The following is a 41092-nucleotide window of genomic DNA, read 5'->3' as shown; positions in this document are numbered from 1 at the left end:
TCGAGTCCGAGATCGACCGGTTCGAGGCGCGCCTCGGGCCGCGCCGCGACGACCCGGCCTACTCGCTCAGCTACGCCAACCGGCGGCGCACCGAGATCGCCCGCGCGCTGGCGCTCGCGCCCAAGCTGCTCGTGCTCGACGAGCCGACGGCCGGGATGAACCAGTCCGAGACGGCGGAGGTGCTCGAGCAGCTGCTGGAGCTCAAGGCGGCCGGGCAGACCATCCTGCTGGTGGAGCACAAGCTCGACCTCGTGATGACCGTCTCCGACCGCGTGATCGTGATGGACGGCGGCCGCATCATCGCCGAGGGCCGCCCGGACGAGGTGCGCGCGGACCCCGCCGTGGTCGAGGCCTACCTCGGCCGCCGCCGCGGCCTGGGAGGGGTGGACCTCAAGTGACCGAGCTGCTCGCGCTGGACGACGTCAACGTCTACTACGGTCCCTTCCATGCGCTGCGGGGCAACTCGCTGACCGTGGGGGAGGGGGAGATCGTCTCGCTCCTCGGCGGCAACGCCAGCGGCAAGTCGACGACGATGAAGACCATCCTCGGCCTGGTCCGGCCGAAGACCGGCACCGTCCGGTTCGCCGGGGAGGACGTCACGCACGCCCCCACCCGCCGCCGGATCGCCGCCGGCATCGCCTCGGTCCCGGAGGCGCGGCGCGTCTTCCCCGAGATGACCGTCGACGAGAACCTCATCGCGGGCGCGTACACCCGGCGCGACAAGGCCGGCGTGGCCGAGGACCTCGACCGGATGCGCACCCACTTCCCCCGCCTCGCCGAGCGTCGCCGCCAGCAGGCCGGGACGCTGTCGGGCGGGGAGCAGCAGATGCTCGCGTTCGCCCGCGCGCTGATGAGCCGGCCCCGCCTGGTCTGCATGGACGAGCCGACGATGGGCCTGTCGCCGAAGCTCGTCGACCAGGTGCTCGACGAGATCGTGCGGATCAACCGAGAGCTCGGCGTCGCCGTGCTGTTCGTCGAGCAGCAGGCGGAGCTGGCGCTCTCCATCGCCTCCCGCGGCTACGTGCTCGCGACGGGCGCGATCGTGCTCGAGGGCACCGCGCAGGAGCTGCTCGACGACCCTCAGATCCAAGAGGCGTACCTCGGAAAGGCGGGACAGTGACCGGCACGGCCCAGCGACCCCAGCGGCTCGGGTTCTTCACCCGGCTGCTCGACGACGGGAGCGCGCTCGACCGCTACCGCAACGCGATCGACCAGTTCGCACGGGCGGAGGAGGTCGGGCTCGACAGCGTCTGGGTCGCCCAGCACCACTTCCACGAAGGCGAGGGCGGCCTCCCGTCGCCGTTCGTGCTGCTCGCGCAGGCGGCGGCGCGCACCTCCCGCATCCACCTGGGCACGGGAATCGTGACGCTGCCGCTGGAGGAGCCGCTGCGCGTCGCGGAAGACGCCGCCGTGCTGCAGCTGCTCTCGGGCGGACGGGTCGAGCTCGGGATCGGTTCGGGAGGCACGCCCTCCTCGTTCCCGCCGTTCGGGCACGAGTCGGGCGACCGCGCCGCGATCTACGACCGGCACCGCGAGACGCTGGTGGCCGCCCTGCGCGGGGACGAGCTCACGTCGGACGGCGGCGCGCTGTATCCCGCCGCACCTGACCTGCTCGGGGCGATCTGGGAGGCGACCTTCTCGGCCGCGGGCGCCGAGCGCATCGGGCGCCGGGGCAACGGCCTCATGCTCTCCCGCACCCAGCCGCGGAAGAACTGGACCGACCCGACCTCCCCCGAACTGCAGGAGGCCATCGTCGACGCCTACCTGGCCGCGCTGCCCGAGGGCGTCGAGCCGCGCATCCTGGCGTCGCGATCCGCGCTCGTCGTCGACACCGAAGCGGAGGCGGCCGCCTGGGTGCGGCGCGGCATCGACCGCGGGCGCAGCTTCATCGACGCCCAGGGGCTGGAGGTTCCGGCCGGGGTCTCCGACGCCGAGCTGCTGGCCTGGCTCGACGTGCACATCGGGACGCCGGAGCAGGTGCTGGCGACGCTGCGGGCCGACACGATCCTGGCGCGCGCGACCGACGTCGCCTTCCAGCCGCATCCCATCGACCCGCCGCACGCCGCGGTGCTGCGCTCCATCGAGCTCATCGCCGCCGAGGTCGGGCCTGCACTCCTCGACTGGACGCCGGCGCTGCCCGCGCCCGCGCACCGCTGACTCCCGCGAACCGCTGACCCCGCGACCCCCTGACTCCCGCGAACCACCGAAAGGACCGTCCATGCCCACCGACGTCATCGACCAGCTGGTCGGCATCGCCCCCGGCGACGCCCTCGACGCCCTCCGCGACCAGCGGCCGAACGCGCGCGCCAACGCGCAGGCCAGCTACGACGCCCTCTTCCACTCCGACGAGCGGGCGGAGGTCGGCCAGCGCGAGCGGCTCGCCGTCGCCTACTGGACGGTCGCGCTCTCGCAGTCGCCGACCGCCTCCCACTACCGCGACCTGCTCGCGGCGGAGGACGCCGATCTGCTCGCCGCCCTCGAGGTCGCCGTGCCCGGAGCGCTCACCGAGGGACCGTACGGCGACTACCCCGCCGGGCCGCTGACCGTCGAGAACGTCGCCGGACTCGTGTGGACCCCGGACGCGGCGCTGTCCGCAGCGGTCGGCGAGCGTCTCGCCGCCGCCCTCGCCCACACGCACCTGCTCGTCTACCGCCCGCGCGACTCGTCGGCCGACGCGCTGCAGGCACTGCTCGACGCCGGCTGGTCCACGACCGGCATCGTCACGCTGTCCCAGCTCGTCGCGTTCCTCAGCTTCCAGCTCCGCGTCGTCGCGGGGCTCACCGTCCTGAAAGGAGAGCTCGCATGAGCGGCACCGTCATCCGGCACGACTTCGAGGCCCCCAACGCCTTCACCCAGGCCGAGCTCGGCTGGGAGGCGTGGCTGGAGCCGCTGCCCCTCGACGAGCTGACCGAGCGGCACTACGAGGGGCTCGTCGACAAGGGCCGGGCGAACAGTCCGTACTTCCGCCTGCTGGTGCGCGACCCCGACATCCTGGGTGCCCGCACCCGCACCGACAACGACATCTTCTACAACGAGAAGGGCGGCCTCACCCGCGCGCTGCGCGAGCTCTCGGCCGCCAGCGCCTCCCGCACCAACGGCTGCATCTTCTGCGCGTCCGTCCACTCCCGCTTCGCCACGCACAAGTCCAAGCGCCCGGACGACGTGCAGCGGCTGCTCGACGAGGGTCCGGCCGGGCAGCAGGACGACCCGCAGTGGCGCGCCGTCATCGACGCGTCGGTCGCCCTCACCGTGATCCCGGGCGCGTTCGGCCCTGAGCACGTGCGTCAGCTCCGGGAGGCCGGGCTCGACGATCTGGCGATCATCGACGCGATCAACGGCGCGGCCTTCTTCAACTGGGCCAACCGGCTCATGTTGTCGCTCGGGGAGCCGACCCCGCCGGCCGAGTAGCGGGCGGCTCAGTCGCCGTTGCGGAAGTCGCCCGGCACGTCGGTGGAGTACGCGATCGTGTCGAACACGGCGACGCAGGTGTCGCCCATCGGCGCCTGCGCCATGAAGCCGACGTTCACCGGGCCGTCGTAGTCGAGCCGGAAGACGCGCACGAAGTCCCACGTCACGCCGTCGCGCGAGGAGTGGAACGCCCAGCCGGTGCCGGAGCGGACCACGCGCAGGTACACGTGGTCGTCGGTGACGATCGTCGAGTTGCAGTCGTCGGAGAACGTGTTGGTGACGACGGACACGACCATCGGCTGCCCCTGCGGCGAGTTCTCGAAGCAGAGCTTCGCCCAGTGGTCCCGGTCGCCCCAGATGGCGAGCACCCCGGCGTCGAATGTCGTGCGCGGGGACGTCACCCGAACCCGCGCGCTGAGCGCGAAGTCCTCCGTCGGCGTGAAGCCGAGCGAGGTCGCCGCGTGCTGCTGCGGGCCCCCGAAGGCGTCGTTGGTCCAGTCGCTCCCGGCGACGGCCGTGACGACGACTTCACCGTCCGCGGTCTGCTCGGCCTGTCCTGCTCCGTTGCTCCACGTCAGCGGCGGGAGGTTTTCGACGACAACTGTCATGCGAACCAGGCTAGGGGATGGGACGCACCGCCGGCGTGGAGGTGTCGACCCGGACGGGGGTGCGGACGCGGGCCCGGAAGCCTCCCGTCAGCTGCGCGAAGACCGTCGGCTCCGTGCCGAGCGCATCCCCGAGCCGGAGGACCGCGTCGTCGATCGCGTCGACGATCGTGCGAGGAGAGGCGCCGCGACGGCAGTCGACCGTCACCTTGAGCGCGGGCTGCCGACGCACGCGGTACGCGCTGACCGCGACGCCGGCCACGCCGGGCACGCCGCGCAGGCGTTCGACGAGCAGGCTGGCGGGCACCGCGGTGTCGATCTCGATGCCGCCGTCCTCGCCGCGGGCCCGCACGACCGTGGCCGTCGAGCCGCCGCCCTGCCGGAGCACGAAGTCGAGGAGCAGGACGATGACGACCACGGCGACGGCCAGGGCGATCACCGCGGCGAGGCTCACGGTGGTGCCCGTCCACAGCGGCCGGCCGAAGACGTCGTCCGTCGAGGCCAGCGCTGCGGTGCCCCACTCGCGCCAGAGCGCACCGGCTCCGGGAACCACGAGCAGCCAGACGAGGGATGCGGCGGCCGCGAAGGCGAGCAGCCCCACGACGGCGAGCAGTGCGCGGTTGAGCGCGCGATTGGTGGTGTTCACGATCCGACCTTTCCTGCCGCGGAGACGAGCACGGCGACGCGGACCGGCCGTGCCGGCCCTGCCTGGGCGAACTCCTCGGAGACGGCGCCGCGGACCGCATCCCGATCGACGCGCGTGCCGGTGACCGGCACGACGCGGACGGTGGCGGTGCGGCGGCCGAGCGACACGCTCACGGCATCGGCGGAGACGGCGGCGGTCCTGGCCGCGGTGCGGGCGAGGGCCGAGGCCAGCATGGTGTCGTCCGCGACCACGATCGCGTGCTCGGCGTCCAGCGGGCGGCGCGCCCGACGACCGGGCAGCAGCGCGACGGCGAGCAGCAGGACGCCGACGAGCCCGGCCACCACCGCGACGGCGATGAGGGAGGCTGCCGGAGCGTCAGGCGCTCCGGCGACGGAGGTCAGCATCCCGCGCGGCGACAGGAGGAGTGGGTGGACGCCCAGGAGGGACAGGACGCCCTCGGTCGCGACCCAGGCGATCACTAGGGCCAGGCACAGCGCAACGATCACGGCGGCTGTCGACCGCGGCGAGTGCGTCTCGCGACGCACGATGCGGGTGGCGGGGGAGCTCATCGCACCCTCCTCTCTCTGATGACGGCCGCGGTGTCGCGCACGTCGACGCGGGCGACCTCCAGGCCGGTGAGCTCGGCGAGCCGCCGGCGGGCGTCGGCGGCGGCGTCGGCCAACCGGACGGTCAGCCCGCCGCTGGTCGCGTCGCCGAGGGGCGGCATCGCCACGGGCGACGTGACGCGGACCGCGAGCGCGCCGCCGGTGTCGGAGATGCGCACGGAGGTGTCCGCGACGCGGACGCCGAGCGCCTCGGCCGCGACCGCCCGCGCGAGGCGCTCCAGCGCCTTGGGTGCGAAGCGGTCGCGCCCGGCCGTCATGACGACGAGCGGCGGCCGCGCAGCGCGTCGGCCAGACGTGCCACGTCGATCTCGCCGCTGAGCAGGCGCCCGACGAGGTAGCCGACCAGCATCGCGGCGGCCACGCCGAGGAACACCCAGAAGCCGAACACGGCCCAGACGACGGCGAGAGCGCCGGCGACCAGGACGCCGAACCGGGCGGAGGTCACTGGACTCGCGCCTCCTGCCCGTCCTCATCGTCGTCGGACGGCAGGTGCACGTCGTTGATCGTCACGTTGACCTCGGTGACCTGGAGCCCGACGATCTGCTCGATCGCCTGGGTGATGGCGGTGCGCACGTCGGCGGCGACCTTCTGGAGGGCGACGGGGTACTCGGCGACGATGGTGACGTCGGCGGCGACCTGCGTCTCGCCGACCTCGACGCTGATGCCCTGACCCAGATCGGTGGCGTTGATGGCCTCCCGGATCGCTCCGAAGGCACGGGCCGCGCCGCCGCCCAGCGCGAACACGCCGGGGACCTCCCGGGCCGCGATGCCGGCGACCTTCGCGACGACGGCGTCGTTGATGACCGTCCTGCCCTGCGCCGACACGATGCTCGATCCGGCCGTGGTCGTGGTGGTCGTTGTGTTTGCCATGCGTGATCCTTCCCTCTGTCCGCGGGGACGTCCCGCGGTGGTCACCGTGGTGACTCCTACTGCTGGGACGGGCGCAGGCGTGCATTCGTCACGCTCCCGCACGAAGTTTTTTCTGTCGACCGCGCTCGGCGTGCTGATCGCCTGTCTAACATGATGCGTGTGGTCGCTCAAGAGACCGCCGAGCAGAGGGGGTGCTGTGCCGAGGTCCAGCGTGTCCGAGCTGTGGGAGGCGGCCGACGGCCTCCTCGCCGGTCGCGCGGCCGACGGCGACACCGTCGCGTTCGAGGTGCTGGTGCGCCGGCACGGTCCGCTGATGCGCGCCTACGCCGCCCGGATGCTCGGGTCGACCGACGAGTCGGACGACGTCGTGCAGGAGACGTTCGTCACGGCGTGGCGGCGGCTCGGCGAGCTGGACGAGGGCGCGGCGGTCAAGAGCTGGCTGATGCGTATCCTGAGCCGACGGTGCATCGACCGCATCCGCGTGCGCCACGAGCACGACGACATCACGGAGCTCGACGCACCGGCCCCGGCGCGCGAGGAGCCGAGCCGGCTGGCCGAGACGCACTCCGCGACGGAGGCGCTCGGCGCGGCGCTCGACCAGCTCCCCGAACTGCAGAGGCGATGCTGGGTGCTCCGCGAAGTGGGGCAGTACAGTTACGACGACATAGCGGAGGAGCTCGGCATCCCCGCATCCACGGTGCGCGGCCAGCTCGCCCGCGGCCGCAAGAAGCTGCTCGAGGCGATGGAGGACTGGCGATGACCGATCCGCTCCTCCCGCCCGACGAACTGATCGACGGGCACACCCTCGACGAGTTGAGCGACTACCTCGCCGCCGGGCGGCAGCCCGCCGACCCGACGATCGACGACTCGCCTCAGTGCCGGGCCGCGCTGACCGCCCTGGAGCGCCTCGGCCGCGCCACGCAGGACCTGTTGGACGAGGAGGCCGCGGCCAGCCCCGCCGACGACGACTGGGTGGGGCGCATCCTCACCGGCATCCGGCTCGACGTGCAGTCGGGCCGCCGCATCCCGATCGCGCATCCCGACCCCGCCGCCGACCTGGCTCTGACCGAGGGCGCGGTCCGCGCTCTCGTGCGGGGCGTCGGCGACGAGATCGACGGCGTGCTCGTCGGTCGCTGCAGGCTGGACGGGGAGGTGGAGACGCCCGGGGCACCGGTCGCCGTCCACCTCGAGATCTCCGTGCGCTACGGGGTGTCGATGACCGAGACGGCCGAGGCGGTGCGCACGGCGGTCGCCGCGGAACTCGCCCGGCACGCCGAGCTGACGATCACCTCCGTCGACGTGCTCGTCACGGACGTGCGGGAGCCCCGCACCGGAAAGGACGCGCGATGAGCGGCACGCTCGCGACCGACGGCCCCGCGCCCGATGCCGGGTCGACCGCGGCGCTCTCCGCCCTCATCCTCGAGGTCGCCGGAGTCGCCACGCTGTACCCGGCGGCCTCCCCGGCCGGCCAGGTCGTCGCGGCGATCGGCTCGGCCCTCACCGCCGGCCCGGCGGATCCGGGAACGGTGCTCGTGAGCGGCGACCGCATCCGCGTGCGCATCGGCGTGGACGGCGTCGACGCGGCCGGCGAGGTGTGCCGGCGCGTCTACGACGTCGTGCGCGACTGGGCCGCGTCGACGGGCCGCGCGGGTGCCGTCATCGACGTGACGGCCGCCACCATCGGCGGCTGACGCGCGACATTCGTGCCGAATGTCGACTTTGGAGGCGCCTATCCCCACATTCGGCACGAATGTGCGGCACCCGCTCGCGGCGCGCTCGCAGCCCGCAGGGACTACCGTTGGACGATGACCACGTCCGATTCCGTGCCCAGCGAGGCCGAGACCGCCGAAGCCGCGTTGACCTTCTCCGACCTGGGGCTCGACAGCGCTGTGCTGAAGGCCCTGAAGGACGTCGGCTACGAGACGCCGTCCGCGATCCAGGCGGCCACCATCCCCCTGCTCCTGGAGGGCCGCGACGTCGTCGGGCTCGCCCAGACCGGAACCGGCAAGACCGCCGCGTTCGCGTTGCCGATCCTCTCCCGCCTCGACCTCTCGCAGAAGACTCCCCAGGCGCTCGTGCTCGCGCCCACCCGTGAGCTCGCGCTGCAGGTCGCGGAGGCGTTCGAGAGCTACGCCGCGCACCTCAAGGGCGTCCACCTCCTCCCCGTCTACGGCGGGCAGGGGTACGGCGTGCAGCTCTCGGCGCTGCGCCGCGGCGTCCACATCGTCGTCGGCACGCCCGGCCGCATCATGGACCACCTCGACAAGGGCACCCTCGACCTCTCCGCGCTCAAGTACCTGGTGCTCGACGAGGCCGACGAGATGCTGAAGATGGGGTTCGCGGAGGATGTGGAGACCATCCTCGCCGACACGCCCGACGACAAGCAGGTCGCCCTCTTCTCGGCGACGATGCCGGCACAGATCCGCCGCATCTCGAAGAAGTACCTCCACGACCCCGAAGAGATCACGGTCAAGTCGAAGACCACCACCTCGGCGAACACGACGCAGCGCTACCTCGTCGTCTCGTACCCGCAGAAGGTGGACGCGCTCACCCGCATCCTCGAGGTCGAGAACTTCGAGGGCATGATCATCTTCGTCCGCACCAAGAACGAGACGGAGACCCTCGCCGAGCGGCTCCGCGCCCGCGGCTACTCGGCGGCCGCCATCAACGGCGACGTCGCCCAGGCCCAGCGCGAGCGCACCGTCGACCAGCTCAAGTCGGGCAAGCTCGACATCCTCGTGGCGACGGATGTGGCGGCGCGCGGACTCGACGTCGAGCGCATCAGCCACGTGGTCAACTTCGACATCCCGATCGACACCGAGTCGTACGTGCACCGCATCGGCCGCACCGGCCGCGCGGGCCGCAGCGGCGCCGCGATCAGCTTCGTCACACCGCGCGAGCGCCGGCTGCTCACCGCGATCGAGAAGGCGACCCGCCAGCCGCTCACGCAGATGCAGCTCCCGAGCGTCGACGACGTCAACACCACCCGCCTCGCCCGCTTCGACGACGCGATCACGGAGGCCCTCGGCCAGGAGGACCGCATCTCGCGGTTCCGCGACATCATCGCCCACTACGTCGAGCACCACGACGTGCCCGAGGCGGATGTCGCTGCCGCGCTCGCCGTGGTCGCCCAGGGCGAGGAGCCGCTGCTGCTCAGCGGCGACGACGCGCTGACCCAGCGGGTCGAGCGCGACTCCCGCTCCGAGGACCGCGGGGGGCGTTCGGACCGTGGAGGCCGTGCCGGCGATCGCGACGGTGCTCGCGGTGATCGTGCCGCGCGCCGCGAGCGCAGCGACAAGACGATGGCGCCCTACCGCATCGAGGTCGGCAAGCGGCAGCGCGTCGAGCCGCGCCAGATCGTCGGCGCCCTCGCGAACGAGGGCGGCCTGAGCCGCGACGACTTCGGGCACATCCGCATCATGCCCGACCTCTCCATCGTCGAGCTGCCCGCCGACCTCCCGGGCGACACGCTCTCGCGCCTGTCGGGCACGCGGATCAGTGGCAAGCTGATCGAGCTGCGCCCCGACCGCGGCGCCGGCGCGCGCCGCGAGTCCCGCGGTCGCGACGACCGCGGCCGCGACGAGCGGCCGCCGCGCAAGCCCCGCCACTGACCCGCGCGCCGACATTCGTCACGAATGTCGTGAAAGCGCGCGCCCAAGTCCACATTCGGCACGAATCGCGCGGGGTAGACACGCGTGCGAACGAACGGTGCCCCCGCCTCCCGGTGATCGACCGAGAGGCGGGGGCACCGTCGTAGCGGCGGCCGGGCGCTACGCTCGGCGCGTCCGCCGCAGGCGGAGCACGACGCCCGCACCGATGCCGGCCGCGGCCAGCAGCGCGAGCAGCGCCGCGACGCCGAGCGCCGTCGAGCCGGTGGAGGCGAGCGGACCATCGAGGCCCGGCGGGACGACCGCCGCACCGCCACCTCCCGCACCGCCTCCCGAACCGCCGTTCCCGCCCGGCACTTCTGCCGCCGTCACGGTGATCGCACGCTCGGCGACGACGTCGCCGTCCACCACGACCTGCAGGGTGTGCGGGCCGGTGGCGAAGTCGGCCGGGACCGTGGCGGTCAGACTCGCCTCCCCGTTCGCGTCCGTCGTGACGGTGCCGAGCGTCAGCGGGTCGGAGTGCAGGACCACGGAGGCGCGCACACCCTTCCCGAGTCCGCTCACGCCGACCGTGAGGTCGTGCCCGGCCGTGACCGCGACGGGAGCCGAGATCGCGGGCGTCCCGGCGGCGCAGGGCTCGTCCGCCGCCCGCACGCCGGGCGCGAACCCGGTCGGGTGGTCGGCGGCCGTGCCGTAGACGCGCATCTCGGCGGCCGCGGCGAACGGCTGGCCGTTGAGCGAGCTCGTCGCAGTGAACCGCACGAACGACGCGGTCACCGGCGTGAACGGCACGACCTGGGTGTCGGGGGAGTCGACCAGCGCGCCGGTCGCGACGGTGGTCCAGGAGGAGCCGTCGTCCGAGACCGCGATCTCGTAGCCCTTCACCCGCCCGTTCTGGCCGCCGCTCTGCCGGCCGAGGTAACCGAAGCCGTCGACCGTCGACGGACCCGCCAGCGCCAGGGTGACCCAGTGCGGATACGGCGCCGATGAGTTCGTGTAGTCGGTGTGCCAGATCGTTCCGGGATCGCCGTCGAGCACGTTCCCGACGGGGCCTTCCCCGGCTCCGGAGGAGAGGTTCTCCGAGTCGGCGGTGGCGGTCATCGAGCCGGGCGACAGCATCGGCCGGTCGGAGACGGTCGTCTTGGCCGCTCCCGTGACCGACTTGGTGACGCAGTCGTTCGCGTAGGTCGCCACGACCGACAGGCTCGCGCTCGTCCCCGCGGCGGCGGCGGGAGGCGTGACGAGCCAGGTGGTCGTCACGCTCGTCCCCGGGGCGACGCTGCCGAACAGGTTGCCGCCCTTCTTCGCGACCTGCGCGGTCCACCCGTCGGGCAGGCCGGTCAGCTCGACGCTGACGTTGGTCGCCGCCGTCAGCTCGTTGTTGGTGAAGGTCGTCACCAGCGAGCCCGCGACGCCGGGGCTGAGGTCGGTGCTCGCCGGAGCGGCCACCGAACCGCAGGACGCGCCTCCGGCCTCCTCGCCGAGGTCCTCGACGCGGAAGTCGTCGAGCACGAAGTCGGCGCCGTTCGCGCTGCCCAGTTTGCGCAGCCCCACCCAGGTGTCGCCGCAGCCGGCGACGATGTCCTTCGCGTAGTGCGCCGTGTCGAGGGCGGGAGCGATCGCCTCCCGGTTCACGTCGGCCGAGGAGACCGCGCCCCCGCCGACCGTGTCCGCGCCGGTGACCCAGGCCCACTGCCCGTCGAGGTTCGTCTGGTAGTCGAACGACACCCGGTACTTGTGGCCGGCGACGAACGGGACGGTGGCGGGAATCGTGCGGTAGACGAGGCCGGTGTTCTCCTCGTGCGCCTTGAGCGAGTGCTCGCCGCTCAGCACGTCGTCGACGCCGAGACCCTTCAGGGTGCCGGAGTCGTACGGCGAGTGCGTGTTCTTCCACGCCTTCTGGCTGTACGGGTCGTGCAGCTCGCTGATGGAGGTGCGCGGGTCGGTGCTCCCGCCGGCGTCGCCCTTCACGAACGGACCCCAGCCGGGCTGGTTGCCCTCGAAGTCGTCCGCCGCGATCACCGCGCCGTCGGTGGGGAGGGCGGTGGAGGTGTCGAGCATGATCCGGGCGTCGTCGAACGTGACCGCGGCCTTGCCGGCCACCGCGCCGAGGGCGACGGTCACCGTCCCGTTCGCGGGAGCGGTGAAGCCGACGGACGCGCGCTGCGAGTAGGTGCCCTTCTTCGCGTCCGAGTCCATCGAGTTGGCGGCCGGTGTCGTGTCGAACGTGTTCGCGGCGATGGTCCCGGCATCCACCGAGAGGGTGGTCGCACGGCGCTCGCCCGGTCCGATCTCCACGTTCGCGCTGAAGGAGTACCGCTTGCCGGGCTGCAGCCCGGTGACCTTCTGCGAGAGCGCCGAGCGATCGGTTCCGAGCACCGCGACGTTGTCGCCGCTGTCGGCCGTGGCGACCTTCGCGCCTCCCGTGGCGTTCCAGGCGGTCAGGTCGCCCGCGTTGAAGCCGGGGTCGACCAGCCCGCTGCCTGCGCCGTACTCGGCCGAGGCGTGGGGCGCTGCGCCGTTCGCCGGAGCGAGCACGTACGGCACGCCCTTCGCGCCGGTCAGTGTGACGGCGCCGTCCGTCGCGTGGACGTCGGAGACCTTCACCCGGCCCTGGTCGGTCAGCCTGTAGAGGGTGAAATCGGTCGTGCCGGCGAACTGCGGGGTGAGCGTGAAGGTCGCCGCGCCTCCCGTCGCGTTGACGTAGTACATCTTGTCGGCGTGGGCCGGCGACGAGACGCCGTCGGCATCCGGCTCGCCCCACGGGAGCAGGTAGGTGCCACCCGTGGCGACGGTCACGCCGTCCATCGCGATCTGCCGCTTGCCGTCCTTCATCGAGACGGTCACGCCGCCGGTGAGGGTCGCGGTCTTGCCGAAGTCCCACGACTGCACCGGGAAGTGCTGGAGGAACTTGGTCGGGAGGTTCGCCGACCAGATGTTCGAGTAGAAGGTGTTCCAGTCGTTCTGGCCGGTCCAGCCCTCGAACTCCTTGACGTCCGCGCCGCCGAGCAGCGGGTCCACGTTCCAGACGTCGCGGTCGGTGTTGGTGATGAAGCGGACGATGTTGGAGTTGATGCCCTTGTTGGTCGCGCCGCCGTAGTTCTTGTCGTTGGCCCAGTGCGACCAGATCGACGAGCCCTCGAACTTGTACGCCCACTCGGTCGCGACCTGGAGGTCGAGGTCGCGCAATTGCGCCGCGAGCCCGTCGGCCAGCCAGCCGCTCGAGTAGTAGGCGTCGATGTAGACGCCGGCCAGGTCGGGCACCTCCTGCTTGAGCTGCGCGAACCGGTCGACGATCGCGCCGGAGCCGAGGTCGTAGCGCTGGTCGATGTGGTAGCTCTGGTTCAGCCAGTCCCACCCGTTCACCTGGCCCTGCACCATCCGGTCGCTGAACGTCTTGGCCTGCGGGTACGCCTCGGTCGCGTTCACGTGCACGGCGACGTCGGCGTTGTACTTCTTGCCGTCCTCGACGAGCGTGTTGAAGTCGGCGAGGCCGCCCGCGCGCGTGTTGTAGTCGCCGCCGTAGTCCGGGTGCCCGGAATCGTGGCCCTCGTTGGCGTAGCCCTTGTCGAGCACCCACTGGCCGAGGTCGTCGGTGGTCATCGAGATGCGCTTGACGTTGTCGAGCGTCTTCAGGAACGGGTTCGTCGCCTGGCTCGCGAAGTTGAACGGGATGTGCTGAACGACCCGCTCGGCGACGCGCTCGGCGCCGAGGGGCCGGGTCGAGGCGTCGCGGTAGGCGATGGCGGCATCCTGCCAGTCGACCTTCCCGTCGCTGTTCGCGTCGGCCGAGAGCACGACGGTCGCCTGCGGCAGGGCGTAGACCGCGACGCGCGGGTCGGTCGCGCCGGCCGGGGCGTAGGTCCAGTTGCCGACCGAGAGCTGGGCGCGGCGGGCGCCGTTGCCGGCGTCCACGATCTGCGACTGCAGGCGCGTGTTCCAGTTGGTGTTCGAGTCCTGGGCGGAGTCGTCGGTCGCGTTGGTGAGGATGCCCGCGGCGAGCTGCGAGCCGCTGACGAACCCGTACGGCGTTCCGACGCTGCGCGCGTCCAGCGGGGTCGAGCCCGTGATCGCGAGGAACCGGTCGGCGGTCGTCGTGGAGTCGGTGGAGATCTGGGTGCGGGCGAGAGCGGCGGCCGGGTCGGACGAATCGACCGACACGAGCGACAGGTCCGGGATGGCGAGCTGGTCGACGGTCGCGGCGGCGCCTCCCTCGATTTTCGTGACGGCGAACTCGACGGTGCCCTTCGCGGTGGCGGTGATCGCCGTCGTGATCGTGAGGTCCGGGAGGTCGGCGAAGGTCGACACGTAGGTGGCGGTGTCGGCCGTTGTCGTCATGGTCGTCGCCGCGGTGTGCGCGGTCCCGTTGATCGTGAAGGTGTCGAGCTTCTGCGCCTGTCCGCCGAGGGTCTTGCCGTTCAGGTCGTACGAGACGACCTGCGGGAACTCGCGGGCGACCTGGACGGTGAGCCCGGTGCCGTTGCCGATCGCGACCGGGGTCGCGGCGTCGGCGGGCGGGTCGGGTGTGACCGGCGGCGGGGTCGTGTCGCCGGTGGCGAAGACGCGCAGCTCACCGGCGGAGACGTTCGCGCTGCCGTTGATCGTGCTCGTCGCGACGAACTTCAGGTAGCGGCCGGTGACGGGCTGCGAGAACACGAGGTTCTGCACGTCCGTGGCCGAGGTCGGCTGGCGGAAGGTGCCGGTCGCGGCCGGCGTGCCCCAGTCCGCAGCAGCATCCTTCGCCACCGCGGCGCTGTCCGTGACGTAGACGGCGACATCGGCGACCGGCCCGTTGGACTGGTTCTTCACCTGGTACTGGATGCCGGTGAGCGGGAACGAACCGCCCACGTCGAGGGTGATCCAGTGCGGCAGCGGGTCGGGGTCGCCGCCGTTGTACTTGGTCGCCCACTGCGTGTTCGGGTCGCCGTCGAACGCCGCCAGCGCGGTGCCGTCGAGCGCGGGAGGCGCGGGATACGGCGCCGACTCGGAGTCCACGCCGACCAGCGCGTACTGGGTCTGGGCGATGGCGGCGCCGGCCGGGGGAGGGGCGTCGGCGGCTGCGGCCGGAGCGGCCGCGATCGGCACGAGGGCGCCGGCGGCGACGAGCGCCGCGGCCCCGATCGTGGCTGACAGGGCGCGGAGGCCGCGCGGGGGATGAAGGCTCACAAGGTCCACCTAGCTGCATCGTTGGGAAGGTACTGCCCGTATGGCATCGATAACACTAGGGGATTAAAGCCATGACGGGAACCCCCTGTTACCGCTAGCAGCGTTCAGGTGATTCCGAAATCGCGGGTGCGAGTCAGCCCGCGGCGGGCGCCGGCCCGCTCGACGCGCGCACCACGAGCGTCGGCTCGACCGAGGCGGGCGCGAGCGTGGTCCCGGGCTCCGTGATGTAGCGCAGGAGGTGCTCGACCGCCAGGCGTCCCATCTCGTCGAAGGGCTGCGCCACGGTGGTGAGCGATGGCGAGCAGTACTCGGCGAGGGTGATGTCGTCGACGCCGACGACGGAGATGTCCTCGGGGATGCGGCGGCCCAGCTCGTGGAAGGCGCGGATCACGCCGAACGCCATCTCGTCGCTCGAGACGAACACGGCCGTCACATCCGGGATCCGGCCCAGGATGAGGCCGTTCTGGTACCCGGAGGCGGGCGACCAGTCGCCCTTCAGTTCCGGCGGAGGCGTGATGCCGGCGGCTTCGAGCGTGCTGCGCCACCCCTCGCTGCGACTGACCGCATCCAGCCATTCCGTGGGGCCGGAGACGTGCCAGACGGTCTCGTGGCCCAGGTCGAGCAGGTGCTGCGTGGCGAGCCGGGCCGCCTGGGACTGGTCGACCGCGACGATCTCGGTCGTCGACGTGCGCGAGCCGTCGATGGTGATGGTCGGGATGGAGCGGGTGAGCTCCTCGATGCCCTTGGTCACGTGGATGAGCGGCAACGCCAGCACGATGCCCTCGACCCCCTGGTCGGCGAGGCGCGACATGGCCTCCTCGATCGCGGAGGGGTCCAGCGACGGGCAGGTGGCGGCGCTGACCGCGTAACCGGCGTCGCGCGCGGCGGCCTCGACGCCGACCGTCACCGCCGTACGGGAGTAGAAGCCGGTCTGCAGCAGCACGATCCCGAGGGTGCGGCTGTGCCCGGAGGAGAGCATGCGCGCGGCGTTGTTCATGCGGTAGCCCAGCTGCTCGACGGCGGCGAGCACCTTCGCGCGGGTCTTCTCCTGCACGTTGGGGTGGCCGCTGAGCGCGCGCGAGACGGTCTGGGCGGAGACGCCCGCCACCCGCGCGACGTCCGTCATCCCGGGCGGCTTCGGCGCAGCGTCACGCCCGTCGGTAGTACTCATGCATGCAATGATAACGGCCGCATCGGCCGGACTACGGAGTTTTTCATCCCGATTACCCCCTTCGGGTCACGCGGGTTGTTATCGGTATCATTCTGTGCGACACTCGCTTCTCGAACCCGCTGAAGGGTGTCTGTGTTCAAAGGAGAGGCAGTGAAGAAGTCAGCAGCAATCCGTTTGACGGGCGCGGCGGGGGCGGTCGCGCTCGGTCTGATGAGTCTGGCCGGGTGCTCCGGGGGATCCGGTTCCGGCTCGTCCGACTCCGCACCGGCGACGGTCACGTTCTGGGGCTGGGCCCCGGGCTACGCCGACGCGGTCAAGGCGTTCAACGCCTCCCACAAGGACGTCGTCGTGAAGTATCAGGAGGTGCAGCCCGGCTCCAAGGGCGGCTACCAGAAGATGCTCAACGCCGTCACCGCGAACAACGCCCCCTGCCTCGCGCAGGTCGGCTACGAGACCCTCCCGAGCTTCGCCGCGCAGGGCGCGCTCGAAGACGTCGCGAGTTACGCGAAGGCCGACGAGAAGGACTTCCAGCCCGCCGCGTGGAAGTCGGTCAGCATCGGCGACGCCGTCTACGGCGCCCCGGTCGACACCGGCCCCATGGGCCTGTTCTACAACAAGGAGCTCTTCGACTCGCTCGGCCTGAGCGCCCCGGCCACCTGGGACGAGTACAAGGCCGACGCCGAGAAGATCCACGCGTCCGACCCGAAGAAGTTCATCTCGTCGCCGTACCTCGACTACGACTACGCCGGCCTCGCCTGGCAGACCGGCGCGAAGTGGTTCGACGTCGACGGCGACTCCTGGAAGGTGACGATGGCCTCCGACGCCAACGCGAAGGTCGCCGACTACTGGCAGGGCCTCGTCTCGGAGGGCCTGATCAGCAGCGCCCCGATGTACGACCAGGCCTGGTACACCGGCCTCGGCGACGGCAGCATCGCCACCGTCGTCGGCGCCGTCTGGCAGGCGGGCGTCATCAAGGGCGGCGCCGCGGACGCCTCCGGCAAGTGGGCGGTCGCCCCGATGCCGCAGTGGTCCGCCGGCGACGACCAGGTCGGCAACGCCGGCGGCTCGGCCACCGCCGTGCTCAAGGGCTGCTCGAACGCGAAGGCCGCGTGGGAGTTCGCGCACTGGATGAGCACCGACAAGGACACCTACAACACGCTCGTGCAGAAGGCGGGCCTCTACCCGGCCGCCACCGGCCTGAGCGACCTGCCCGCCCTCACCGAGGCCGACCCGTACTTCGGCGGCCAGAAGATCTTCGACGTGTTCGCCGACGCGGCGCCGCACGTGAACCCCGACTGGACCTGGGGCCCGGTCATGACGAAGACCGCCGCCGACCTGGACGACGGGCTCGGCAAGGCGTGGGCCGGTCAGGGGACGATCACCGACGCGCTGAAGAGCGCGCAGGACAAGACCGTCGCCGAGCTGAAGAAGCAGGGGCTGAAGGTCTCCGAGTAGGAGCCGACGGCGACACTGGGGCGAGGGATGCGGCGGTCCGATCAGGGACGGATCGCCGCATCCCGTCGTGAGACTGCACGGGCGACCGTGCGCAGAGAGAAGGAATCGTGACCGACCTGGATGTCGCCGAGTACCGGGCGACCCCACCGGCGGGACCGGCAGGACCGGCGGCCTCGCGGGCGCCGAGGAAGCCGCGCCGACCGCGCCGCTCGTTCAGCTGGCGCGCGCCGCTGCTCTTCCTCGGGCCGTTCGTGGTGCTGTTCGCCGCGCTGAACGTCGCCCCGATCGTCTACGCGTTCGTGAGCAGCCTGTTCACGGTCAAGCGCTCGGGGCTCGGCCTGACCGCGCCGACGCAGGAGTTCGACCCGTTCGCGAACTACGCGCACGCCTTCGGCGACCCCGACTTCGTCGCCTCGCTCGGCCGGGTCGCGCTGTTCGGCGTCGTGCAGGTGCCGGTCATGCTCGGCCTCGCGCTGGTGCTCGCCCTGCTGATCGACTCGAAGTCGGCGCGAGGCAAGGGCTTCTTCCGGCTGTCGAGCTTCCTGCCGTACGCCATCCCGGGCGTGAGCGCCGCGCTGGTCTGGTCGTTCATGTACTCGACCACCTCGAGCCCGATCAACCACATCCTGGAGCCCCTCGGCATCCAGCTGCCCTTCTTCGACGACGGCACCGTGCTGTGGTCGGTGGCGAACATCGTCACCTGGAGCTGGACCGGCTACAACATGATCATCATCTACGCCGCGCTGCAGTCCATCCCGGCCGAGGTGCTGGAGGCGGCGAAGCTCGACGGCGCGTCGGCGTTCCGCACCGCGTGGAGCGTGAAGATCCCGATGGTGCGCAGCGCGATCATCCTGACGGCCGTCTTCTCGATCATCGGCTCGGCGCAGCTCTACAACGAGCCGACGGTGCTGCAGCCGATCTCCGGCGGATCCGTCTCCTCCACCTTCACCCCGATCATGTCGGCGCAGGCCGCCGTCGGCGCGGGCAACTACCCGTACGCCGCCGCCCAGTCCGTCATCCTCGCGGTGATCGTCGGCGTGATCTCGTTCGTGTTCTTCCGACTCACCAGCAAAGGGGACAAGGCGTGACCCTCCTCAGCCCGCGGCGGGACACCACTCCGCTCAGCCGCACCATCGTGATGGTGCTGCTCGCCGTCTCCACCGTCTACTTCCTCTTCCCGCTCTGGTGGCTGCTGGTCGCGGCGACCAAGCCGTTCGGCGAGCAGTTCTCGGGCAACGGCCTGTGGTTCGACGGCTTCGGCCTGTGGGACAACCTCGCCCGGCTCACCGCGCAGGGTGACGGCATCTTCTGGCAGTGGATGCTGAACAGCCTGATCTACTGCGGCCTCGGCGCCGCGATCGGCACCCTCCTCTCCGCGATGGGCGGCTACGCGCTGGCCAAGTACGACTTCCCCGGCCGCGGCGCGCTGTTCGGCGTGATCCTGGCGGCGGTGCTCGTGCCGAAGATCCTGTTCACGCTCCCGCTCTATCTGATGTTCTCGGGGGTGCACCTGATCAACAACCCGCTCGCCGTGCTCCTCCCGAGCATCGTCAGCCCGTTCGGCGTCTACCTGGCGCGCGTCTTCGCCGCCCAGTCGGTGCCGGACGAGGTGATCGAGGCCGGCCGGATCGACGGCGCGAGCGAGTTCCGCATCTTCCGCGCCATCTCGACCAAGATGATGCTGCCGGCGCTCGTGACGATCTTCCTGTTCCAGTTCGTCGAGATCTGGAACAACTACCTCCTGCCCGCGATGGTGCTCGGCGACGACCACATGCAGCCGGTGACGGTGGGCTTGGTCGGCTGGAACGCCAGCCACGTCGCCGTTCCGCCGCCGCTCGTGGTGATCGGCTCGCTGGTCTCGGTCGTGCCGCTGATCATCGCGTTCCTCGCCCTGCAGCGCTTCTGGCGGGCCGGGATGACCGCGGGAGCGGTGAAGTGACGCGCGCCGACGCGACCCTGACGGCGACCGCCTCCCTCCTGACGTACGAGGACGGGGTGCTGCTGCGCGGCGGCGTTCCCCACCAGGTGCTCTCGGGCTCGCTGCACTACTTCCGCGTGCATCCCGCGCAGTGGCGGGACCGGCTGGAGCGGCTCGCCGCGCTCGGCCTCAACACGGTCGACACCTACGTGGCGTGGAACTTCCACCAGCGCCGCGCGGACCGGCCGGCGTCGTTCGACGGCTGGTGCGATCTGGAGGCGTTCATCGCGCTGGCCGGCGAGATCGGGCTCGACGTCATCGTGCGCCCGGGACCATACATCTGCGCCGAGTGGGACAACGGAGGCCTGCCCGCATGGCTCACGGCACGGGTCGGGATGCGCGCCCGCAGCTCGGAGCCCGCCTTCCTCGACGCCGTCGCCGCCTGGTTCGACGACCTCATCCCGCGTCTCGCCGCCCTGCAGGTCGCGAACGGCGGACCGGTCGTCGCCTTCCAGGTCGAGAACGAATACGGCAGCTACGGCGACGACGGCGACTACCTGGCCTGGCTGCGGGATGCGCTCGTCGCCCGCGGCGCGACCGAGCTGCTGTACACCGCGGACGGCCCGACCGATCTCATGCTCGACGGCGGCAGCCTCCCGGGCGTGCTGGCCACGGCGACTTTCGGCACGCGGGCCGGGGAGGCGTTCGGACTGCTGCGCGCGCGCCGCGACGGCGAACCGCTGCTCTGCGCCGAGTTCTGGAACGGCTGGTTCGACCACTGGGGCGAGCGGCACCACGTGCGCACCGTGCCGAGCGCGGACGCGACGCTCGGCGAGATCCTCGACGCCGACGGCTCGGTCAGTCTCTACATGGCGCACGGCGGCACCAACTTCGGGCTCTGGGCGGGCGCGAACCACGACGGCCGCCTGCAGCCCACGGTCACCAGCTACGACTCGGACGCGCCGATCGCCGAGCATGGCGCGGTCACGCCGAAGTTCCACGCGTTCCGGGAGCGGTTCGTCGCCGCGGGCGGGCGCGAGCTGCCGGTGCCGGCCGACCCGCGCATCCTGGACCCGCGCGCCGTGCCGGTGACGCCGGGCGCCGGGCTGCTGGAGGCGCTGCGCACCGTTCCTCCCGCCATCTCCGGGGCCACGCCGCCGAGCTTCGAGGAGCTCGGCCTCCCCGCGGGGCTCGTGCTCTACACCGCGACCCCTCGCCTGCCGCGCGGCGAGAACACGGTCACCGTCAGCGGCCTGCACGACCGCGCGCAGTTCTTCGTCGACGGCGTGCTCGTCGGCATCCTGGACGCGGACGGCTCGCTCCCGGTGACCGGCCGCGGCGAGCGGGTGCAGCTGGAGATCCTGGTCGAGAACCAGGGGCGCATCAACTACGGGCCGCTGCTCGGGCAGGGCAAGGGCATCCTGGGCGGGGTGCAGATCGGCCGCCGGCTCGTGCACGGCTGGACCGCGCGGGCGCTGCCGCTGGACGAGTGGACGCAGGACGAGGTCGCGGGGTTGGCGGATGCGCGTGCTGGCGCGGGGGCGGGTGCTGGTGCTGCCGCGGGCTTCTCGACGGCGCTGTTCACGCTCGGCGACGGCGAGCCCGCCGACGCCTTCCTCGCGCTGCCCGGCTTCGGCAAGGGCTTCGTCTGGGTGAACGGCCTCCTGCTCGGCCGCTACTGGGAGATCGGGCCGCAGGTGACGCTCTACGTCCCCGCGCCCGCGCTCGTGGCCGGCGTCAACACCGTGACCGTGCTCGAGCTGGAGCACTCGGGGGAGCGCATCGAGTTCCGCTCGCGCCCCGAGCTCGGGCCGCCCGAGGAGTACGTCGAGATCTTCTGACGCCGGCGCACATTCGTGCCGAATGTCGACTTTGGCCCGGCCAAACGCGACATTCGGCACGAATGTGGGCGGGCATCCCGGCCGGAGGCAGGGCGATAGAATCGGGCGATGCCGGTCCGCCGGCGCCGGCAGGGCGGTCGGGCGGCTGATTTTCGAACAGGGGTCATGGATGGTTGAGCGGATTTCACTGAGGCAGCCGATCGCCGATCAGATGTACGAGGTGCTCCTCCACCAGTTCATGTCGGGCGAGCGTGCCGCGGGCGAGAGCCTCAACATCGGCGCGCTCTCGCGCGAACTCGCCGTCAGCCAGACGCCGCTGCGCGAAGCTCTCGCCCGGTTGGAGCACACCGGCCTCGTCGAGCGCGAGGCGCTGCGCGGCTACCGCGTCGCACCGGCCATGACGCGGGACGAGGTCGAGCAGCTGAAGGAGGCGCGCCTCCAGCTGGAGCCGACGCTCGCCCGCGAGGCGGCCCTGCGGAGCACCAGCGAGTTCGTCGACGCGCTCCGCGAGACGCTGGACGACTTCGAGCGTTCCGCCGAGGTGGCCGACCTCGAGACCGAGGGGTTCGACCTCTACTGGCGCTCGGACGACCGCTTCCACATGCTCATCGCGGCGCAGGCCGGCAACAAGTTCCTCGAACTCGCGTACGCGGCCCTCGGTGGCCAGATCCAGCGCTTCCGGCTGTTCTCGAAGTTCGGCCGCACGGGTGCCCAGGGGGCGGCTCCGGAGCACCGCGAGATCTTCGACGCGCTCGCCGCGGGAGACGCCGACGCCGCAGATGCCGCGATGCGGACGCACATCGCGGGAGCCGCGGAGCGCCTGCTCGCCCGCTGACCCCAGCACCCTGAGGGGCACCAAGGAGCTTTGACTCCGCCCTGTCGTCGCTATACTATAGTTTTCGTAACGAAGCGGAGAGAGGACGACGGCGTGACCATATACACCGCGCACCCGATCGTCGACGGGTTCCCCGGCAAGTCGCACTCGCACGGCGCCTTCGGCTGGAGCAGTCTGTGGCTGCTCGACGACGGCACCCGGCGCGTGCTGATCGACGCGGGACAGCCCGCGTACATCCCGCTCATCCACGAGGGGCTGGCCCGCCACGGTCTCACCGCGGCCGACGTCACCGACGTGCTCATCACGCATCTCCACTGGGACCACGTCGCGAACTTCACGATGTTCGAGAACGCGACGACCTGGGTGGGGGAGGCCGAACTCGCCTGGGCGGCCGAGCAGCCTCCCGGCACGACGTTCATCCCCGACCTCCACGTGCGCGAGCTGCTGCGGCGCACCGACGGCGTCGAGCGGATGTCGGCCGGGCAGGAGGTCCTCCCGGGCATACACACGATCGCCAGCCCCGGTCACACCCCGAACCATCTGGCGTTCTTCGCCGAGAGCACGGACGACCGGCTGATCTTCGCCGGCGACGCCGTGAAGAACATCCACGAGCTCAGCACCGCTCGAGCGGACTCGACGATGGACGCCGACGCCAGCGTCGCCACCATCGACCGCCTGCGCTCGCTGCTGACCGACACCGCAGGTGTGCTGGTGCCGGGCCACGACGTCGGGCTGCGGCTCGACGGCGGGACGGTCGAGCGCGTGCGCCCGCAGCGCGCCTCCATCGGCTACTTCGCCGACGGAGCGCGCGGCGAAGAGGACCGCAGCATCGGATGAGCTGCACCACGACGAAGGGACGACGATGACCACAGTGCTCTACACCGGCGGCACCGGCCGCATGGGCCGGGTGATCCGCGACGGACTGTCCGGCCGCTACGACCGGGTGGTGCTCTTCGCACGCAGTCAGCCGGAGGAGCCGCTGCATCCCGGTGAGGAGGTCGTCGTCGGCGACCTCGCCGACCTGGATGCCCTGGTGGAGGCCGCCAAGGGAGTCGACGTCATCGCCCACTTCGGCGGCGTCGCCGACGAAGCCCCCTTCCGCGAGGTGCGTGCGGCGAACATCGACGGGACGTACAACGTCTACGAGGCCGCGCGCCGGGCGGGTGTGCGCCGTGTCGTCTACGCCAGCTCGAACCACGTCATCGGGTTCCACCCCGCCACCGAGGTGCTGGACGAGACCGCGACGCTGCGCCCCGACACCTACTACGGCGTCTCGAAAGCGTTCGGCGAGGCGCTCGCCAGCCTGTATCACGACAAGTGGGGCGTGGAGTCGGTGATCCTCCGGATCGGCACGTTCCGTCCCGAGCCGGAGGACGTGCGGCAGCTCGCCCTCTGGCTGAGCTGGCGCGACGGCATCGAGCTGACCCGCTGCGCGATCGAGAGCGGACCGGTGGGCTGCCAGGTCGTGTACGGCGCCTCCGCGAACACCGGCGGCTGGTGGGACGGCCGCGCCGGCTGGGAGGCCATCGGCTACACCCCGCAGGACGACGCCGCCGATCACGCCGGCGCCATCGACCCCGACACCAGCGCCCCGCTGTTCCACGGTGGCGCGTTCACCGCATCCGACTACGAAGGAGGGATCTGGTGAGCGACACCACCGAGCCCATCGATGTCCTGATCACCACCGCGTTCCTGCACCCGGGCGACGAGGTCGACCATGCGCTGCGGGAGGCCGGACTGGCCACCCGGCACGAGCCGGACCTCCTCGCCCGCCCGCGGGCGGAGCGTTCGCTGCTGCTGTCGCAGGTGCGGGCGATCATCGCCGGCACCCAGCCGCTGCGCGCCGAGGAGCTGCAGGCCGCCACCCGCCTCGAGGTCATCGTGCGCACCGGCGTCGGCTACGACAGCGTCGACGTCGCGACCGCCACGGCCGCCGGCGTGCCGGTGTGCGTGACGGCCGGCGCCAACCGTCAGGCCGTCGCCGAGCACGTGTTCGCCCTGATGCTCGCCGTCGCGCGGCGGGTGCCGGAGAACATCGCCAACCTCGCCGACGGCACGTGGCAGCAGCTGACAGGCCGCGAGCTGCACGGGGCGACCCTCGGCATCCTCGGCCTCGGCTCGATCGGCAAGGCCGTCGCGAGGATCGCCGCCGGCTTCGGGATGGACGTCCTCGCCTACGACCCGCATTTCGACGAGGCGTTCGCGGCTGCCAACGGCATCCGTCGCGCCACCCTCGACGAGGTCGTGGCCGAGGCCGACGTCATCACCCTGCACCTCTTCCTCGACGACTCGACGCGCAACCTGATCGATGCCCGGCGGCTGGCGGCGATGAAGGACGACGCGATCCTGATCAACACGGCGCGCGGTGGCATCGTGGACGAGGACGCGCTCGTCGCCGCGGTGCGCGACGGGATCATCGGGGGCGCGGCTCTCGACGTCTTCGCCGCCGAGCCGCTCCCGGCGGACAGCCCGCTGCTCCACACTCCCGGCATCCTCGCCACGACGCACGTCGCCGGCGCGACCCGCGAAGCACGCGGCGAGTCCGGGCGGATGGCCGCGGCGAACGTCATCGGCGTGCTCGGTGGCGGGGCCCCGCAGTTCGTCGTCAACCCCGACTACCAGGCGGTGCCGGCGTGATCGTCGAGACCACCGCCGGGCCGGTGCGGCTCGCGGCGAACCTGAAATGGCTCTTCACCGAGGTGCCGTTCGAGCAGCGTTTCGACGCCGCCGCCCGAGCGGGGTTCACCGGCGTGGAGTTCGCATCGCCGTACGAGCTCCCGGCCGGGACCGTACGCCGGCTGCTGGACGACGCCGGACTGGAGCAGGTGCTCATCAACACACCGGCGGGGCCGGCGGGATCGGCCACGATCATGGGTGCGGCGTACGTGCCCGGTGCCCGGGAGGAGTTCCGGGAGGGGGTGCTCCGGGCATTGGAGTACGCGGCGGTGCTCGACACCCCGGTCATCCATGTGATGTCCGGGCTGCGTCCCGCCGACGCGGATCCCGATCTCGCCCTCGCGACCTACGTCGCCAACATCGGCTGGGCCGCCGAGCAGGCCCGCGCCGCCGGCGTGCGTGTTGCGCTCGAGCCCATCAACAAGCGCGATCAGCCCCGATACGGACTCGCCTCGATGGAGACCGCGGCCGCAGTGGCGGAGGCCGTCGATCCCGAGACCGTCGGCGTGCTGTTCGACGTCTATCACGCGCAGGTCGACGGCGGGAACCTGATCGACCGGTTCGAGCGCCTCCTGCCGCGCATCGCCCACATCCAGATCGCCGACAACCCGGGCCGGGGCGAGCCCGGCACCGGCGAGATCGCGTTCGACCGCGTCCTGGCGCGGATCGCCGCCAGCCCGTACGACGGATGGGTCGGCTGCGAGTACGGCCCCGTCGCCGGCACGCTCGACGGCCTCGCCTGGACCGAGAGGATCGCACGATGACGAAGATCGCATTGATCAGCGCGACCCCGCTCGCCATCCCCCCTGCTGCCGCTGCGATCGCGACGGCCCTGCCGGACACGACCGTCTGGAACCTCCTGGACGACCGGCTGCTCGCCGACGCCGAGGAGCAGGGTGGTATCACGGCACCGCTGGCCGCCCGCATGGACGATCTCATCGAGCTCGCCCTGGCCGGCGGCGCGGACGGCGTCCTGCTGACGTGTTCGCAGTTCGGCACCCGGGCCGACGTGCGCGACCGCGCGACCGATCGGGTCGCGGTGCTCTCCGCCGACGGCCCGCTCTTCGCGGAGGCGGCGGAGCAACAGGCATCACGGATCCTGCTCGTCGCATCGCTCGAATCCGCGGCGGCCGACAGCGCCGGCCGACTCTCGGCCGTGCTGGCCGCATCCGGCTCGGCTGCGTCGGTCACGCCGCTGGTCGTGCGCGCAGCGGCGCGTCCCCCGCAGGGCGAGAGCCTCGACGAGGTGCTCGGGGCGGCCATCGCCGGTGTCGCTGAACCGTACGACCTCGTCGTGCTCGGGCAGTACTCCCTGGCCGCGGCGGCGGGCGCCCTCGCAGCGCGGTTCGGGGCGCCCGTCCTGGACGGCCCGAGTGCGGCCGCCCGCCGGCTGGCCACCGAGATCGCCGAGGAGTCCCGATGATCGGCGTCATCGCCGACGACGTGACCGGAGCGACCGACGTCGCGGCCGCGCTGAGCCGCGCCGGGCTGCGCACCCTCCTGACCCTCACCGCCGAGGTGGACGACCACGAGGTCGTGATCGACGCCGACGCCGTCGTGATCGGATTGAAGACGCGCTCGCTCCCGGCCGCCGACGCGGTCGCCCAGAGCCTCACCGCGCTCGACGCCCTGCAGCGGGTCGGGGCGGACCAGTTCTACCTCAAGTACTGCTCGACGTTCGACTCCACTCCGGAGGGAAACATCGGGCCGGTCACCGAAGCTCTGGCCGTGCGGCTCGGGGCGCGGACCGTCGTGACGACGCCCGCCGCTCCGCTGCACGGCCGGACCGTCTACCAGGGGCACCTCTTCGTCGGGGACACCCTGCTGAACGAGACGCACATGCGCGAGCACCCGATCACCCCCATGCGGGACTCGTCCGTGCCGCGCCTCCTGGCGCCGCAGGCCGAGCGGCCGGTCGGGCTGCTGCCCCTCGACATCGTGCGGGCCGGCGCCGAGCTCATCCGCGAGACGATCACCGCCGCCGAGACGGGCGGCACGACCCACCTGGTCGCGGACGCCGTGTCCGAGGACGACCTCGCGGCGCTCGCCGAGGCGATCGGCGACGCGCCCCTGATCGCGGGCTCGGCGGGACTGATCGGAGCGATCGCCCGTCGTCGCCCCCGATCCGATGCCTCGGCAACCCGTCCGCCCGCAGCCCGAACGGCGATCATCGCCGGAAGCTGCTCGCGGCGCACCCTGGAGCAGATCGCTCGCTTCCGGGAGGAGGGCGCGCCGACGTACAAGGTCGTCGCGGCATCCGGCGACACCGCGGCCGGGCTGGCCCAACAGGCGCTCGCCTGGTGGGACCGACTGCCCGCGACCGCGTCGGCACTCCTCTACTCCTCCAGCACGGCGGAGGAACGGGACGCCTCCGTCGACGGAGCCGCGGAGCTCTACGAAGAGGTGGCGGGGCTGATCGCCCACGGGCTCGCAGAACACGGTGTCACGCGCCTGCTCGTCGCCGGAGGCGAGACCTCCGGCGCGGTGATCCACGCCCTCGGGACGCGGGTCGCGGTCGTGGGGGAGGAGGCGGCGCTCGGCGCACCCTGGATCCACGACGTCGCGCACGACCTCCATCTCGTGCTGAAGTCGGGCAACTTCGGCGAGCCCGGACTGTTCGTCGACGTCGCCCTCCGAGACCCGGCCGTGATCGGGGCGGACGCATGACCGCCGCCGCAGCCATCGAGCGCGTGGCTCACGACATCCACCGCCGCGGACTCACACACGGACGCACCGGCAACCTCGCCGTGCGCGACGGGGATCGCGTGCTGGTCACGCCCACCGGCGTCAGCCTCGGTGAGGTACGAGCCGATGCGCTCTCCGTGGTGGATGCGAGCGGGCGCCATCTGGCCGGCCCCCGGCCGACGAAGGAGGCGTTCCTGCACGTCGCGATGCTGCGGGTGCGCCCCGAGGCGAATGCCGTCGTGCACACCCACTCGGTGCATTCCGCCGCCCTGTCGTGCCTGGACGGGCTCGATCCCGAGCGGCCTCTCCCTCCGCTGACCGCCTACTACGGGATGCGCGTCGGATCGCTGCGGCTGCTGCCGTACGCGGCCCCCGGCGATCCCGCAGCGACCGCGGCCGTCGAGGATGCCGCGCGCGCCTCCCACGCCCTCCTGCTGCGCAACCACGGCCCCGTCGTGGCGGGCGCCGACCTCGATGCGGCCCTCGACGCCCTCGAGGAGCTCGAGCACACCGCCCAGCTCTTCCTCCTCACCCGCGGACTGCCGACGGCGCCGCTCTCCGATGCGCAGGTCGCCGCCCTACGGTCCGCCGCCCCGCGGTCCGCCGCCCCGACCGGAAAGGCCCTCACGCCGTGATCACCCTCTACAGCGGGCTCGTCGTCCGCCAGCCTCTCGTCGACACCGTCATCCCCGCGTTCGAGCGCGCGCACGGCGTCCGCGTCGAAGCGACGTTCGAGCCCACCTCGAAGCTCCTGCAGCGGATCGGTGCGGGGGAGCGGCCCGACCTCGTGCTCGGGGTCTCGTCGTCCGTCCGCGACCTCGCCGTCGAGGGCGTGGTCGACAGGGAGGCGATCGCCGACATCGCGGTCTCGGCGGTCGGGTTCGCGCGGCTCCCCGCGACCCCCGCCCCCGCCGACCCGTCGGCGTCGACGTTCCTGGACTATCTGCTCGCCGCCCGCGCCGTCGCCTACACACTCTCCGGAGCGAGCGGACTCCACTTCATGGAGGTGCTCCGCACGCGCGGCCTGCTGGACCGCATCGACGAGCGCGCCGTGCGCTTCGAGTCGGGTCTGACCGCCGAAGCCGTCGTCGACGGCCGTGCGGAGGTCGCCATCCAGCAGGTGAGCGAGCTGCGGTCCGTCGCCGGCCCGCACATCGTCGAGCCGATCCCGCACGAGCTGCAGGCGTACGCCCGATTCGCCATCGGGGCCCGCACCGGCGCGCCGGACGCGGCGAAGGACTTCGCCCGAGCCCTGACGGGCGCCCCCGCGCAGGACGCGTTCGCCGCCGCCGGACTGAGCACACCGTGAGCACGACCGCTCGCGGGAATCGAACCGAGAAGGAGACTGGAACGATGAGAAAAGTGGTGGTCGACACCGACACCGGCGTGGACGACGCCCTGGCCCTGATGCTGCTGGCGGCCGATCCCGAGGTCGAGATCCTGGCCGTGCTGAGCGTCTTCGGCAACACGTACGGCGATCGCGCCGCCGACAACGCGCGCTATGTGCTCGACACCTGCGGACGCGAGGACGTGCCGGTCTATCGCGGCTGCGACGCGCCGCTGGAGCAGGAGCTGCGCCTGTCGGCGGGCATCCACGGTGACGACGGGTTCGGCAACACCGGCCTGCGACCGCGGACGCCGGTGCCGGCCGAGCCGAACGGCATCCCGATCCTCCTCGACCTCGTCGACGCGCACGAGGGCGAGATCGACTACGTCGCGCTCGGGCCCCAGACGAACCTGGCGACGGCACTGCGGACCGACCCCGCGCTGATGGAGCGCCTGAGGAGCACGACCATCGTCGGCACGCTCGGCCCGGCGCTCTACCAAGACACCGAGCCGTGGGCGGATCGCCGCTTCCGCGTCTCCCGCGATCCCAACGTCTCGTTCGACATCGATGCGGCCCAGGAGGTCGCGAAGCGGAAGGGGGACATCACCTGGTGCGGGCCCTACGTGACGCGGCAGGCCATGGTCCCGGAGGAGTTCTTCCTGGACATCGCCGCGTCGACCGGGTTCGCACCCGCGGAGCTGATCACGAAGATCAGCGCCGACTACGCCGGCTTCTACACGCGCTCCTACCCGCGGCCCGACGGCAAGCGCACCATGGGCATCAACGACAGCCTCGCCGTGGCGAGCCTGCTGCGGCCGGAGCTGGTGACCGGCTCGGTGCAGCGCCCGCTGCAGACCTTCGAGGATCCGCAGACCGGCGACCGTTACCTCGCGGGCGTGCACCCGGTGAAGGGGGAGACGCGGCCCCTCCACCGGGTGATCTTCGACATGGACTTCGACGGCGTGCTGGAGTTGATCGGCGACGTGCTGCGCCGGCCGCTTCCCTGGCGATGAACCGCTCCTCGCGGAGCGGGTGGGCTCAGTCGTACGAGCGCGCCCGCTTCCAGGGCATCGGCAGGAGGTCAGGGGAGCCGACGGCGACCACGTCGCCGCCGTCGTCCACGAGCACGCGCACGCCGGGCGCGACGGCCGGGACCAGCTCGCGGCACACACCGCAGGGGTTGATCACGACTGGCACCCCGTCCTCGCCGAGGCCGACGGCGACGATCGTCTCGACCGCCTCTTCACCGGCGGCCTTCGCGTTCGCGACGGCCGTGCTCTCCGCGCAGACGCTAACGCGGGGGGAGCGGAGGCTGACGCCGAGGTGCACCGCGCCCGACTTCCCGAGCGCCGCGGCGGCGACCCGCGTAATGGCGGCATCGTGCACGCGGACGAGCAGCGCGGACGCCTCCGCGATGAGCTTCTCGTCCGCAGCCGTGATCATCTGAACCATCGTCGGTCCCTTTCTCTGGAGGTCGTTATCGCTATACTATAGTTTTGTCAGGCATCTCGACCCCCTCCGTGAACCACCCAACCCGTCCCCCGATCTGCGATGAGCGAAGGAGCTCACAGAATGTTGGAAAACCAGGACACCGCGGCCCCCTCGGCCTCCGCCGTCCCCACCGCGGCCCGGCCGCACACCACCCGGAACCTCTTCGCGCTCAGTGCCGGGCACGCGCTCGAGTGGTTCGACTGGGCGATGTTCGGGCTGCTGTCCGTCTACATCGGCAACGCCTTCTTCCCGGGTTCCAGCCCGGCGGCCTCCACGCTGAACTCGCTCGCCGTGTTCGCGGTCGGGTTCGTCGCGCGGCCCGTCGGCGGCGTCGTATTCGGCCTGGTCGCCGACCGGATCGGCCGCAAGGTCGTCATGCTCTGGGCCGTCGGCGCGACGGCACTGGCCAGCCTGATCATCGGCTTCCTCCCGACCCACGAAGTGCTCGGGATCTGGGCCGGCGTCATCGTGCTCGTCCTCCGTCTGGTCCAGGGGTTCTCGACCGGCATCGAGGCACCGCTCAGCAACGCGTACGGCGTCGAGCTGGTGCCCGACCGTCCCGGCTACGTCGCCGGATTCATGGCGTTCTTCAACAACCTCGGCAACCTCCTGGCGCCGCTCACCGCGTTCACGGCCAGCGCGCTCCTCGGGCCGGCCGGCATGACCGCGTACGGCTGGCGCATCCCCTTCATCCTCGGCGGCCTGCTCGGCTTCATCGTGCTCTGGCTGCGGCGCTCGCTGCCCGAGACCCTGGGCTCCGAGGACGGCGCGGCCGACCCGGGGACGATCGCCACCCGCACGGAGTCGATCCGCGTGTGGCGCGGCGTGAAGCACTACTGGCTCAGCATCGTCGCGGTCGTCTTCGTCGTCGGCGCGATCCAGGCCTACAACTACACCTGGCTGTCGGGCCTGCCCTCGCTGGCGACCGGTTCGTACGGCGAGGACCCGACGAGCGTCTTCGCGGTGAGCACCACCCTCAGCATCATCCTGACGGTCGGCGCACTCGTGCTCAGCCGCTTCCTGGACAAGTGGGCGCTCTCGCGCTGGTTCGTGCTCGGGCGGGCCCTGGCCATCCCGACGATCTTCCTCGTGCTGATCTACACGGGCAACGGCGTCGGCTCCCTCGCCGGTGTGATGCTCGGCGGCTCGCTCGTGCTGCTGCTCAACCTGACGATCTACAACACCGTCGCCAACTCGCTCATCCCGCAGTACTGCCGCGGCACTGCGGTCGGCATCGGGTACGGCATCGGCGTCGCCCTCTTCGGCGGCACCGCCTCCTACCTGTTCGTCTGGCTGCAGAGCGTCGGGCTCGGCAGCGTGTTCCCGATCTACGTCGCGGTGCTCTGCGCGATCAGCCTGGTGCTGTACCTGCTGGCCAAGCGGCGCCACGGCGTCTTCTACGGCGAGTAGCCGCCGCCTCCATTCGTGCCGAATGTCGACTTTGGCGCCGCCAAACGCGACATTCGGCACGAATGTGCGTGCGCATCCCCACCTCCGCCCCGCGAAGTCAACGGTTTTACGCGCGGGCGCGGCGCGGAGATGATGAGGTGGTCCCTTCGAAAGGAGACCGCTGATGGAGCTGCGCTGGAATCGTCCGCGACCGGGAGGTGCGTCCGCCTCGAGATCGACCGGCCCGAACTCCACCATCCCGAGCGGCGTGCGGTCGGCGTCGGAATGGTCCTGGCGCCTGCTCGTGATCGTCGGGCTCGCGGCCGTGGTGATCTACCTGGTGATGGTGTTCCAGGAGATCGTCATCCCGCTGCTCGTCGCCCTCCTGGTGTCGGCGCTGCTGCAGCCGGTCGTCGCCTCCCTGGTCCGCCGCCACTGGCCGAAATGGCTGGCGATCCTGCTGACCCTCGTCGCGTTCGCGGCCGTGCTCGGCGCGCTCGTGCTGCTCGTGGTGTGGCAGGTGCGGGCGGGACTCCCGCAACTGGAGCGCGAGTCGGTCGCCGCGTACGACCGGGTGCGCGACCTGCTGCGTCAGCCGCCGTGGAGCGTGAGCGACGCCCAGCTCGCCGGCTACATCTCCAGCGCGGGCGACCTGATCACGAAGGACAGCGGCCAGATCATCGGTGGCGCGGTGCGGGTCGGTTCGACCACCGGACACCTCCTCGCCGGCGCGCTGATCGCGGTGTTCGCCACGATCTTCATGCTCATCGACGGCGGGGGCATCTGGCGCTGGATCACGCGCCTCTTCCCGAGCAGCGGTCGCCCGGCGATCTCGGCCGCGGGTGACGCGGGCTGGACCACGCTGTCGAGCTTCGTGCGCGTGCAGATCCTGGTCGCGCTGGCCAACGGCGTCGGGATCGGGCTGGTGGCGTTCTTCCTCGGGCTGCCGCTGGCCATCCCGATCGGCGTCGTCGTGCTGCTCGCCTCGTTCATCCCGGTGATCGGCGCCATCGTGTCGGGCATCATCGCCGTCGTGATCGCGCTGGTCTTCGCCGGTCCGGTGCAGGCGATCATCATGCTGGCCGGAGTGCTGCTGGTGCACCTGCTCGAGGCGCACGTGATGCAGCCGCTGCTGGTCGGGGGAGCGGTGAAGGTGCATCCGCTCGCCGTCGTCGTGGGCGTCGCCGCGGGCACCGGGATCGCGGGCATCCCGGGCGCGCTGTTCGCGGTGCCGCTCATCGCGGTCGCGAACGCGATGGTCACCGCGATGCTGCGCACGGTGCACGGAACTCCGCCCGCCAACGACCCCGGCCCCGAGCCCGTCGCGGTCGCGGACCCGGCCGCGCCCCTGGCCCCCGAGACGTGACTTGTTGCGGGTGCGGGAGGCCCCGCACCCGCAACAAGTCACGTCTCGCGGGGGTCTCTCCCCAGGCCGCGGGCTAGGTTCGGAGCATGGACTCCCCACCCGCGCGCTACTGCCCGAGCCGCAACGGAGGGCGGCACTGCACCCGGCCGCTCGGGCATCCCGGGCTGCACCGGCGCGGCGCGCTGCTCTGGTCGGACACGTCCGCCGATGCGCCCCGCTGCCCCGGCTCGGGTGAGCCCGGGAGGCCCGCACGTGAGCTCGCCGACGGGTACCCGGGGGGCCGCGCCCTCTGCGGCCGCTGCCTGCGGTTCATCGCCCTCGACGGCACCGGCCGGCTCGTCGAGCACGACACCACCGACGCGGCCGAGACGGATGCGGAGATCGCGAGCCGACGGGAGTGGTTCAACACGATCGGGTGGTGACGCGGCCGGTAGGGTGATCAGGTCCGCCTCCCGGTGCGGGCGCCTCCCTCCCGCTGCCGAAAGGACTGCCGCGCGGTCATGCGCGGTCGCGCGCGGCCGCCGGCGCACGACCCGATGCCTCTCGCCCCCTCCGCGCCTCCGTCCGCCGCGTTCCGCCTCCCGAACGGGCAGGTGCCGGTGCGTGCCGTGCTGAAGCGTCCGCGCCTGTTCGCCACCGAGGTGCTGGCCGGCATGGTGACGACGCTCGCGCTCATCCCCGAGGTGATCTCGTTCTCCCTCATCTCGGGAGTCGGGCCGGATGTGGCGCTCATCTCGTCCGTCGTGCTCGCGATCGCGATGTCGTTCCTCGGCGGCCGCCCGGCGATGGTGACCGCGGCGGCGGGCTCGGTCGCGCTCGTCCTCGCGCCGATGGTGCAGGCGCACGGCACCGCGTACGTGCTGCCGACGGTGCTGCTGGCGGGCGTCATCCAGGTCGTCTTCGGGGTCGCGGGGCTGGCGAAGCTCGTCCGCTACATCCCGCGCTCGGTGATGGTCGGGTTCGTGAACGCGCTCGGCGTGCTGATCTTCGTCGCGCAGCTGGCGCACGTGATCGACGTGCCGTGGCAGGTGTACCCGCTGTTCGCGGCGACCGTGCTGATCGTGCTGTTCCTCCCGCGCCTGACCAAGGCCGTGCCCGCCCCGCTGGTCGCGATCGTCGTGGTGACGCTCGCGGCGTTCGCCCTCGGGCTGCCCGTCCCGACCGTCGGTGACGAGGGGAGCGTCAGCGGCGTGCTGCCCGGCCTGACCCCGTGGACCGTGCCGTTCGACCTCCACACCCTGCAGATCATCGCCCCCACCGCGCTCGCCGCCGCCCTCGTCGGCCTGCTCGAGTCGCTGCTGACCGCGAAGCTCGTCGACGAGCTGACCGACAGCCGCTCCGCGAAGGGCCGCGAGTCGTGGGGTCTCGGCCTCGCGAACATCCTGGCGGGCTTCTGGGGCGGAGTCGCGGGATGCGCCATGATCGGCCAGACCGTCGTCAACGTGCAGATCGGGCGGGCGCGCACCCGTCTCTCCACGCTCGTCGCCGGACTGTTCCTCCTCCTGCTCGTCGGCGTGCTCTCCCCGGTGATGGCGGCGATCCCGATGGCGGCGCTCGCCGCGGTCATGATGATCGTCGCGCTGCAGACCGTCGACTGGCACAGCGTGCGCCCCTCCACCCTGCGCCGGATGCCCGTGCCCGAGACTCTCGTGATGCTCACGACCGTCGCCGTCACCGTCGCGACCGGCAACCTCGCGATCGGCGTCGGCGTCGGCGTGCTGCTCGCCCTGGTGCTCTTCGCCCGCCGCATCGCGCACGTCGTGCGGGTCTCCCGCGAGGTGTCGGAGGATGGATCCGTCGCCCACTACCGCGTGCACGGCCCGCTCTTCTTCGCCTCCAGCAACGACCTCGTCGACCAGTTCTCGTACGCCGACGATCCCGCCCGCGTCGTCGTCGACCTCAGCGCCTCCCACGTCTGGGACGCCTCCAGCGTCGCCGCCCTCGACGCCGTCGAGACCAAGTACGCCGCCCACGGAGCCGAGGTGGAGCTCGTGGGGCTGGACGAGCGCAGCCACGCGTTCCACGGGCGGCTGTCGGAACGCGTGGTCCGCGAGACGTGACTTGTTGCGGGTGCGAGGGCCTCCGGACCCGCGAGATGTCACGTCTCGCGAGCGGTCATAGGTTCGCGCGGTAAGGTCGCGGGTGCGGCCGGAGCAGGCCGCGGAATGGAGGCGCGCACGATGACCGACGCGAATGGAACTCCGAGCGGGGTCGCCCCCGGCTGGTACGCCGACCCGTACGGCGCCGCGCCGCAACGCTGGTGGGACGGCACGCAGTGGACCGGGCACGTCTCGCAGGCCGCTGCGACGCAGCCGGCCACCGCACAGCCGCAGTACGCCCAGGTTCCCCAGTACCCGCAGCCGGTGGCCGTGCGCCCCGCCCGCCCCGAGCTGAACCCCGCGACGCCCGTCGGGACCGTGTGGATCTGGCTGATCGCCCTCCTGCCGCTGCTGACCATCGCGCTGCTTCCGACGCTCCAGATCCACCTCCCGGCGATCGACCTCAACGACCCCACGCCGACCATCCCCGACCCGCTCGCCCTCATCGGCGGACCCTGGTACTTCGTGCTGATGGGCGTCAGCTGGCTGTCGTACGCCGCGCTGGTGGTCTTCAGCTGGCTCGACTATCGCGAGCTCACGCGCCGCGGCGTCGTCCGTCCGTTCCACTGGGCCTGGTCGTTCCTCAGCCCGCTCGTCTACGTCATCGGCCGCACCGTGATCGTCCGCTCTGTCGCGAACCGCCGCGGCATGGCGCCGATGTGGGGAGCGATCGCCGTCATCGCACTGTCGTTCATCGTGTCGACGATCTGGACGATCACCCTCACGACCAGCATCTTCGACCAGATCTCCCGGATGGCCTACACCGGAGCCTGAGAGTCCCGTGTCCCAGACGGCCGCCCGCGTCCGTTATGATGGCTGACGTGCGCCTGCTCGCGGGCGCCGAGGAGACGTCGCATAGTTCGGCCTAGTGCACCACCCTGCTAAGGTGGAGTCCCCGTAAGGGGACCGAGGGTTCAAATCCCTCCGTCTCCGCCGATCGAAACCCCCGGAAACTCAACGATTCCGGGGGTTTTTTCTGGCCAGATTTGCCCATCCCCCACAAAAACCCCACAACTGATTTCGTCGCGGCGTCATCGAGGCGTGCCGAAACGTCGTCGAGGTCATCGTCGAAGAGGTCGGCGTAGATATCCAAAGTCATGGCTGCGGAGGCGTGGCCGAGCATCCGCTGGATGGCTTTTACGTTGGCGCCGGCCGACACGGCGAGGCTCGCTGCGGTGTGCCGGAGATCGTGAATGGTCATCTGTGGGATGCCAGCCGAGATCCGTGCGGTCACGAACCAAGAACGTGATGCGGTGCTCACTCGAGTGCGCCGCAGGTACATGCCGCGCTTGTCGGCGAAGACGAGCTCGTCCGGCCCCTTGCCCTCGACCAACGGACGCAGCGCCGGGTCCAGGAGATGGGGAAAAGGGACAGTGCGGCGTTTGTGCGACTTCGGTGTGCCGACTTCGATGATCCCGTCGACCTCGACCGCGTTCTCGGAGACGCGGATACGTCGCCGTTCGAAGTCGATGTCCTTCACTCGCAGGCCGACCATCTCGGCCCAGCGCAGGCCGGTGTAGCAGAGCAGCAGGATGATCGGCGCGCGGTCACCCGAGGCCTTCGCGAGGTCGTGGACCTGCTGATGGGTGAGGTAGACGTGCTCCTTCGGGATCTTGCGGGGCAACTTGATTTCGCGGGCAGGGTTCTGCGTGATGCGCCGATCCCGCATCGCGATGTCGAGAATCCCGGCAAGCACCCCGTGTGCGCGAATGACGACGGTCGGCGAGCTGACTTTTGATATCTCGGCGATCCAGCTCTGCACTTCACTGTGTCGGATTTCGCCGACGCGACGGTGTGCCCACTTCGGCGCGACGTGTTTGCGCCACGAGCCTTCAAGCGGGCGGAGCGATGACGGCTTGAGATTGCTGCGCGAGGCGAGCCACTCTGCAGCAAGTGCGCCGACCTCGGCCTTGGCCGATGAGGGATCGACCCACTCACCGCGCGAAGTCGTCACGGTGGTTGTGGCGAGGAACTGTTCGGCGTCGAACTTCCGTGTGAACCCGGCCTTCTCGCGTGAGCGATGGTCGGGATCGCGGTAGCGCACGCGGTAGCGGCGTCCGTTGGCGGTCTGGTAGCTCTCGATGCTTCCCATGAGCTTCGCTCTGCGCTACACCTCCTTGGTTCTCCGGCTAGTCGGCCGGGTCGTTCATGATGCCAGTGAGGCCGGCGCTGGCGAGGAGTTCGCCGACGCGGGTGGCCTCGCGGCGGATGCGGTCGAGGCGCTGCTGCACCTCGCCGTTGGACGCGATCAAGTCGCGGTCGCCGGATGCCTTCTGGGTATCCAGGACGATCTGCAGGCGATCAAGCTCGCGGCGCAAAGTCCCGAGCTCGCGCAGCGACGCGAGGATCTCGATGTCAGAGCGCTCGGAAGCCAGACGCGGCCGATAAGCGCTCCCGGACGTTGCGGAAAGCCAGCAGTCGAATTCAGTCGCTGTCATGCCCGCGAAGTCGTCGCTGAGGTTTGGCAGGTCGAGTTCAGCGTTGGGCGTGCCGATCGGAGCAAGCAGCAGACTCACCGGGACGTTGAGTCCGCGCGCGATGTTGAGCAACTGGCTCACGCTGAGATCGGCTTTCCGGCCGGACTCGATGTTCTCCAGGATCGACGGTGTGAGGTTGCCGCCGGGGATGGCTTCGGCCAGGTCCTCGGTCGTGCGGAATCCCCGTTCTCGGCGCGCCAATCTGATCCGTGCGCCGATGTTCTTCTCCGATCGAAAGTCCGCCATTTCTACAGCCTACAGCCTCTCCTGTTGTCAAGCGACGAGAAAGTTGCTACCGTATTGTCAACAGCTAGAAGGCTCCTAGGTTGTCGAAACGAAGGAGACGGGAATGATAGGAGAATTCATCCAGCCAGCGGAAGCAGCTGAGCTGACCGGCATTTCGATCGCGGCGCTCGCGCAACTGCGTCACCGCGGTCAGGGGCCACGGTTCTACAAGCCGACGGCCCGCGCCGTCCTCTACAAGCGGGAGGAGGTGTTGGCATGGGTGGAAGCGAGTGTGCGGACGAAGACCGGAGTGTTCGCCTAACCGAGTCAGCGCCATCTGTCCCGGGGGTCATTCAGGACTTCGTCGACGGGTATCTAGTGCCCGTCGATCCGATGAATGATCTGCAATGCGAGAGTTGTCAGTAGAACACCCGGTTCACCCCGGCGTGCCGCCGACCGGCTACCCCTGTTCGGGGGTAGCGTGCGGCACCAAATGGAGCGGCAGATTCTTACCCTCTTCACCGTGTTGCTGGCCTCGCTGGGCGAGTCCGGGCGGCGGTGACGCATCGTGGCTGAGACCCCCGAACTTCAGAGTCGAAGCCGCCACTCCATCATCGAGTCCGGGCGCGCCGCCCCGAAGCTCCCATCCCGGCGCAGCTCGGAACATCCAACCTTCCTAGTCCAAGGAGGGCTCCCGCGCGCTCATTCGCGCTGACACAGCCCTGTTCTGACGAGCCGATACGGTTCGAACCCGGTCCTTCGCAGTAGCCACCTCCATGCAAGGAAGGTTGTGATCTCGTGGCTGGAGGAACCAAAGTCCGCACGCGGACCGATGCTCTTCTCACAGAGCTGCTCCGTGAAGTCGACACGTTGCAGCCGTACGTCCGCTTCCAATTGCGCGGCTGGCCGAATGAGGTCGACGCCGTCTTACAGCAGGCCCGCGAAACGGTCTGGCACCGATGCTCCACCTTTGACCCGGAGCTGGGGACTCCGCATGCTTTCGCGTTCGGCATCACCCGTCACGTCGTGCTGCGGGAGATCGAGCGGAAGTATCGCCCGATGGACGAAATCACCATCGATGTCAACATCGAGTCCGACTCGGACATCGACCCGCTCGAGACGATGATCCGCCGGTTCGACGCTCACCGCTGGATGGTGTTGGTCGCCGACTACGTCGGCCCATCCGACTGGCACGTGATGAGCGACCTGAGCCTGGCCGACGGCGACGCCGAGCGGGTGGCAGAAGCCCGCCAGCTGTCCAAGCGCAGTGTCCGCACGATCCGCGAGCGGGTGTGCCAGACCGCCCGAACCGTGCTCGCCGCGCTCGCGGCCGCGGACGCGGGACTGCCGATGACCGGGTCCGTGATCGTGTCGTGCGTGCCCGAGACCGGCGGTTTCCGGGAAGTCGCCGAGATGATCGGCGACGACGCAGACACCATCGCCGCCACCCTCCACATCCATCCCGGCTCGGCGCGAGCCCGGATCGCGACCGCCAAGCGATTGCTGATGATCGCCCGGGACGTCCTCGAGTTGGAGGTGGCGGCATGATCAGTGCGGGCGCGGCGGCAGCTCATGCCGTGACGCATCCGAAAACGACTCGGAACCTGCTGATCGTCGCGGCCGTCATCGTGCTGGTCGTCCCTGTCGCTCTCGTCGCCGTGCCGGTGTCGCTAGTGCTCGCGATGGGGGCGAACGGGTTCGGTGGCGGCGGGGGAGTGTGCGGCGGATCCGTCCCGTCGGTCGAGGCAGGCCAGAACGTGGACGGCTACGGGCCTGATCAATTGAAGATCGCCGCGACAATCATCACTGTCGGCCAGCAGATGAGCGTGCCCCCGCACGGGCAGACACTCGCGTTGATGGTCGCGATTGGGGAGTCAGGGCTGCGGAACCTCGATCACGGGGACGCCGTCGACAACACCACGATCGGCGTCTTCCAGCAGGGCGCCGGCTATGGCACCCCTGGGGAGCGGATGGACCCGGCGACCGCAGCCGCCGCGTTCTACACACGCATGCTGCACGTCCCGGACTGGCAGACCCTCGCGCCGACCCTGGTCGCCCACGCGGTCCAGATCAACGCCGACCCGTACCACTACGCCCCGTTCTGGACTCCCGCCGAGCAGGTCCTCGCCGCACTGACGGGAGCGAGCGCCCGTGCGTGTCAGGTGCCGGCAGACGCTGCCGCTGCCGCTGTAGTCCTCGTCGGTGCGATTCAGGCGAAGAAGCTGAACTTCCTCGAACCCCGCTACCAGCAGCAGGTCATCAACATGGCTGACGGTACCGCGACGCCGGATTGCACGATCGACGCGCACGTCCTCCAGCTGATCGTCGTAGCTGTCCAGGCCTTCCAGCAGGTCGGGGTCAGCGACCTCAACCGGCGCTGCACAGGCACAACCCCAGGAGCGGGAACAGCGTCCGCCCATTGGAAAGGCAAGGCCGTCGACTTCTACGCGATCAACCGCCAATCCCTAACCGGCGCCGACCCGCTTTCCGTCCAGCTGATCCACGCCCTGGACCCGTACGCGCCGCGCGGGTCATCGGTCGGTCAAAGCGACTGCCGGTCCCGCGCTCACATGACGCTCGGTGTGCTCATGAACTTCACCAGCGACTTTCCCGATACCTGCAACCACCAGCACATCCAAGTGCCCTGACCAAACGAGTCTCCCAAATGCGCGCCACAAATCGCTCCGTACCGGAAGTTCTAAGTGAAGGACGCATACGAAACCGAGGTGAACTGAGATGAACAAGAAGCTGATCGCACTCGTTGCCCTCCTTCCATGCCTGGCCTTCGCCGGCTGCGTCGGTACGACGCCAACACGGAACCCGTCGTTCACCACAGTCGCGCCGGCCAAACCAACGCCGACGTCGACGTCCGCACAGGATGCGATGCCGGCGGCATCAGGCATCGTCAGCAGCGTCTGGGTCGACGTCTACCCCGGCACCACCTTCAAGGCCAAGCACGGCTGCCGGTGCACGCTCCCGGACTCGCCTTCCGAGCTCTTCCCGGTCGGAACCCGAGTGCTGTTGCTGAAGGTCACTATGACCGGCAAGTGGATCCCCTCCCAGGGCAACCAGGACTTCCAGGACGTCACCGGCACCACCCTTAAGGGCACCCAGTTCGACGGCCGCCCCGAACCGGCCGTCCTCGACACCGTCGACGGACCCGCCGCCGCCAAAGCCGTTGGCGTGCCCTGGCTGCCCGCGGGGCTCT

At 70.9% G+C, this 41092-nt stretch carries 42 protein-coding genes, 1 tRNA gene and 1 pseudogene (1 of these 44 running past the window's edge); 33 read left to right on the top strand and 11 right to left on the bottom strand.

What is annotated here, in order from left to right:
- The 5 genes from FHX33_RS20545 to FHX33_RS20525 form a co-directional block, all read left to right on the top strand.
- Positions 1-398, top strand: a 398-nt coding sequence (locus FHX33_RS20545) for an ABC transporter ATP-binding protein C-terminal domain-containing protein (RefSeq protein WP_183428923.1), incomplete at its 5' end; no start/stop codon positions are given.
- Positions 395-1120, top strand: a complete 726-nt coding sequence (locus FHX33_RS20540; RefSeq protein WP_021761102.1) for an ABC transporter ATP-binding protein — start codon at positions 395-397, stop codon at positions 1118-1120. The genes FHX33_RS20545 and FHX33_RS20540, both read left to right, overlap by 4 nt.
- Positions 1117-2157: a putative FMN-dependent luciferase-like monooxygenase gene (locus FHX33_RS20535; RefSeq protein WP_021761104.1), complete on the top strand. Its 1041-nt coding sequence runs from the start codon at positions 1117-1119 to the stop codon at positions 2155-2157. Before FHX33_RS20540 ends, FHX33_RS20535 begins: the two co-directional genes overlap by 4 nt.
- Before the next feature lie 61 nt (positions 2158-2218).
- Positions 2219-2806 (top strand): CMD domain protein, encoded by a 588-nt coding sequence (locus tag FHX33_RS20530; RefSeq protein WP_021761106.1) that lies wholly within the window; start codon positions 2219-2221, stop codon positions 2804-2806.
- Positions 2803-3408: an alkylhydroperoxidase domain protein gene (locus tag FHX33_RS20525; RefSeq protein WP_021761108.1), complete on the top strand. Its 606-nt coding sequence runs from the start codon at positions 2803-2805 to the stop codon at positions 3406-3408. Before FHX33_RS20530 ends, FHX33_RS20525 begins: the two co-directional genes overlap by 4 nt.
- Before the next feature lie 8 nt (positions 3409-3416).
- Here FHX33_RS20525 and FHX33_RS20520 read toward each other — a convergent pair whose 3' ends face one another.
- Genes FHX33_RS20520 through FHX33_RS20495 form a run of 6 tightly spaced genes read right to left on the bottom strand, consistent with a single transcriptional unit; the run spans position 3417 to position 6155 of the window.
- Entirely contained in the window at positions 3417-4016 is a 600-nt protein-coding gene (locus tag FHX33_RS20520) for a DUF1349 domain-containing protein (RefSeq protein WP_021761110.1), read from the bottom strand.
- Between the two features lie 10 nt (positions 4017-4026).
- A complete protein-coding gene (locus tag FHX33_RS20515) occupies positions 4027-4659 on the bottom strand; it encodes a hypothetical protein (RefSeq protein WP_183428901.1) in 633 nt (210 codons plus the stop codon).
- The gene (locus FHX33_RS20510; RefSeq protein ID WP_183428922.1) at positions 4656-5228 is read right to left on the bottom strand and encodes a DUF6286 domain-containing protein; all 573 of its coding nucleotides are present in this window, start codon (positions 5226-5228) and stop codon (positions 4656-4658) included. Before FHX33_RS20510 ends, FHX33_RS20515 begins: the two co-directional genes overlap by 4 nt.
- Positions 5225-5542: a hypothetical protein gene (locus tag FHX33_RS20505; RefSeq protein WP_183428921.1), complete on the bottom strand. Its 318-nt coding sequence runs from the start codon at positions 5540-5542 to the stop codon at positions 5225-5227. Before FHX33_RS20505 ends, FHX33_RS20510 begins: the two co-directional genes overlap by 4 nt.
- Positions 5539-5730, bottom strand: coding sequence for a hypothetical protein (locus tag FHX33_RS20500; RefSeq protein ID WP_021765496.1), 192 nt, complete (start codon positions 5728-5730; stop codon positions 5539-5541). Before FHX33_RS20500 ends, FHX33_RS20505 begins: the two co-directional genes overlap by 4 nt.
- Positions 5727-6155: an Asp23/Gls24 family envelope stress response protein gene (locus FHX33_RS20495; RefSeq protein ID WP_021765495.1), complete on the bottom strand. Its 429-nt coding sequence runs from the start codon at positions 6153-6155 to the stop codon at positions 5727-5729. The genes FHX33_RS20500 and FHX33_RS20495 overlap by 4 nt, the downstream gene beginning before the upstream one ends.
- A 196-nt stretch (positions 6156-6351) precedes the next feature.
- Here FHX33_RS20495 and FHX33_RS20490 point away from each other — a divergent pair, with 196 nt between their 5' ends.
- The 4 genes from FHX33_RS20490 to FHX33_RS20475 all read left to right on the top strand — a co-directional run bounded on the left by FHX33_RS20490 (position 6352) and on the right by FHX33_RS20475 (position 9766).
- On the top strand, positions 6352-6915 hold the full coding sequence (locus tag FHX33_RS20490; protein ID WP_039924208.1) for an RNA polymerase sigma factor: 564 nt from the start codon (positions 6352-6354) through the stop codon (positions 6913-6915).
- Positions 6912-7505 (top strand): Asp23/Gls24 family envelope stress response protein, encoded by a 594-nt coding sequence (locus FHX33_RS20485; protein WP_021765493.1) that lies wholly within the window; start codon positions 6912-6914, stop codon positions 7503-7505. The genes FHX33_RS20490 and FHX33_RS20485 overlap by 4 nt, the downstream gene beginning before the upstream one ends.
- Positions 7502-7846 (top strand): hypothetical protein, encoded by a 345-nt coding sequence (locus FHX33_RS20480; RefSeq protein ID WP_183428920.1) that lies wholly within the window; start codon positions 7502-7504, stop codon positions 7844-7846. Before FHX33_RS20485 ends, FHX33_RS20480 begins: the two co-directional genes overlap by 4 nt.
- 114 nt (positions 7847-7960) lie before the next feature.
- Positions 7961-9766, top strand: a complete 1806-nt coding sequence (locus FHX33_RS20475; RefSeq protein ID WP_183428919.1) for a DEAD/DEAH box helicase — start codon at positions 7961-7963, stop codon at positions 9764-9766.
- A gap of 159 nt (positions 9767-9925) precedes the next feature.
- Here FHX33_RS20475 and FHX33_RS20470 read toward each other — a convergent pair whose 3' ends face one another.
- The gene (locus FHX33_RS20470; RefSeq protein ID WP_221209760.1) at positions 9926-14929 is read right to left on the bottom strand and encodes an endo-alpha-N-acetylgalactosaminidase family protein; all 5004 of its coding nucleotides are present in this window, start codon (positions 14927-14929) and stop codon (positions 9926-9928) included.
- Positions 14930-15062: 133 nt separating this feature from the next.
- Positions 15063-16100, bottom strand: coding sequence for a LacI family DNA-binding transcriptional regulator (locus FHX33_RS20465; protein WP_039922349.1), 1038 nt, complete (start codon positions 16098-16100; stop codon positions 15063-15065).
- Positions 16101-16250: 150 nt separating this feature from the next.
- On the opposite strand from FHX33_RS20465, the gene FHX33_RS20460 reads away from it, so the two are divergent.
- The 14 genes from FHX33_RS20460 (at position 16251) to FHX33_RS20395 (ending at position 29850) form a co-directional block, all read left to right on the top strand.
- Positions 16251-17555 (top strand): extracellular solute-binding protein, encoded by a 1305-nt coding sequence (locus tag FHX33_RS20460; RefSeq protein WP_211235402.1) that lies wholly within the window; start codon positions 16251-16253, stop codon positions 17553-17555.
- A 107-nt stretch (positions 17556-17662) separates the two neighbouring features.
- Positions 17663-18643: a carbohydrate ABC transporter permease gene (locus tag FHX33_RS20455; RefSeq protein ID WP_248616258.1), complete on the top strand. Its 981-nt coding sequence runs from the start codon at positions 17663-17665 to the stop codon at positions 18641-18643.
- Positions 18640-19494: a carbohydrate ABC transporter permease gene (locus tag FHX33_RS20450; protein ID WP_021763200.1), complete on the top strand. Its 855-nt coding sequence runs from the start codon at positions 18640-18642 to the stop codon at positions 19492-19494. Before FHX33_RS20455 ends, FHX33_RS20450 begins: the two co-directional genes overlap by 4 nt.
- On the top strand, positions 19491-21314 hold the full coding sequence (locus tag FHX33_RS20445; protein WP_338092057.1) for a glycoside hydrolase family 35 protein: 1824 nt from the start codon (positions 19491-19493) through the stop codon (positions 21312-21314). Before FHX33_RS20450 ends, FHX33_RS20445 begins: the two co-directional genes overlap by 4 nt.
- A 169-nt stretch (positions 21315-21483) precedes the next feature.
- Entirely contained in the window at positions 21484-22149 is a 666-nt protein-coding gene (locus tag FHX33_RS20440; RefSeq protein WP_021763590.1) for a GntR family transcriptional regulator, read from the top strand.
- 93 nt (positions 22150-22242) lie between these two features.
- Complete coding sequence (locus FHX33_RS20435) at positions 22243-22986, top strand: MBL fold metallo-hydrolase (protein ID WP_021763591.1); 744 nt, start codon at positions 22243-22245, stop codon at positions 22984-22986.
- 25 nt (positions 22987-23011) lie between these two features.
- Complete coding sequence (locus FHX33_RS20430; protein WP_021763592.1) at positions 23012-23797, top strand: NAD-dependent epimerase/dehydratase family protein; 786 nt, start codon at positions 23012-23014, stop codon at positions 23795-23797.
- A complete protein-coding gene (locus FHX33_RS20425) occupies positions 23794-24786 on the top strand; it encodes a phosphoglycerate dehydrogenase (protein ID WP_021763593.1) in 993 nt (330 codons plus the stop codon). Before FHX33_RS20430 ends, FHX33_RS20425 begins: the two co-directional genes overlap by 4 nt.
- Entirely contained in the window at positions 24783-25589 is an 807-nt protein-coding gene (locus FHX33_RS20420; RefSeq protein ID WP_021763594.1) for a hydroxypyruvate isomerase family protein, read from the top strand. Before FHX33_RS20425 ends, FHX33_RS20420 begins: the two co-directional genes overlap by 4 nt.
- On the top strand, positions 25586-26248 hold the full coding sequence (locus tag FHX33_RS20415; protein ID WP_021763595.1) for a hypothetical protein: 663 nt from the start codon (positions 25586-25588) through the stop codon (positions 26246-26248). Before FHX33_RS20420 ends, FHX33_RS20415 begins: the two co-directional genes overlap by 4 nt.
- Positions 26245-27492 (top strand): 3-oxo-tetronate kinase, encoded by a 1248-nt coding sequence (gene otnK, locus FHX33_RS20410; protein WP_021763596.1) that lies wholly within the window; start codon positions 26245-26247, stop codon positions 27490-27492. The genes FHX33_RS20415 and otnK overlap by 4 nt, the downstream gene beginning before the upstream one ends.
- Positions 27489-28145 (top strand): class II aldolase/adducin family protein, encoded by a 657-nt coding sequence (locus FHX33_RS20405; protein WP_183428918.1) that lies wholly within the window; start codon positions 27489-27491, stop codon positions 28143-28145. The genes otnK and FHX33_RS20405 overlap by 4 nt, the downstream gene beginning before the upstream one ends.
- On the top strand, positions 28142-28819 hold the full coding sequence (locus FHX33_RS20400) for a substrate-binding domain-containing protein (protein WP_021763599.1): 678 nt from the start codon (positions 28142-28144) through the stop codon (positions 28817-28819). Before FHX33_RS20405 ends, FHX33_RS20400 begins: the two co-directional genes overlap by 4 nt.
- 44 nt (positions 28820-28863) lie before the next feature.
- Positions 28864-29850, top strand: coding sequence for a nucleoside hydrolase (locus tag FHX33_RS20395; protein WP_021763600.1), 987 nt, complete (start codon positions 28864-28866; stop codon positions 29848-29850).
- A 25-nt stretch (positions 29851-29875) separates the two neighbouring features.
- On the opposite strand, the gene FHX33_RS20390 is transcribed toward FHX33_RS20395, so the two are convergent.
- Positions 29876-30289 (bottom strand): cytidine/deoxycytidylate deaminase family protein, encoded by a 414-nt coding sequence (locus tag FHX33_RS20390; protein WP_021763601.1) that lies wholly within the window; start codon positions 30287-30289, stop codon positions 29876-29878.
- A gap of 120 nt (positions 30290-30409) precedes the next feature.
- Here FHX33_RS20390 and FHX33_RS20385 point away from each other — a divergent pair, with 120 nt between their 5' ends.
- The 6 genes from FHX33_RS20385 (at position 30410) to FHX33_RS20360 (ending at position 36115) form a co-directional block, all read left to right on the top strand.
- Entirely contained in the window at positions 30410-31738 is a 1329-nt protein-coding gene (locus FHX33_RS20385) for an MFS transporter (protein WP_021763602.1), read from the top strand.
- A gap of 163 nt (positions 31739-31901) precedes the next feature.
- Entirely contained in the window at positions 31902-33083 is a 1182-nt protein-coding gene (locus tag FHX33_RS20380; RefSeq protein WP_051336998.1) for an AI-2E family transporter, read from the top strand.
- Between the two features lie 86 nt (positions 33084-33169).
- Positions 33170-33505: a hypothetical protein gene (locus tag FHX33_RS20375; RefSeq protein ID WP_183428917.1), complete on the top strand. Its 336-nt coding sequence runs from the start codon at positions 33170-33172 to the stop codon at positions 33503-33505.
- A gap of 114 nt (positions 33506-33619) precedes the next feature.
- Complete coding sequence (locus tag FHX33_RS20370) at positions 33620-35143, top strand: SulP family inorganic anion transporter (RefSeq protein ID WP_021764196.1); 1524 nt, start codon at positions 33620-33622, stop codon at positions 35141-35143.
- 120 nt (positions 35144-35263) lie between these two features.
- The gene (locus FHX33_RS20365; protein WP_039923123.1) at positions 35264-35956 is read left to right on the top strand and encodes a DUF2510 domain-containing protein; all 693 of its coding nucleotides are present in this window, start codon (positions 35264-35266) and stop codon (positions 35954-35956) included.
- Between the two features lie 70 nt (positions 35957-36026).
- A tRNA-Ser gene (locus FHX33_RS20360) sits at positions 36027-36115 on the top strand.
- Between the two features lie 196 nt (positions 36116-36311).
- On the opposite strand, the pseudogene FHX33_RS22315 reads toward FHX33_RS20360, so the two are convergent.
- Together FHX33_RS22315 and FHX33_RS20350 are read right to left on the bottom strand one after the other, a co-directional pair.
- Positions 36312-37274, bottom strand: a pseudogene (locus FHX33_RS22315) (tyrosine-type recombinase/integrase); the annotation flags it as partial.
- A gap of 37 nt (positions 37275-37311) precedes the next feature.
- Complete coding sequence (locus FHX33_RS20350; protein ID WP_021764200.1) at positions 37312-37905, bottom strand: helix-turn-helix domain-containing protein; 594 nt, start codon at positions 37903-37905, stop codon at positions 37312-37314.
- Positions 37906-38008: 103 nt separating this feature from the next.
- Between FHX33_RS20350 and FHX33_RS20345 the strand changes: the two genes are divergently transcribed.
- The 4 genes from FHX33_RS20345 to FHX33_RS20330 form a co-directional block, all read left to right on the top strand.
- Positions 38009-38206 (top strand): helix-turn-helix transcriptional regulator, encoded by a 198-nt coding sequence (locus tag FHX33_RS20345; RefSeq protein WP_021764201.1) that lies wholly within the window; start codon positions 38009-38011, stop codon positions 38204-38206.
- A 476-nt stretch (positions 38207-38682) separates the two neighbouring features.
- Positions 38683-39432: a sigma-70 family RNA polymerase sigma factor gene (locus FHX33_RS20340; protein WP_183428916.1), complete on the top strand. Its 750-nt coding sequence runs from the start codon at positions 38683-38685 to the stop codon at positions 39430-39432.
- Positions 39429-40532 carry a hypothetical protein gene (locus tag FHX33_RS20335; protein ID WP_183428915.1) on the top strand — a complete coding sequence of 368 codons (1104 nt, stop codon included), beginning with the start codon at positions 39429-39431 and terminating at the stop codon, positions 40530-40532. Before FHX33_RS20340 ends, FHX33_RS20335 begins: the two co-directional genes overlap by 4 nt.
- A 235-nt stretch (positions 40533-40767) precedes the next feature.
- Positions 40768-41092, top strand: the 5' portion of a protein-coding gene (locus tag FHX33_RS20330) for a hypothetical protein (protein WP_183428914.1). The gene runs 188 nt beyond the window's last position; 325 of the gene's 513 nt are visible here — the first part of the coding sequence; the start codon lies at positions 40768-40770; its stop codon lies beyond the right edge, outside the window.

It is taken from the genome of Leifsonia aquatica (assembly GCF_014190775.1).
In the GTDB taxonomy this organism is placed as follows: domain Bacteria; phylum Actinomycetota; class Actinomycetes; order Actinomycetales; family Microbacteriaceae; genus Leifsonia; species Leifsonia aquatica.
This window is presented reverse-complemented; position numbering and strand designations above follow the sequence as displayed.

Coding starts and splice junctions, on each gene's coding strand:
- FHX33_RS20530 (WP_021761106.1), top strand. CDS start 2,219: ATGCCCACCGACGTCATCGACCAGCTGGTCGGCATCGCCCCCGGCGAC.
- FHX33_RS20525 (WP_021761108.1), top strand. CDS start 2,803: ATGAGCGGCACCGTCATCCGGCACGACTTCGAGGCCCCCAACGCCTTC.
- FHX33_RS20520 (WP_021761110.1), bottom strand. CDS start 4,016: ATGACAGTTGTCGTCGAAAACCTCCCGCCGCTGACGTGGAGCAACGGA.
- FHX33_RS20510 (WP_183428922.1), bottom strand. CDS start 5,228: ATGAGCTCCCCCGCCACCCGCATCGTGCGTCGCGAGACGCACTCGCCG.
- FHX33_RS20505 (WP_183428921.1), bottom strand. CDS start 5,542: ATGACGGCCGGGCGCGACCGCTTCGCACCCAAGGCGCTGGAGCGCCTC.
- FHX33_RS20495 (WP_021765495.1), bottom strand. CDS start 6,155: ATGGCAAACACAACGACCACCACGACCACGGCCGGATCGAGCATCGTG.
- FHX33_RS20485 (WP_021765493.1), top strand. CDS start 6,912: ATGACCGATCCGCTCCTCCCGCCCGACGAACTGATCGACGGGCACACC.
- FHX33_RS20480 (WP_183428920.1), top strand. CDS start 7,502: ATGAGCGGCACGCTCGCGACCGACGGCCCCGCGCCCGATGCCGGGTCG.
- FHX33_RS20475 (WP_183428919.1), top strand. CDS start 7,961: ATGACCACGTCCGATTCCGTGCCCAGCGAGGCCGAGACCGCCGAAGCC.
- FHX33_RS20465 (WP_039922349.1), bottom strand. CDS start 16,100: ATGAGTACTACCGACGGGCGTGACGCTGCGCCGAAGCCGCCCGGGATG.
- FHX33_RS20440 (WP_021763590.1), top strand. CDS start 21,484: ATGGTTGAGCGGATTTCACTGAGGCAGCCGATCGCCGATCAGATGTAC.
- FHX33_RS20430 (WP_021763592.1), top strand. CDS start 23,012: ATGACCACAGTGCTCTACACCGGCGGCACCGGCCGCATGGGCCGGGTG.
- FHX33_RS20415 (WP_021763595.1), top strand. CDS start 25,586: ATGACGAAGATCGCATTGATCAGCGCGACCCCGCTCGCCATCCCCCCT.
- otnK (WP_021763596.1), top strand. CDS start 26,245: ATGATCGGCGTCATCGCCGACGACGTGACCGGAGCGACCGACGTCGCG.
- FHX33_RS20405 (WP_183428918.1), top strand. CDS start 27,489: ATGACCGCCGCCGCAGCCATCGAGCGCGTGGCTCACGACATCCACCGC.
- FHX33_RS20395 (WP_021763600.1), top strand. CDS start 28,864: ATGAGAAAAGTGGTGGTCGACACCGACACCGGCGTGGACGACGCCCTG.
- FHX33_RS20390 (WP_021763601.1), bottom strand. CDS start 30,289: ATGGTTCAGATGATCACGGCTGCGGACGAGAAGCTCATCGCGGAGGCG.
- FHX33_RS20385 (WP_021763602.1), top strand. CDS start 30,410: ATGTTGGAAAACCAGGACACCGCGGCCCCCTCGGCCTCCGCCGTCCCC.
- FHX33_RS20380 (WP_051336998.1), top strand. CDS start 31,902: ATGGAGCTGCGCTGGAATCGTCCGCGACCGGGAGGTGCGTCCGCCTCG.
- FHX33_RS20375 (WP_183428917.1), top strand. CDS start 33,170: ATGGACTCCCCACCCGCGCGCTACTGCCCGAGCCGCAACGGAGGGCGG.
- FHX33_RS20370 (WP_021764196.1), top strand. CDS start 33,620: ATGCCTCTCGCCCCCTCCGCGCCTCCGTCCGCCGCGTTCCGCCTCCCG.
- FHX33_RS20365 (WP_039923123.1), top strand. CDS start 35,264: ATGACCGACGCGAATGGAACTCCGAGCGGGGTCGCCCCCGGCTGGTAC.
- FHX33_RS20350 (WP_021764200.1), bottom strand. CDS start 37,905: ATGGCGGACTTTCGATCGGAGAAGAACATCGGCGCACGGATCAGATTG.
- FHX33_RS20345 (WP_021764201.1), top strand. CDS start 38,009: ATGATAGGAGAATTCATCCAGCCAGCGGAAGCAGCTGAGCTGACCGGC.
- FHX33_RS20335 (WP_183428915.1), top strand. CDS start 39,429: ATGATCAGTGCGGGCGCGGCGGCAGCTCATGCCGTGACGCATCCGAAA.